We start from the raw sequence: 54,377 nt of genomic DNA on the forward strand, positions 1-54,377 counted from the left end.
ATCAAGAGTCACAGATGACCCGCCAGGAGACCCAGACCCGGGTGTCCAGCACCGACAAGGTGCTGCGCAATACCTACGGGCTGCTGGCCATGACGCTGCTCTTCTCCGCCGTGACCGCCGGTGCCGCCATGGCGATGGGCATCGAGCGCATGAATATTTTTGTCTTCTTCATCGGCGCCTACGGACTGATGTTCCTGGTCCACAAGACTGCCCACTCCGCGATGGGGCTGCTCACCACCTTCGCCTTTACGGGTTTCATGGGCTTCACCCTCGGCCCGATTCTCAACGCCTACCTGGCGCTGCCCAATGGCGCTGCCCTGGTGATGAATGCCCTGGCCATGACCGGCCTGACCTTCATCGGCCTCTCCGCTGTTGCACTGGTGACCAAGAAGGACTTCAGCTTCCTGGGTAACTTCATGATGGCAGGCGCCATCGTGCTGGTCCTGGCCATGGTGGCCGGGCTGATCTTCCAGATTCCCGCCCTGATGCTGATGGTTTCCGCCGGTTTCGTGCTTTTCTCCTCCGCGGCGATCCTCTACCAAACCAGCGAGATCGTGCACCGCGCCGGTGAGACCAACTATATCCTGGCCACCATCACCCTCTACGTATCGATCTATAACCTCTTCGTCAGCCTGCTCTCCCTGCTGGGGATCATGAGCAACGACTGATCGAAGCTACGACAGGCCAATGATATGGCTGGCCCCGCCTAGGCGGGGCCAGCCTGTTTTCAGGAGACCCCCGGATGCGTTACGCCATCCTTCTGCTCGATGCCCCCTACACCAGCCAGGCGGTCCACTCGGCGCTACGCTTCACGCGTGCGCTGCTGGCCAAGGGTCATGTCGTCGACGGGGTGTTCTTCTACCATGATGGCGTGCATAACGCGGCCAGGCTGGCTGCCCCGCCCCAGGACGAACCCCACCTGGTTGATGCCTGGGCCGAGCTGGCCCGCGAGCATGCCGTGCCCCTGCAGGTCTGTATTGCCGCCGCCCTCAGGCGCGGCCTGCTCGACGAGCAGGAGGCCGCACGACACGGCAAGCAGGGTTGCAGCGTCGAGCCCCCCTTTGAACTGACGGGGCTGGGTCAGTTGGTCGATCTTGGCCTGCGCTGCGATCGGCTGATCACGTTCGGCCCTTGAGGAGAACCCCGGATGCAAGACGAGACTCGCCATGGCGACCTGCTGGTGATACTGCGCCATGCCCCCCATGGATCGAGCTGGCTTAAGGAAGGGCTGGATGTTGCCCTGGTCGCCGCGGCCTTCGACCGGCGGGTGACACTGCTGTTCATGGGGGAGGGCATCACGGCGCTGCTCGAGGGGCAGCAGGCGGGACCGCTGGGACAGAAGGGCACCGCACCGACACTGGCCATGCTGGAGATGTACGATATCGACAGCCTGCTGGTGGAAAAGCGCGGGATGGAGTCGCTGGGCCTGAGCGACGAGCAATTTATGCTGCCGGTGCAGGGCGTGGACGCTGACAGGATCGCTGAGCTACTGGCGTCCCATGCGCTGGTTCTGAACTTCTGACGAGATACGCCATGTTGCTGCATACCCTGAATCGCTCTCCGCTGTCCCCCGTTCTCGACCAGGCACTGGCGGGGATGGGGCCGGAGGACAGGCTGTTATTGATCGAGGACGGCGTCCTCGGTGCCTTGCCGGCGCAGCAGGCTCGGTACGCGAGTGTCGCCGGGCGTGTCTACGCCCTGCATGAGGACCTTGCGTCAAGGGGGTTGCTCGGCCTATGCGACCCGACGGTCCGCGTCGTCGATATCGAGGGCTTCGTGGCCCTGACCGAGGAGTGCGAGCGCACGGTGAGTTGGTACTGATGGCAAGCGTAGAAATATACCGTTATATATCTTTAGATGAAAAGAATATCCCGCTCGACCCGGAGGGCTTTCTGGTCGACATGGAGGACTGGTCACCCGAGGTCGCCGAACGACTGGCCGAGGAAGAGGGTATCCTGCTGAGCGAGGAGCACTGGGAGGTGCTGCGCGTACTGCGGGAGTTCTATGCGCGCTTCGAACAGGCGCCGGCAATGCGACCCCTGGTGAAGGCTGTCGGACAGGCGCTTGGACCCGACAAGGGACGCTCGATGCACCTGATGAAGCTGTTCCCGGGCAGCCCCGCCAAGGTAGGCGCGCGGCTGGCAGGGTTGCCCAAGCCCACCAACTGCCTGTGAGCACGCCATGAACTTCCTGGCCCATGCCTGGCTGGCCCGAGGTGGCGGCGACGACTTCCTCTACGGCAACCTGATCGCCGACGGGGTGAAGGGAAGTGACCTCGACGGCTGGCCTGACGAGGTTGCCCGTGGGATTCGCCACCACCGCCGCGTCGATGCCTTCGTGGACAGCCATGGGGTGACGCGCGAGATCCTGGCGCGATCGCCGCGCTCGGGCAGACGCTTCGTGGGAATCGCCCTGGACTTGGTGTGGGATCACTTCGTGGCCCTGGAGCCAGGTATCGCGGAGCGGGACTCGCCGCTTGTCACGCGCAGCTATCGGCTGCTGGTCCAGCGCGCAGCCCCAGCACGCCTGGCACCGATGATGCCGTTGCTGGTGGAGCAGGACTGGCTGCGGCGCTATGCCGACTTCGCATTTACCTGCCGTGCCATCGCCGGCATCGGCCAGCGACTCTCCGGTCCCAACCGGCTGTTGGAGCTGGTGCCCTGGCTGGAGGCCGAGTACCCGCTCCTGCGTGATGATTTCCAGCGCCTCTGGCCAGCGGTGCGCGAAGCGCTGGAAGTGACCCCGGAATCGCCTAGGCGTCGCTTCTGAGCCACAGGCAGGTCACGCGATCGCCCGGCGAGATCGTGCTCTCAGGGGGAATCACGGCCAGGGCATCGGCCTCGATGCACGAGGAGAGCACCGCCGAATTCTGGTCGGCAAAGGCCTCGGCATACGGGCCCTGCTCGTCGAACCGCAGTACGACCCGCATGTAGTGAGCCCGCGGGCCGGTGTGGGTCGAGAAGTTGCTGCGCGCCGGGATCTCGGGCAATGAGACCAGTGCCGGGCAGCCCAGCATGCTGCCGACCAGCGGCCTCAGGAACAGCCAGGCACCCACGAAGCTTGACACCGGGTTGCCCGGCAGCCCCACGAAACGTGTCTCACCGTCTCTCCGGGGAATCCGGCCCAGGGCCAGCGGCTTGCCCGGGCGAATCGCCAGCCGCCACAGATCCAGCTGCCCGAGAGACTCCACGGCCGCCTTGACGTGGTCCTCGTCGCCGACGCTGACGCCGCCGGTGGTCACCACGATATCCGCCTGGCTGGCAGCCTCGGCCAGCACTTCCCGGGTGGCGGCGGGGTCATCGGGTATCGATGCCGTCATCACCAGGGTGACCCCGAAGCGCTCCAGCAACCGGCGGAGCATGGGGCGGTTGGAGTTGTAGAGCTGGCCCGGGCCCAGCGACTGGCCAGGATCGACGATCTCGTCGCCGGTGGAGAGCAGGGCGACTCTCGGCCGACGCCGCACCTCGACCTCGGTGATGCCCTGGCCGGCGAGATGCCCGAGGGCCGCTGCCTCCAGCCGGGTGCCGGCCTCGAGCAGCGTGCTGCCGGATGCGACGTCGCGGCCGCGGCGACGGATGTTGTCGCCTGCCGCAATATCCGCAGGGACAAGGGCCGTATCACCCGTCACCTCGACGCGCTCCTGCATGACCACGCAGTCGGCACCCGGCGGAATCTCGCCGCCGGTGAAGATCCTGGCGCAACTGCCGTCTTCCAGCGGCTGGACGGGGCTCCCCGCGGCAATACGCTGGCTGATGGGCAGCCGGCGTCCCGCGTCGCGATGGTGCAGGGCATAGCCATCCATGGCGCTGTTGTCGAAGGAGGGCACGTCGAGCCTCGCCATGACAGCCTCGGCCAGCACGCGACCGGCCGCCTCGTCACACGGCACCCTCTCGCTGTCCAGCATGGCGACACCCTGCAGTAGTGCCTCCAGCGCCTCGGCGACCGGCTTGAGTTTGCTATCCATGCTGGCCTCGCTCCGGGATCACCAGGTTGGCCTGAATGTATAGAAAGTTGCATGGCTTGTGCCGATTGATTGTCATGTCAGCCATGCTGGCCTCGCTCGGGAATCACCAGGTTGGCCTGAATGTATAGAAAGTTGCATGGCTTGTGCCGATTGAACGTCTTGTCAGGCATGCTGGCCTCGCTCCGGAATCACCAGATTGGCGAAATTACATGGTTTGTGTCGGCTGTCGAGCTGCTCGGCGAGGATGCCATCCCAGGCGGTACGACAGGCGCCGGTGGAGCCCGGCAGGCAGAACAGCACGGTGGCGTTGGCCAGCCCACCCAGGCAGCGGCTCTGCACGGTGGAGCTGCCGATCTCCTGCCTGCTCAGTTGGCGAAACAGCTCCCCGAAGCCCTCGATTCGCTTATCGAGGAGCACCGATACCGCCTCCGGCGTGGAGTCACGCCCAGTGAAACCGGTGCCGCCGGTGGTGAGTACCACCTGTATCTCGGGGTCGGCGATCCAGGCGGAGACAACGGCGCGAATCCGGTAGACGTCATCGGGGACGATGCGCTTCTCGGCCAGGTGGTGGCCGGCCGTGGTCAGGCGCTCGACCAGTGCCTGGCCGCTGCGGTCGGTCTCCTCGGTGCGGGTATCGGAGATCGTCAGCACGGCGATGGAGAGGGAGATCATCGACTCAGCCATTCTGTGCTGACTCCTCGTTGTTCTGCCTGGTGCTGGGCTGCTTCGGGGCGTGGCGTGCCTCGAAGGCGGCCTGCTGTTCCGGCGTGGCCTCCTGCTGGTACTTCTCCTTCCACTCGGCGTAGGGCATGCCGTAGACATACTCGCGGGCCTTGTCGTAGTCGAGCTCGGCGCCGCGCTCCTCGGCGGCGGTCATCAGCCACTTGGAGAGGCAGTTGCGACAGAAGTCCGCGAGGATCATCAGGTCGATGTTCTGGACCTCCTTGTGCTCATCCAGGTGACGCAGCAGGCGACGGAAGGCGGCCGCCTCGAGTTCGGTGCGGGTTGTCTCGTCCAGGTGTTGCATGGGGATCACTCCATCCTATGGTAGGCATCCAGAATAACAAAAGACACCGCCCGAAGGCGGTGTCGAAGGTGGCTCAATGAATCACGCTAGGTGGAGCTCTGCGGCGAGGAGCCTCCCGTCGCTTCCTTGCTGCCGGTAGCGAGCTGCTCCTCGGGCACGGCGCTCTCCTTCACCTCCTCATACCAGAGGTTATGGTGCTCCTTGGCCCAGGTCTCGTCGACGTAGCCGGTCGTCATGCCCTCGAGGGAGCCCTCGGTGCCGAGCGTGCCGATGTAGATATGGCCCAGCGCCACGGCGGTGAGGCCCAGTGCACCGATGCCGTGTACCAGATTGGCCCACTGCATGGTGTCACGCGCCTGTCCGTAGTTGGGGAAGTCCAGGACAAGGCCGCTGATGATCACCACCACCCCGGCGGTGGCCAGCAGCCAGTACCAGGCCTTCTCGCCGGCATTGGCGAAGCCTGCGTCGGGATGCTCCTTGCCCACCAGGCCGCCCCCCTTGCGGAACCAGTCGATGTCGTGCTTCTTCGGCAGGTTATGCACCAACAGCTTGGCCAGCAGGATCAGCAGCAGGATGCCGAAGAACGGCCCCAGGTAGTTGTGCACCAGCTTGGAGGCCGACACCATGGCGCCCCAGGCGCCGGCACCGAACAGCGGGTAGAACACGTGCTTGCCGTAGAGGAGGGTGAGTCCCGACAGGGCGAGCAGGATGAACAGCGTGGCCACGCTCCAGTGCAATGAGCGCGACACGGCGCTCCAGCGCAGCAGTTTCCTTCCCGTGCGTGGCTCATCCAGCTTCTTGCGGCCCGCAATCAGGTAGAAGAGCACGATCATCGCCAGCATGCCGCCGATGACGATCAGCCCGTAGGGTGACACCCAGCGGTTGCGCCACTGGCGCCAGGTCTCGCCGCTGGCATTGACCAGGTTGTAGGTGGAGTCGAAGCGGCTGTCGCGATAGTTGGCATCGACCTCGCCGCTGCGAACCTGCCGCCAGGTGTCGGCGTCCAGAGCAGGCACGGCGGTGGCCGCCTCGCCCTGGGGGTCCGACTGGGCCTGGGCGCCCTGGGCCAGCGCCAGGCCAACTACCAGCACCAGGGCCGGCAGCACCAGGGCCAGCAGCGGCAGTCGCCATAGCGACCGCCATTGGATGGAGTGGCTCATGAGATCACCTCCTCAGCCCTGGCGGGCCGCATCGTAAGCGAGAGAGTCCGCTGCCGAAACGTCCGGCTGACCCGCCCGGGTGCGCTCCTGCTCGCGACGCTGGTTGCCTGACCAGCCGCCATCCTTGTGGCCGCGCTGGACGACACGCTGGCGGAAGATGTCAGCGACTTCCTGGGCATCGCCGGCCAGCAGCGCCTTGGTGGAGCACATCTCGGCGCACAGCGGCAACTTGCCCTCCGCGATGCGGTTGGCGCCGTACTTCTGGTACTCCTCCTCCTTGGTCTCCGCCGGACCACCGGCGCAGAAGGTGCACTTGTCCATCTTGCCGCGCTCGCCGAAGGCATTCTGCTGGGGGAACTGCGGGGCGCCAAAGGGACAGGCGTAGAGGCAGTAGCCGCAGCCGATGCACAGATCCTTGTCGTGGAGCACGATACCGTCGTCGGTCTTGTAGAAGCAGTCGGTGGGGCAGACCGCCATACACGGCGCGTCGTCGCAGTGCATGCAGGCGACCGAGATCGAGACTTCCTCGGGTTCGCCGTCGTTGAGTGTCACGACCCGGCGGCGCTGGATGCCCCAGTCGGTCTCGTTGGCGTTCTTGCAGGCGGTGACGCAGCCGTTGCACTCGATGCAGCGCTCCGCGTCGCACATGAATTTCATCTGGGCCATGGTAGTCTCCTCGTGGCGGGACGGGCCGGGCCCGCCCCGCGTGTTTCGTCAGGCGTCAGGCGCGCTCGATGCGGCACAGGGTGCACTTGGTTTCCTGCATCTGGGTCACGGTGTCGTAGCCGTAGGTGGTGGCGGTATTGGCCGCCTCGCCCAGCACATAGGGTGCCGAGCCCTCCGGATAGACGTCGTGCAGGCTCTCGCCCTGGAACATGCCGCCGAAGTGGAAGGGCATGAACACCACCTCGCGGGCAACGCGGTTGGTCACCAGTGCCTTGACCCGCACGCGGCCGCCCTCGGCACCCTCGACCCAGACGTCGTCGCCCTCGGCGATACCCAGGTCGTTGGCCAGCGCCGGGTTGATCTCGACGAACATCTCCTGCTGCAGTTCGGCGAGCCAGGACATGGAGCGGGTCTCCTCGCCACCGCCTTCGTATTCCACCAGGCGTCCGGAGGTGAGGATGATCGGGTAGTCCCCGGTCACATCCTGCTCCTGGATGCTCTTGTAGAGCGTCGGCAGGCGGTAGTGGGAGGCGACGTCGTCCCAGGTCGGGTAGTCCTCGACCAGGTCGCGACGGCTGGTATACAGCGGCTCGCGGTGCTTGGGGATCGGGTCGGGGAAGGTCCAGACGTTGCAGCGCGCCTTGGCGTTGCCGAAGGGCGAACACTCGTGGGCGATGGCCACGCGCTGGATGCCGCCGGAGAGGTCGGTCTTCCAGTTCTTGCCCTCCGCCTCGGCCTGTTCCTCGGCGGTGAGGTCATCCCACCAGCCCAGGTCTTTGAGCATCTCGGCGGTGAACTCGGGATAGCCATCCTCGAGCTCGGAACCGGCGCTGAAGGAGCCATCGGAGAGGATGTTCTGCCCGTTGTGCTCGATGCCGAAGCGGGCGCGGAAGGTGAGGCCACCCTCGGAGACCTTCTTGCTGGTGTCGTAGAGGATCGGGGTGCCGGGGTGGCCCATCTTGGCGTTGCCCCAGCAGGGCCAGGGCAGGCCGTAGTAGTCACCGTCCGCGGGACCGCCCTCGGCCTTGAGGTCGCGGAAGCTGAAGGTGTGCCAGTTCTGCTGGTGCGCCTTGAGACGCTCCGGGCTCTGGCCGGTGTAGCCCACGGTCCACATGCCGGCGTTGAACTCGCGGGTGATGTCCTCGATCACCGGCTCGGTGCCTTTGACCTCGATGTTCTTGAAGAGCTGGTCGGCAAAGCCCAGCTTGCGCGAGAGCAGGTACATGATCTCGTGGTCGGGCTTGGACTCGAACAGCGGGTCGATCACCTTGTCGCGCCACTGGATGGAGCGGTTGGTGGCGGTGACACTGCCGGTGGTCTCGAACTGGGTCGCCGCCGGCAGCAGGTAGACACCGTCCTGGCGGCCATGCATGACGCCTGCCACGGTGGGGTAGGGGTCGACGATGACCATCATCTCCAGCTGCTGCATGGCCTTCTGCATCTCGGGGCCACGGGTCTGGGAGTTGACCGCATGGCCCCAGTAGAACATCGCCTTGAGTTGGGTGCGCTGGGTGATGTTCTCATCGTCTTCGAGGACGCCGTCGATCCAGCGCGACACCGTGATGCCGTTGGTGTACATGGGCTGGTCGTCCGAGTACTCGGTCTGGTCGAAGCGGCCCTTCAGCCACTCGTAGTCGAGATCCCAGACCCGCGCCCAGTGCTTCCAGGCGCCTTCGGCCAGGCCGTAGTAGCCGGGCAGGGAGTGGGACATCAGGCCCAGATCGGTGGCGCCCTGGACGTTGTCGTGGCCGCGGAAGATGTTGGCGCCGCCACCGGACTTGCCGATGTTGCCCAGTGCCAGCTCGAGGATGCAGTAGGCGCGGGTGTTGTTGTTGCCGGTGGTGTGCTGGGTGCCGCCCATGCACCACACGATGCAGCCGGGGCGGTTCTCTGCCAGGCGGCGGGCGGTGTCGTACATCTGCGCCTCGGGCACACCGGTGATGCGCTCAACCTCATCGGGCGGGAAGTTGGCGACCTCCTCGCGCACCTCGTCCAGGGCGTAGACGCGCTGGTCGATATACTCGCGGTCCTCCCAGCCATTGGCGAAGATGTGCCACAGCAGGCCCCAGATGAAGGCCACGTCGGAGCCGGGGCGGATGCGTACATAGCTGTCGGCCTTGGCGGCAGTACGCGTGAAGCGCGGGTCGACGACGATGATCTGCGCCTGGCTGCGCTCCTTGGCCAGCAGGATATGCTGCATGGCCACCGGATGCGCCTCGCTGGGGTTGGAGCCGATGAACATGATCGACTTGCTGTTCTGGAGGTCGTTGAGCGAGTTGGTCATCGCCCCGTAGCCCCAGGTGTTGGCCACGCCGGCCACGGTGGTGGAGTGGCAGATGCGCGCCTGGTGGTCGGTATTGTTGGTACCGGCCAGGGCGGCGAACTTGCGCATCAGGTAGGCCTGTTCGTTGTTGAACTTGGCCGAGCCCAGCCAGTAGATGCTGTCGGGGCCATGCTGCTCGGTGAGCTGGAGCACCTTGTCGCCGATCTCTTCGATGGCGTCCTCCCAGCTCATTCGCTGCCATTCCCCACCCACCAGCTTCATGGGGTACTTGAGGCGGCGGCTGGAGTGGCCATGCTGACGAAGAGACGCGCCCTTGGCGCAGTGGGCGCCGCGGTTGATCGGGTGATCGAAGGCCGGCTCCTGCTTGGTCCAGACCCCTTCCTGGACCTCGGCATAGACGCCGCAGCCCACCGAGCAGTGTGAGCAGACGGTGCGCTTGGTCTCCACCGGGGCGTCGGAGAACGCGGTCTTCTCGGCGGCTTCGGCACGGCGCATCATCGGCGTGCCCATGAAACCGGCGGCGGCCAGGCCCCCGGTGGTTGCCCCGCTCCGCTTGAGGAACTGGCGACGTGAAATGCCCAGGCCCTGGGGCCGCTGGGACTGTGTCTTACGAGTCAGACGCATGACATCTCTCTCCTCGCTGGCGGCCGTCAATCACGCAGGGTGGCGTAGTAGGCCCGGATATGGGGGGTTTCGTGGTAGTTGCTGTCGGCCTTCTCGGGGGCAGCCTTCTCCGCGGTGTCGGCCTGGACCAGGGTCACGTGGCCCACGGCGGCAGCGGCACCCGCCGCGGCGGTGCCGGCGCCCAGGGTCTTCAGGAAGCGCCGGCGCTCCGGGTTGCTTGTCGTGCGCATGGTGTTCTCCTCTCTCATTTTTCTCATCATTCTTGTTGTGGCCGTCGGTCGGCCTTGTTCTTTTGATGCCTGGCGGGTCAGGGCTCGATGATCCTTACCGGGGAGCGCTCCGCCTCTGCGGCCAGCTGGCTGCGCTCGCGGGCGATGAAGGCCTGCCCGAGCTCTCCTGTTCGAGCATAGAAGGCCGTGTCGACTCGGGCCAGATCGTCCAGACAACGCTCAGCCCATGGTGCGAGGTGCGACATAAAGAAAGCGGCGGTCTCCGCCGCGTGGTCCTCGATCAGCATGGCCATGATCTCGAACAGCGCGGCCAGGTGATCCTCGGGATCGTGGCTGCACTCACTGCGCATGAAGCCCAGTCGACGCAGGTCCTCGCGCAGCGCCACCAGCGCCTGGTCCATCAGCTCGCCGTTGCGGTACCAGGAGGCGTAGGGTGTGATCTCGCCCTGGACCACGCCCACCAGATGGCGGAAATGGGCGCGCTCGAGCTCGCTCGGGGTGGCGCCGCCGGCGGCGTGGGAGAGCCTCGCCAGTGCCGCGGCGACGGGGTCCCGGTTCTCCTCGACATCATCCTCGAGCTCGAGTCTGGCGAGCCAGGCGAGCAGCTCGTCATCGACGGGTTCGCGTATCAGGCGCGCCAGCAGGCGGTAAAGGTCAGCGCGCAGCGCCTCCTGCTCATCCGGCGCTGCCTCCGTGGCCAGCATGTCCTGATCCATCTCCTGGCTCATGGCGTCACACCTTCAGTTGGGATTCGGGGTCGCGGACCATGCCCTGGTACACGTCCTTGACGCGACAGTCCTCGCACATCTCCAGTCGCGCCGCGGCGTCGCCGGCGAAGTAGGGGTGTTCGGCCAGTTTCGCCTTGATGGTGGCGATGGTGCTTGCGCTGGCGAAGGGCTTGCCACAGCGAATGCAGCAGAAGGGCGGCTCCTCGTGACGAGCCTGGCGCTGGGTACGGCTCGCATCGGCCAGGAAGCCGGGCACCAGGCGAATGGCATCCTCGGGGCACGCCTCCACGCACAGGCCGCACTGCACGCAATCGGCTTCGCGATAGCTGAGCAGCGGAGTCTCGTCACCGCTGGCCAGGGCCGGAGTGGGACAATTGCTGACACAGGCGAAGCAGAGCGTGCAGGCGTCGCGGTCGATCTCGAGCCCCCCGTAGGCGGCACCGGATGGCATGGGGTGGCGCTGGCCGTCGGCCTTGCCGAGTGCTGTCAGGCGTGCCAGCACCTCCTCGAAGCGCTCCCGTTTGGGCTGCGCGGATAGTTCGAGAGGTTCTTCGCTGAGCGGCAGGTACTCCGGCAGGGCATCACGGGCGGCACCATCGCCGCGCTGGATGCGCTTGATGCGGCCTGGCTCGTGACCCAGCGCCGCCAGCAGCGCCTGGGCCTGGGCGATCTGGTCATCGATGAAGGCGGACAGCGTGGGTGGCAACTCGGGATGCACCTGGATACGCACCTCGGCGGCCCCGGCGGCCAGCGCGGTGAGCCACTGGTCGTGGCCGGCATTGCCCAGCTCCTCCAGCGGGACGTCGAGCACACAGCCGGCCGGCTCATCCTCGATCTCCAGCTCGCCGGCCTCGACGAAGCGCATCACCGGCACGCTGCCGCCGGCCTGGCGATAGGCGTCCAGCCAGCTGGCCAGGGCCTCCTGCTGACGCGCGGGTTCCGGCAGGCGGAACTGGATGGCGCCGGTGGGGCAGGCGCTGGAGCAGCTGCCCACACCCTGGCAGAGGTAGGGGTCGATCTCGATACGCGACTCGATGCGACCCTTGTGGCTGGATATGGCGTCCGCGGGGCAGACCTCGAGGCAGCGGGTACAGCCGACATTGCCCGAGGCGGAGTGGGCGCAGAGATCGGCGTTGATCTGGAAGTAGCGCGGCTTGTCGAACTCGCCGACCAGCTCGGCGAACTCGTCCAGGGCCGCATCGCTCTCCGCGCCTCCCCAGGCGAGGTGGCGATACCCGGGAGGTGGCAGTTCGAGTTCCAGGGCCGGTGAGCGACCCAGGTCGAGGATCAGGTCGGCATGCTGACGACCGAGCAGCGGCAGCGTCAGGTCGAGCCGCTCGTCCGGGCCGTGGAGGCCAACGCTGAACCGCCCCAGATAGCCCTCGATGCGCAACTGGCTGCGTTGCGTGGGCGACAGGGTCCGGCAGGGCAGGCGTCGGGTACTCTCCAGCAGCGCTTCGACCTGCACGTCGTCGAGCAGGGTATCGGCGGCGGCCGGTTCGGTGATCAGCAGGGCGATAGCGGAAAGCCCTTGCCCCTGCAGGCGTTGAGCGGCCTGGCGGACGCTGATCTCGTCGCCCAGCAGCAGGGCGTGACCGGCGCTCTCGTAGGTGACGCTGGCGGGGGTCAGGTTGACCGGCCAGGAGACGCGCTGCCGAGCCGCCTCGCGGGCGCTGCGGTTGGCAGCGTCGTCCACGGTCACGGCGTCAATGGGTGATGTCATGCAGCCTCACGGTAGTGGTGTCGTGCTTGTTGTCGTTATTGGTGAACATTGAAAAATCAGCATTAACTAAATTTATTATCGCCGCCAATTGCCTCTTCGTCTAATCGATTCTTCGCGTCGGTCTCGTGTCGCGGGCCGGCCTGAGCGCCGTCATCATGGCTCTCGTCACGCTGGTCCTCGGCCGGCCGTGGCGCCTCCGCCAGCAGCTCGCTCTCCGCGCCCTCCGTCGCCTCGAGGGGCTCCTCACTGGGACGGGTCCAGCGCCTCAGCTGCTCCGCCACATCCCGGGCCAGCGGCTTGAGCACCTCGCGATAGTTCTCGTCGTAGTCATCGAGCCCATCGCGGACCCCGTAGTTGCCGGAGGTCCACAGGCGACGCAGGGCGCGTCGGCGCAGCTGGCCGCTGACGCCTTCCTTGAGGTAGGCAGTAAAGTCAGACCCGGCCGGCAGGTCGTCGGGATCGGGCAGGGTGTGATCGAGGCTGCCGGGCACCGCTCCCTCGGGCTCCACCGCCTCGTCCTGCGGCGCCTCATTGGCGACCGCGTCAATGACATGCTCGGAGGGATGTGCCAGGGACTCCCGGTCGGGCTCGTCCAGTACCTCTTCCCCCAGCTTGCGGCGAGACCAGCGTTCGAACCGACTCATGGCGTCATCTCCCGGGCGCGCCCGGCGCCCTTGCGTTTCTTCTTGCGTCCCTCTTCGGGCGCCTCGCCATGGCGGGCCAGGTAGGCCTCGAGCCAGGCCTGGATCGCTACTGGCATCGCCACGTCCAGCACCTGCTGTTCGCCGTCCATCCAGCTGGCGGCGACGTCCTGGCTGGCGGTGATCGCCGAGGGAGTGGGGGAGCCGCCGGCGTCGCCGCAGCGCACGAAGAGCCGAGGGGTGTCGGAGGTAAGGTTGAAGCGGTAGGCGGCGCGCTCGGTCAGGGTGAGCTGCAGGATCAGTGTCCAGGGCCCTGCATCCCCGGGCGTCAACTCGCGGATAAAGTGACGCCGCGAGACGAATCCCTTGATACGGGTGGTTTCTTCACCCAGCGCGAGACTCACGCTGCGGTGGTTGGTTAAGGCTGTCATCGAAGGTCTCTCGGACGTGGGTAAGTGCATTAAAGACTTTCAGTATCGGCAATGCCATCATGACCCATCAACGTCTTTCAGGAGCCCGCACCGGATGCCACCGATCAGCCTCAGCCGTGCCCGCCTGCCCGCCACCCTGGAGATCGAGGTCCTCGACGAGTATGGCGACCCGCGCCGTCAGGCGATCGCCGCCGAGCGCCCGCTCACTCTCTATCTCAACAAGCGCGAGATCGTCACCCTGATGACCCTGGGGGCCGACCCCGAAGCGCTGGTGGTGGGTTACCTGCGCAATCAGGGCCTGCTCGAGCGACGCGAGGACCTGGAAGCGGTGCATGTCGACTGGGAGGTGGAAGCCGCCGCGGTGGTCACCCGGCATCTTCCCGAGGACCTCGACGAGCGTCTGGGGCATCGCACCGTTACCACCGGCTGTGGCCAGGGTACGGTGTTCGGTCGCATTCTGGACGCGGTGCCCAGGCAACCCTTGCCGGATACCCCGGTTCGCCAGTCGGTGCTCTATGCCCTGCTGGAGAACCTCGGGACCTACAACGAGACCTATCGCAGCGCCGGGGCGGTACACGGCTGCGCCCTGTGTCGCCAGGATTCGGTGCTCGACTTCGTGGAGGACGTGGGGCGCCACAATGCGGTGGATACCCTGGCGGGGCGCCAGTGGCTGGGGGAGAGCGAGACTGGTGGGGCGGATATCTTCTATACCACCGGCCGGCTGACCTCGGAGATGGTGATCAAGGTGGCCCAGATGGGCATCGGGGTGCTGGTGTCGCGCTCCGGGGTGACCCAGAAGGGGGTTGAGCTGGCGGAGCGCTTCGGGGTCATGCTGGTGGCCCGGGCCAAAGGGCGCCACTTCCAGGCGATCCATGCCCAGCGGCGCCTCGAACTGGACGCCATTCCGGCCAGCCGGCCCGGCGACCGGCGGCGGGAGAAGGCCTGATCAGGCGGCCTCGCCCCGGGTACACACCGACAGCACCACGGCATCCTCGTCGCTGGTCGAGACCAGCGCGTGGCCCATGGCGCTGTCGAAGTAGATGCTGTCACCAGTCTCCAGCTGCAGAGGCTCGTAGAACTCGGTATACAGCAGGATCTCGCCCTCCAGCACCATCAGGAACTCCTCGCCGTCGTGGCGGACCCACTCGCTGAACTCCTCGAAGCGTCGTGCCCGCACGATGGTCTTGAAGGGAATCATGCGCTTCTGGGCCAGTTCACAGCTGAGCAGCTCGTGCTCGTAGGTCGGTGTCGGGTGCAGTTCGCCATGGCCGCGTCGGGTCAGGTCGCGACGCCCCGTGGTGCGCGCCTGCTGGCGAGGCGGCGAGAGCAGTTGGGGGAGGTCGATGCCCAGTCCGCTGATCAGCTTCTGAACCGCGGTGAACGTCGGCGAGATCTGGTCGTTCTCGATCTTCGACAGGGTGGAGCGTGCAAGGCCAGTACGCTGGCTGACGTCTTCCAGCGTCCACTGGTTGGCCAGGCGGATTTCGCGCAGGCGTTCGCCGAGGCGCAGCGGCTCGACGAAGGGCTTGCGCCCGGAGGCGATGCGCAGGGCAGCATCCTGATCGTTGGTTTCTGTCATGGCGCGAGTTCACTATAGGAAACAGGTTTTCCCGAGCTTATCACAACGCCACCGGATGCCGGCTATCCCGTGCGCCGGCAGATTCGCCGCCTCGGTGCAGGAAGATCAGCCGCGGCTGCCCGGGTCACCGGCGGTGTCGGTTTCCTGATCGTCAGAAACGCCATCGCCGAAGGGCAGTCCCAGCAGTGCCTTGACATGGGCATCAACGCAGCGTCCCAGCGACTCCAGGTGATAGCCCCCCTCGAGTACCGACACCAGCCTTCCGTCGGCATACAGCTCGGCGATCTCCAGCGCCATATGGGTCACCCAGTGGAAGTCCTCGTCCTCCAGGTTGAGCTCGGCCATCTCGTCCTCGCGGTGGGCGTCGAAACCCGAGGAGAGCAGCACCAGTTCGGGCTTGAAACGATGCAAGGCGGGCAGCCAGTCATCCTCGATTGCCTTGCGGAAGGCGGCGCTGTCGGTGCCGGCGGAGAGCGGTGTGTTGACCACGTTCTGCCATTCGCTGCGCAGGTAACGCCAGGGATAGAACGGAAACTGGAAACTGGTGCAGACCAGCACCTCGGGGTCGTCCTTGAAGATGTCGATGGTGCCGTTGCACTGGTGGACATCGAAATCGAGGATGGCGATGCGCCGTGCGCCGTACTTCTTGCGGGCATGGGCGGCACCCACCGCGACATTGTTGTAGAAGCAGAAGCCCATGGCATCGGTGGCCTCGGCGTGATGGCCGGGTGGGCGCACCGCGCAGAAGACGTTGTCGGCCTGATGGCGAAACACCTGGTCGACGCCGCGGATCACCGCCCCCGCAGCGACACGCGCTGCCTTGAGGCTGTCGGGGTTCATCATGGTGTCACTGTCGAGGGTGACGATCCCCTGCTCCGGCACACACTTGTCCAGGGCACGCAGGTGGCGAACCGGATGGACCAGGGCGAGCTCTTCCTCGGTGGCCGGACGCGCCTCCGACTGCATGGTCTGCTGCAGGGTGCCCGACAGGGACAGGCGTGCCCGGATCGCCTCCAGGCGCAAGGGGCTTTCCGGGTGCTCCGGCCCCATATGGTGGAGGTGGCAGTCGGGATGGGTGATGTAACCGGTGATCATGGCGCTCTCCGTGCTGACTGGGATCACTTTACTTGAGCCAAGCCCTTGCCAGACAGTGTCAATAGGTCGTACACAGTAGGCATCAATTCATGCGCCAACAGCCGGGAGATTGCCTTGAGCACCCGTTTCCTCCGCCACTTCTTCGAACCTCGCACCATCGCCGTGATCGGCGCCTCGGAAAAGTCGGAATCCCTGGGGGGCATCGTTATCCGTAACCTGCTGGAGGGGGAGTTTCCCGGCACGATCTGGGCGGTGAACCCCAAGGGTTACAGCAGCGTGCATGGCCAGCCGGCCTTCTCTCGTGTCTCCCAACTCCCCGAGGTGCCCGACCTGGCGGTGATCTGCTCACCGGTCGAGACGGTACCGGGCCGTATCGCCAGGCTAGGCAGCTTCGGCTGCCGCGCCGCTCTGGTGCTCTCCGGTGGCTCGCATCTCGACGAGGAGCGTGATGGCAAGGCCTCGATCCGCAGCCGCATGCTGGAGGCGGCCCGCGCCTCCGGCATACGGGTTCTGGGTCCCGAGTGCATGGGGCTGATCGTCCCCGGACGGCACCTCAATGCCTCCTATGCCAACCAGGTCATCAAGCGCGGCAAGGTCGCCTATCTCGGTCAGTCGGGCATGCTGGGCACGGCGATGATCGACTGGGCGGCGGGGCGCGGGGTGGGCTTCTCCCACCTGATCACCCTGGGGGATAGCGTCGACGTGATGCTTCCCGACCTGTTGGATTACATCAACCAGTACTCGCCGACCCAGGCAATCCTGCTGCATCTCGAGAAGGTGATGGATGCCCAGCATTTCATGACCGCGCTGCGCGATGCCTCACGCAACCGTCTGGTGCTGGCGATCAAGAGCGGGCGCACTCCCGAGTCCGACCTCACCGGGCTACCGCCAACCCCGGGGATTGCCAACCGCGACCAGCTGTTCGATGCCGCCTTCTCCCGGGCCGGCGTGGTTCGCGTGCATGACTCCGACGAGCTGTTCGACGCCCTGATGACCCTGTCACGCATGAAGCCCCTGCGTGGCGATCGACTGGCGATCGTCTCCAACGGCCTGGGGCCGGCGATGCTGGCCATCGACAAGCTGATCAACGCCGGCGGCAAGCTGGCGGACTTCAGAGAGGAAACGCGTGACGCCCTGCGTAGTGGCGGCCTGGATATCAGTAAGCCCGGCGAGAACCCCGTCGACCTGGGCGGCAACGCCACGCCAGAAATGATGGTGGATGCGTTGGAGATCGTGGCCGCGGATCCCGGTGTCGATGCGGTGCTGGTGGTGCATGCCCCCACTCGCCTGGCGCCTTCCAAGGTGACCGCCCAGGCGCTGGTGGCCAACCGCAAGCGGTTCCGCCGCAACCTGTTGACCAGCTTCATGGGCCTCGAAGAGGCCTTCTCGGCTCGCCACGAATGCAACCTGGCAGGGATCCCCACCTATGTGTCGCCCGAGCAGGCGGTGAAGGCCTTCATGCACATGGTGAACTTCCAGCGCGTCCAGGCGCTGTTGCAGGAGACGCCTCCGAGCCTGCCGTTCTCAACTACCCGCGAGAGTCGTGTCCGCTGCCGCAAGCTGATCGAGACGGTTAAGGCCGAGGGGCGCGAAACGTTGACCCACTCCGAGACCGCCCAGGTGCTGGAGGCCTACGGCATTCCCGTGGCGACCCGGCGCTATGTGACGACAGCGGAGGAGAGTGCCGCGGCAGCGGAGGCGTTCGAGGGCAGCATGGCCCTCAAGGTGATCCACGAGGGCAACTGCCGACCGTTCCGCTATCGCAAGCATCCTCACCGCCTTTCCGCCGGCCTGCTTCAGGACCTGAGGACGCCGCAGCAGGTAGCAGAGGGTGTCGAGTTGCTGGGCGAGAAGATCGCCGAGAAGTATCCCGCCTTCGAGGTGCGTGAGTATTGCCTGCAGCCCATGCAGCGCGGCAAGCACTCCATGCAGGTGTGCGCCGGCATTACCCGCGATCCGGTGTTCGGCCCGGTGGTGGTGTTCGGCATCGGTGGCTACAAGGTCAATATCCTGGCCGACCGCCAGGTGGCGCTACCGCCGCTCAACATGCGCCTGGCCGAGGACACGATCGAGCACACCCATGTGGCGCGCCTGATCCACGAGCACTCCAGCGACCCGAGCCGCGATATCGACAGGCTATGTCAGTTGCTGGTCAAGCTGTCGCAAATGGCCAGCGACCTGCTCGAGCTGCGTGGTCTTGAGATCAACCCGTTGCTGCTCAATCGCGATGACATGGTGGCGGTGGACTTCGCCATGGATCTCGGCCAACCGGCGCGCTTCGCGATCATGCCCTATCCCGAGGAGCTCAGGGAGTGGGTCACGCTCAAGAACGGCTGGGAAGTCGAGGTGCGTCCGATTCGCGCAGAGGATGCGCCGCTGATTACCAGCTTCCACGGCCAGCTCTCCGAGGAGAGCATCCGCTTCCGCTATTTCCACAACAAGGCGGACCTGACCCAGCGCGACCTGTCGATGCTCTCGCATATCAACTACGACCGTCAGATGGCCTTTATCGCCGAGCACCTGGTGGAGGATGGCAGGAAGGAGATGCTGGGCGTGGTCAGGGTCTGGAACGACCCCGACAATATCCGTACCGAGTTCTCGGTCATCATCCGCGACGACCTGCAGGGCCTGGGCATCGGCAGCCTGCTGATGAACAAGATGATCAATTACTGCAAGAGTGTCGGCACCCTGGAGATGATCGGCAAGATCATGGTCGACAATCACCCCATGCGTGCGCTGATGAAGCACCTGGGCTTCAAGCAGCGCTACAACATGGAGGAGCAGGTGGTCGACGCGGTGCTGCGCCTCAATGAACCCGACAGCGAGTGGCAGCGCCACCGCCTGGAGAGTCTGCCGGACTGAGGATCCCGGGATAATCGCCTTCATGCCGCCGCGGGTTCACACGCGTCGGCATTGACGAGGCGGGTAACAGTCCGGGAAGCGCCTCAGGGCGCGAGGCGGAAGTGGTGCCAGTCGCCGTCGCGGCGCTCGTAGCGGATCCGGTCATGGAGGCGGCTGGGCTGGCCCTGCCAGAACTCGACCATCTCGGGAATGATGCGGTAGCCACCCCAGTGCACAGGGCGCGGGATCTGCTGACCCTCGTAGGCCTGTTCGAAGCGTGCCTGACGCTCCTCGATCCAGGTGCGGTCCGGAATCACCACGCTCTGGGTGGCAATCCAGGCGCCGAGCTGGCTGGCTCGGGGACGACTGGCGAAGTAGTCGTCGGACTCCTGTTCGCTGACCTGTTCGACGCGTCCCTCGATGCGCACCTGACGAGCCAGTGATGGCCACCAGAAGGTCAGGGCGGCGTGGGGCACGTTGGTCAGTTCACTGCCCTTGTGGCTGTGGTAGTTGGTGTAGAAGACGAAACCCTGTTCATCGACGCCCTTGAGCAGCACCACTCGAGCATGGGGTAGCCCTTGGCTGTCTGCGGTGGCCAGGGTCATGGCGTTGCCGTCGAGGCCCTCGCTCTCCAGCGCCAGGGTCAACCACTCCTCGAACAGCGGCATGGGGTCATCGGTAACCTGGGCCTCGTCGAGCTGGCCGCCTTCATAGTCGCGGCGGATATCGGCAATGTTGCGTGTCATCGTGCTGAGCTCTCCTGAAATCTCTGTGCATGTTCGCCGCTTCGAGGACGCAGCTCAACACCTGTTTTGCAGCGCGGTAACATTTTCTGGCGCTATACATTGTGTCGAACCCGTCGGGACTCTCATCCCATCCAGCCCAGCTGGACCATGGCCATATAGGCACCGGTGCCGCCGATGATCGAGAGCAGGGCGTTGCGACGCCAAAGGTGCAGGAGGGCGACGATCAGCGCGGCCGCAATCATCGGCCAGCCGGTGGTGCCGGCGTTGAGCCGGCCGTCGAGCAGGGGCCGGAAGTCGCGCAGTGCATAGATCACCAGGATCATCATCACCGTGGGGGGCAGGTAGCGGCCCAGATGCAGGATCAAGGGGTGGTCGGCATGCCGCGCCAGGGCCACGAAGGGGATGACCCGCGTCGCGAAGGTGGCCAGGGCGCAGATGCCGATAAACAGCAGCAGCGAGGGAGTGCTCATGCGCTGGCCTCCAGGTTGCGGCCGAGACGGTAGTGCAGCAGCAGGATCAGGCTGGCTGCGCCGATGGCGCCCAGCAGCAGGTGACGGTCCGGCAACAGCAGCAGGGCGCCCAGTCCGGTGAACAGGGCAATGGCGAAGGGCAGCCAGCGACGCAGACGACGCGCCTGTTCGAGGGTGAGCACGATAAACAGTGCCGTCAGGGCGAACTCGATGCCCTGGCTGTCGAAGGCAAGCGTGGTGCCTGCCAGCACCCCGGCGATGGAGCCCAGCACCCACCAGGCCTGGTTGAGCAGGCTGACCCGGAAGGCCAGGGCCTGGTCACCGGCCCGCTCTGCCGGCAGGGTGGTGATCAGCGAGTAGGTCTCGTCGGTGAGGGCGAAGATCAGGTAGGGCTTGCGCCAACCGGCCCCCTGGAAGCGCTTGAGCAGCGAGAGACCATAGAAGAGGTGCCGGGAATTGAGCATCAGGGTCGCCACGGCCAGTTCCATGAGCCCGGCGCCGGCGGCGAGCAGCGCAACGGCGAGAAACTGGCCGGCGCCGGCATAGATTACCAGCGACATCATCACCGCCGCCCACCAGGGCACGCCGACCTCCACGGCGAGGATCCCGTAGGCGGCTCCCAGCGGCAGGTAGCCGAACATCACGGGCAGGGTAAGCTTCCCGGCTTCCTTCCAGGCATACGGTAATGACACGGTGATAGACTCCTTACCAGCAGTAGGCTGATGCGATGGCCAGCATTGCCATTTATGGTAAGGCAAATCCACCGGCTTGACAGCTCATGACAAGATACTCATCTGAAAAATGCAGGGAGGCAAGATGACTCGACTACTGGTCTGGGATATCCCGGTTCGCCTTTTTCACTGGTCCCTGGTGGCCCTTGTGGGGCTCTCGTTCTACACGATGAAGACCGAGGGCGCGCCCTTCGTCTTTCCGGTCGAGATCCATGCCCGCGCGGGTTACCTGCTGCTGGGACTGCTGCTGTTTCGCTGGCTCTGGGGGCTGCTGGGCAGCCCTCATGCGCGCTTCGCCAGCTTCCTGCGCTCCCCCGGCAGCATGATCGACTATGGGCGGCGCCTGCTCGGCGGCAGACCGCCCGCGTTCGCCGGCCACAACCCCCTGGGCGGCGCCATGGTCCTGGTCATGTTGCTGTCACTGTCGTTCCAGGCGGTCAGCGGCCTGTTCATGACCGACGATATCTTCTTCAAGGCGCCGCTGAACGGCTGGGTGGACGGTGATACCGTCGATATCCTCATGGCGCTCCATCACCTCAACGCCAACCTGCTGGTGGTGCTGATCGCCGGTCACCTGTTGGCACTGGTAGTACACCGCTTTAAGGGAGAGCGGCTGGTGGGCGCCATGATCACCGGCCGCAAGGCACTGGGGCGGCGCCCCGAGGATGAGCCCGGAGCTGGTCTCGAGCGTCGTACGGCGAGCCTGTGGCTAGCCCTGGTCCTGGTCGTGCTCTGTGCCCTGCCAGTGATCTGGCTGTGGTACGCGTGAGCCGAATGCGCGACGGGGCGGCCTGAAGGCCGCCCCGTCGCATTCACATCCAGGTGGGTGTCCGGGTATGACTACTCGGCACGGAAATCGTCGTGACACCCCTTGCAGCTGTTGCCCACGGCGCCGACCTGGCGGCGCAGGGCGTTGAACTCCTCGCCGTCCTCGACCATCTGGGCCAGGGTGGCGGCCTCCTGCTTGAATGTCTCCTGCTTCTCCTCGAAGCCTTCCCAGTCATCGGCAATCTTGGCCAGGGCGTCGGTCTCGGCATCATGGTCGTCGCCCTGCAGGGTGCCTTCCATGAAACCTTCCCAGGGCAGATGGGCAACGGCTGCCAGGTTGTTCGCCCGGGTAGCGAACTCTTCCGCGTCATACTCGATATCACCCTGGGCCATGTCGCCCATGGGACCCAGCTGCCAAGCCATCACACTCAGGGCCGACTGGCGATAGTCGATGGCATCCTCGGGTTCTGCGGCCTGGACGGCGAGCGGCAGAGCAAGCGCGGCCGACAGGCCGAGGGCGACAAGGGGACGGAACGTCACGGTCATCACGAACTCCTTTCGTCAGTATTGGCTCAAGCGGCTTGATGTGTATCAAGCCGCTCCAAGCCTAGCATGTCCGCGGCTCAGCTGCCGTTGGCGGCGAGTCGCAGCTGTCGGCTGCGAAAGCGTGCATAGCCGGTACAGCCGGCAAACAGCGCCAGTGACACCACCGCCTCGACCACGCCACGCAGGCCCTGCCCGGGAAGGGTGGCGACCATCACGCCCTGGGCGAAGTAGAGGAGGCTGACGAAGGCCAGCCAGGCATGGCCACGGGGGCGCCGGCCGATCAGCGATGGCAGGAAGAGCACCAGCGGCAGCACGAAGGCGACGATGGGCACCAGCGCGCCGGTGTCGCCATCTATCTGCATGCCGCGATAGACCATCATGGCCATCAGCGCGGCGTAGCTGCCGAGCACCAGCCGGCGCATCTTGGCGGTCAGGACATCGAGCCCCCTGTCCTTCTCCATCCGCTCCAGTGCGGCCCTCATGAGTCGCTCTCCCGCAGCGTGGACAGTGCCAGGGCGAGGCGAGCCAGCCGGCGTCCCTGGGCGTACGCCAGGCTTCGCTCATGCTCATCGAGGGGCAGGTCGCTGCGCTTGCCGGCCAGGTGGCTGGCACCATAGGGCGTGCCTCCGCTGGTGGTCTCCATCAGCTCGGTCTCGCTGTAGGGAAGGCCGGCATAGACCATGCCGTGGTGCAGCAGCGGCACCAGCATGGTCAGCAACGTCGCCTCCTGACCGCCATGCAGGCTCGAGGTCGAGGTGAAGGCGGTGGCCGGCTTGTCGATCAGCGCGCCCCCCAGCCATAGCTCGCTGGTCCCGTCCAGGAAGTGCTTCAGGGGCGCCGCCATGTTGCCGAAGCGAGTGGGGCTGCCGATGGCCAGGCCGGCGCAATGGCGCAAGTCGTCCAGGGTGGCGTAGACCGCCCCTTCGTCAGGAATCTCGGGGTCCACCGCCTCGCAGGTGGCGGAGACCGGCGGTACGGTGCGCAGGCGCGCCTCGACGCCACGCAGGGACTCCACGCCGGCGGCGAGGCGCTCGGCCATTGCGCGGGTAGCACCATGCCGGGAGTAGTAGAGGATCAACACGTAGGGCAGGGAAGCGCTCATCTAAGCTCCAGATAGCGGGGGATTGAAAGGGAAGCTCACGCCAGCAGCGCAAGGATATCCTCGGGAGGGCGACCGATCACGGCCCGCTGGCCATCGTCGGCGATCGGCCGCTCCATGATCCTCGGGTGGGCGAGGAGCGCCCCGATCACCTGCTCCGGGTCACTGGCATCGGCGGCAAGGGCCTTCCACTCGGCCTCCTTGGTGCGCACCAGGCGCTCCACACCGCCCTCCAGGCGGTCGATCAGGGCGCGCAGCTCTGCCTCGTCCAGGGGCTCGTCAAGATAGCGACGCACCGCGACCTCGACACCACGCTCCTCGAGCAGGGCCAGGGCCTGGCGTGACTTCGAGCAGCGCGGGTTGTGCAGCAGGGTAATCCGGGTCATGGGGCTTCCTCGGCAAGATGGCCAATTGGCGACGGTTCGCGGCATTGTAGCAAGGGCGACGGGGTGGCTCACGGGGAAGCCGGTGCCGGCGATGCCTCGGGCAGGCGACGATATACCCAGGCCTCGCTGCCGTCGGCGAGGGTGAGCCGGACTCTCTGGTAGCGAATGCCCAGCCGCTCGTAGCGGTCGAGCCGGGCAAGCTCCTCGGCGGCAACGGTCAATACCTCGCCCGGCACACGCTCGCCGGGGGCCGGCTCGAGGTCCAGCCCGCTCCGTTGCCAGTCCTCGAGGTAGGCGGGTCGGGTCTCGACCCGGTCTCCGATCACGATCCAGCGCACCGGCGGCACGCGCAGGGTGCCATAGACGAAGACCTCATGGGGGCCCTCGCCGATGGGATCCAGATAGTCGGGGCGCTCGTAGGTGAAGGGGCTCAGCATGGTCAGCCACAGCCAGCCAGCGACTGCCAAGGGGGTGCCGATAAGGGTGGTGGTCAGCAGGTGTCGGAGTCGCATGGAGGTCTCGCCGTTGCGGTCGCCCCATCCTGCCATGCCCCGGCATCGCGACGCGAGGTTGGGCTCTGCTAGGATAGCCTTTCCCATGACGATGGAGGTGAGCCATGAACCCGACGGCACGCAATGACCTCGATTTCCAGGCGCTGATGGGGGATGTACGCCCGCTGACCCGGGGCAGGGATCGCGCCGATACCGGCCGTTCTGCGCGCTCGCCAAGTGAGGCACAGCTGGCTCGTCGCGAGAGTGCCGCCGCCGAGCCGGAGGGTCACGGCTTCCTCTCGGACGACTTCGTCGACCTGGTGCCGCCCTTCGACCCCCTCGACTATCGCCGTGACGGCATCCAACAGGGCGTGGTGGATCGCCTGCGCCACGGCGGCTATGCCGCCCAGGCGCGGCTGCACCTGCTGCGCCGCCCGCTGGAGGAGTGCCGGCGCAGCCTGCCGCCCTTTATCCACGAGGCCTACGCCCATGACCTGCGCTCGGTGCTGATCGTGCATGGCCGCGGCCAGGCCATCGACAGCCCGCCCAACGTGCTGCGCTCCTACCTGGCCAAGTGGCTCACGCAGTTTCTCGAGGTGCAGGCCTTCGTCTCCGCCCAGCCCGCCGACGGCGGCCTGGGCGCCACCTGGGTGTTGCTGCGCAAGAGCGAACGCGCCCGCGCCGACAACCGCGAACGCCAGCAGAAGCGGCGAGGTTAGGCGAAGGCCGGCTCGCGCGTGGCCTGGCGCTGTTCGCGCTCGCGGCGCCGGAACAGCGGTTCGGGCTGATCCACCGCCGGCTGGTAGGCACGGCTGAAGACATTCAGGTTGCGCAGGGCATCCTCGAGCCACTGGTCCTCACGCAACGAGAAACCGTCGAAGCCGCAGCGGCGCATGAAGAAGAGCTGGTCGACCAGCACGTCGCCGATGGCGCGAATCTCGCCCCGATAGCCGTGACGCTCGCGCAGCAGCCGCGCCAGGCTGTAGCCGCGGCCGTCGGTGAACTTCGGGAAGTCGATGGCGACCAGTGGCGCCGCGGCGAGGCGTGCGGCCAGGGCGTCATCGAGCTCGGTATCGGCGGCAAGCCAGGGAGCGCGCGCTTCGCCAGGCTCGCCCTCGAGCCACTGGCTCAGCGGCACGATGGCCGGCGTTCCATCCATCGGCTGGCCCTCGCGGATCAGCTGCCACTCATCGACGGCCGGCTGGCCGCGGAAGAGATAGGGGGGTTGGCTTGCGGAGAGGGGGGCCTGATCAGGCATAGACGCGCTCCTTGAAGGGCTTGAGACCGATGCGACGATAGGTGTCGAGGAAGGTCTCGTCGTCGCTGCGCTCGCTGACGTAGACCTTGAGCAGGGTGTCGATGACCCCGGGGACCGCCTCGCGGCTGAAGGAGGGGCCGAGGATCTTGCCCAGCGAAGCGGCATTGCCCTGGGCGCCGCCAAGCGAGACCTGGTACCACTCCTCGCCTTTCTTGTCGACACCGAGGATGCCGATGTGACCGACATGGTGATGGCCACAGGCGTTCATGCAGCCGGAGATATTGAGCTCCAGCGGGCCCAGGTCGTAGAGGAAGTCCAGGTCCTCGAAGCGTTCCTGGATGGCCTGGGCCACCGGGATCGACTTGGCGTTGGCCAGGGCGCAGTAGTCACCCCCGGGGCAGCAGATCAGGTCGGCCAGAGTGCCCACCGTGGGATTGGCCAGGCCCAGTGCCTCGAGCTCGTGCCACAGCGCCTCCAGGCGATCCATGGGCACATCGGAGAGCACCAGGTTCTGCTCATGGGTGACGCGCAGCTCGCCGAAGCTATACTCGTCGGCGAGATCCGCGATCTGGTGCATCTGCTCCCAGGTGACATCGCCGGGGGAGTGGCCGCTGCGCTTGAGCGACAGGGTCACCGACGCGTAGCCAGGCACCTTGTGGCCGTGGACGTTGTTGGTCATGAAGCGGCCAAAGGCGCGATTCTCGCCGCGCAACGCCTCGATAGCGGCGATTGCCTCGTCGGTAACGGGGCGCCGCTCGGGGTCGACGAAGTGGGCCGCCACCCGCTCGACGCTCTCCCGGGTCAGGGTCTGGGGGCCATCCTTGAGATGCGCCCACTCCTCCTCGACGCGGCGGCGGAACTCCTCGATGCCCAGGGCCTTGACCAGGATCTTGATGCGCGCCTTGAACTTGTTGTCGCGGCGGCCGAACTGGTTGTAGACCCGCACCAGCGCCTCGAGGTAGGTGAGCAGGTGCTGCCAGGGCAGGTCGTCGCGGACCACCTCGCCGATCATCGGCGTGCGGCCCAGGCCACCGCCGGCCAGCATCCTGACGCGCACCTCGCCCTGGGCGTCCCTCCACAGGCGCAGGCCCACGTCGTGGACCTGGATCGCCGCGCGATCCTCGGCGGCACCGGTCACCGCGATCTTGAACTTGCGTGGCAGGTAGGCGAACTCGGGGTGGAAGGTGGACCACTGGCGGATCAGCTCGCACCAGGGGCGCGGGTCGACCTCCTCGTCCTCGGCGACGCCGGCGAACTGGTCGGTGGTGGTGTTGCGGATGTCGTTGCCGCTGGTCTGGATGGCGTGCATCTGCACGCTGGCCAGTTCGGCGAGCATGTCCGGTACGCTCTCGAGCTTCGGCCAGTTGAGCTGCAGGTTGGTGCGGGTGGTGAAGTGGCCATAGCCGCGATCGTAGTCGCGAGCCAGGTCGCCCAGCTTGCGCAGCTGGTAAGCGGCCAGCATGCCGTAGGGGATGGCGATGCGCAGCATGGGAGCGTAGCGCTGGATATACAGGCCGTTCTGCACCCGCAGCGGCAGGAACTCCTCTTCGCTCAGGCGCCCGGCAAGATAGCGATCCATCTGGTCGCGGAACTGGGCCACGCGTTCGTTGACGAGGGTCTGGTCGTGGGAATCGTAGCGATACATTCAGCCATCCTGCTGCAGTGAAAGTGGCAATGCCTAGCCATGCACGATACGCGGAGCAGCATATTATTTAAAAGAATAAATATTCATAGTTTTTATACTTAAAGTAATTAGGGGGCATTCCTACACGCAGAGCCGCTGCCAGCGCCGACGCTGCCAGATCGCCGTGAACCACATCGAATTAAGGATGCGATAGGCGAGCTGTACCCACCAGATGCCCAGTAATCCCTGCTCGAACCAGACGCCTACCAGCCAGGCCAGCGGCAGGAACAGCAGCCACTGCAGCGACAGGGTGGCGGTCATTACCGTGCGGTTGGCCCCGGCGCCGAGCAGTGCCTGGGCCAGCACCAGTGCCGCGGCATCGAGCACGATCATCAGCGCCGTCAGGCGCAGCGGCAGCCGTGCCAGCTCGATCAGGGCCGAGTCATGCAGGAAGAGCGCGAGGACGGCATCGGGAAACAGCGCCATGGGCAGTGCGATGACCGCCAGGCAGAGCCAGGCGAGATGCACTACCTCCCAGCCCCAGCGGTGGGCGTCACCGTGCTCCTCACGCCCGAGTGCTTGGCCCACCAGGCTCATGGCCGCCATGCCCAGCCCCACGCCGGGCAGGATAAGCAGCAGCGAGAGGTTCACCAGCACGTGTCCCACCGCCACGCTGGCAGTGCCGACCTGGCCCAGTATCCAGAACAGCACCGCGTAGCCGGCCGCGAACCACAGCTGCTGGAAGGAGTGGGGGCCTGCCAGGCGCAGGGTGGTAAGGAAGGTGAAGCGGCGGGGCAGCCCGGCGAGGAAGCCGCTGGGCCGGGCGTGGCGCAGGCTGGCCACGGCCCACATCGCAAGCCCGGCGAACAGCGACAGGGTAGTGCCGGCGCCGGCGCCGGCGGCGCCCATGGCGGGCAGCCCCAGGTAGCCGAAGATCAGAGCCAGGCTCGCCATGACGTTGATGACATGCATCGCAAGGATGATGCGCAGGTAGAGGCCGGTCTGCTGGATGCCGTTCCAGTAGCCGCGAAAACAGAAGATCATCGCCACGGCAGCCAGCGACAGCACTCGCCAGCGGAAGTAGGTGACCGCCTCGGCGTTGACCCCGGGATCCTGGCTGATCAGCGCCATCAGCGCCGGTGCCTGCCACAGGCAGAGTGCCGTCACGGGCAACGAGAGCCCGACGGCGATGACCAGGCCGGCATTGAGTGGCATGGCCAGGCGCGTCCAGGCCTGCTCGCCGTGGCGCCGTGCGGTCTGGGCCTGCACGCCGGAGGAGAGTCCGAACACCAGGGCGGTGATCATGAACATCACGTAGCCGCCGATCCCCACCCCGGCCAGGGGCACCTCGCCCAGCGAGCCCACCATGGCGGCATCGATCAGGTTGATCAGGCTCTGGGAGAGCATGCCGGCGATGATCGGCAGGGCCAGGCGCAAGATGATGCGGCGACGTGTCGAGGGAGGCAGCATGGCGTTCCGCGGCAGGGGCTGGGTGCGGGCCGCCTGGGCGGCCCGCAGCGAGTCAGGCGGGGTCGTAGGAGAGCACCGGCGCCAGCCAGCGCTCCATCTCCTCGAGACTCATCCCCTTGCGCTCGGCCAGGGCCTCCACCTGGTCGCGGGTGATCTTGCCGGTGGAGAAGTACTTCGACTGCGGATGCGAGAAGTACCAGCCGGCCACGGCGGCCGCCGGCCACATGGCGAAGTTCTCGGTCAGGGTGATACCGGCCGCCTGGGTGGCGTCGAGCAGCCTGAACAGGGTGGGCTTCTCGGTGTGGTCGGGGCAGGCCGGGTAACCCGGTGCCGGGCGGATGCCCTGGTACTTCTCGGCGATCAGCGCATCGTTGTCCAGCGTCTCCTCGGGCACATAGCCCCAGAACTCCTTGCGCACCCGTTCATGGAGGCGCTCGGCGAAGGCCTCGGCCAGGCGGTCGGTGAGCGACTGCACCAGGATGGCGTTGTAGTCGTCGCCGGCGGCCTTGTACTGCTCGGCCAGCGCTTCCACCCCATGGCCGGTGGTCACCGCGAAGCCGCCGATCCAGTCGGGCTTGCCGCTCGGCTCTCCCTGGTCGTCGTAACGGGGCGCCACGAAGTCGGCCAGGCTGTAGCAGACCCCGTCGCGGTTCTTGGTGGTCTGCTGGCGAATATGGTGCAGGCGCTCGATCACCGTCTCGCGGGATTCGTCGGCATACACCTCGATGACGTCGTCATCGACGCTGTTGGCGGGCCAGATGCCGATCACACCGCGCGCCTCCACCAGCTTCTCGTCGATCAGCTTGCGCAGCATCGCCTGGGCGTCGTGGAACAGGCTGCGCGCCGCCTCGCCGACCTTGGCATCATTGAGGATCTTCGGGTACTTGCCGGCCAGCTGCCAGCTCATGAAGAAGGGCGTCCAGTCGATACGCTCGACCATCTCCTCGAGGTCGTAGTCATCGAAGGAGAGCGTACCCGTCATGGCCGGCCGCGGCGGGGTGTAGGCGTTCCAGTCGAGGCGACACTTGCGCTCCCGGGCCTGGGCGTAGGTCAGGTCGGCGGCCTTGGGGCGACGCTTGGCGTTGCGTTCGCGAACCTTCTCGTACTCGGCGCTGATCTCCGCGACATAGTCCGGCTTGAGCGTCGGCGAGAGCAGCTTGCCGGCGACCCCCACGGCGCGGGAGGCATCGGAGACGTAGATCACCGGCTGTTGATACTGGGGCTCCACCTTGACGGCGGTGTGGGCCTTGGAGGTGGTGGCGCCGCCGATCAGCAGCGGAAGCTCGAACCCCTGGCGCTGCATCTCCTTGGCCACGTGGACCATCTCGTCCAGCGACGGCGTGATCAGCCCGGAAAGGCCGATGATATCGGCATTCTCCTCCCGGGCCGTCTGCAGGATCTTCTCCGCCGGCACCATCACGCCGAGGTCGACCACCTCGTAGTTGTTGCACTGCAAGACCACGCCGACGATATTCTTGCCGATGTCGTGGACATCGCCCTTGACCGTGGCCATGACGATCTTGCCCTTGGCCTGGGTGTCCTCGTTGAGGGCCTTCTCCGCCTCGATATAGGGGATCAGGTAGGCCACCGCCTGCTTCATGACTCGCGCCGACTTGACCACCTGGGGCAGGAACATCTTGCCGGCGCCGAACAGGTCGCCGACCACGTTCATGCCGTCCATCAGCGGCCCCTCGATCACCTCGATGGGGCGGGTGGCGCGCTGACGGGCCAGCTCGGTGTCCTCTTCGATGTAGGCGGTGATGCCCTTGACCAGGGCGTGCTCGATGCGCTTTTCCACCTCCCAGGAGCGCCACTCGAGGTCCTCCTTCCTGGCTGCGCCGCCGCCGTCACCCTTGTACTTCTCGGCGAGGTCCACCAGGCGTTCGGTGCTGTCGGCGCGACGATTCTGGACCACGTCTTCCACCGCCTCGCGCAGCTCCTCGGGAAGGTCATCGTAGACCGCCAGCTGACCGGCGTTGACGATGCCCATGGTCAGCCCGGCGCGGATGGCGTGATAGAGGAATACCGAGTGGATCGCCTCGCGTACCGGATTGTTGCCGCGGAAGGAGAACGATACGTTGGAGACGCCACCCGAGACCATGGCGTGGGGCAGATGGTCACGGATCCAGCGGGTGGCCTCGATGAAGTCCACGGCGTAGTTGTCGTGCTCCTCGATGCCGGTGGCGATGGCGAAGATATTGGGGTCGAAGATGATGTCTTCCGGCGGGAAGTCGAGCTCGTCGACCAGGATCCGGTAGGCGCGCTGACAGATCTCGGTCTTGCGCGCGAAGGTATCCGCCTGGCCCGTCTCGTCGAAGGCCATCACCACCACGGCGGCGCCATGGCGACGACAGATGGTGGCCTGCTCGCGGAAGGCGTCCTCGCCCTCCTTCATGGAGATGGAGTTGACCACCGCCTTGCCCTGGATGCACTTGAGGCCCGCCTCGATGATCTCCCACTTGGAGGAGTCGACCATGATCGGCACCCGGGCGATGTCGGGCTCGCCGGCGATCAGGTTGAGGAAGCGCACCATCGCCTCCTGGGACTCGAGCATCCCCTCGTCCATGTTGATGTCGATGATCTGGGCGCCGCTCTCCACCTGCTCGAGGGCCACCTCCAGGGCGGTGGTGTAGTCCTCTTCGACGATCAGTCGCTTGAAGCGCGCCGAGCCGGTGACGTTGGTGCGCTCGCCGACGTTGACGAACAGCGAGTCGGGGCCGATGTTGAAGGGCTCCAGACCCGACAGGCGGCAGGCCTGGGGAATCTCGGGTACCCGGCGCGGTGCCATGCCCTGGATGGCGCGATGGATGGCGGCGATATGGTCGGGGGTCGAGCCGCAGCAGCCGCCGATGATATTGACCAGGCCGCTTGAGGCGAACTCGGCAACGATGGCCGCCATCTCCTCCGGGGTCTGGTCATATTCGCCGAACTCGTTGGGCAGGCCGGCGTTGGGGTGGGCCGAGACGAAGGTCTCCGCCTTGGTGGAGAGCTCCTCGATATAGGGGCGCAGTTCCGCGGCCCCCAGCGCACAGTTCAGGCCCACCGAGAGCGGCTTGGCGTGGCGCACCGAGTTCCAGAATGCCTCAGTGGTCTGGCCGGACAGGGTGCGACCCGAGGCATCGGTGATGGTGCCGGAGATCATCACCGGCAGGCGCTCGCCGCGTGCCTCGAACAGCTCCTCCAGGGCGTAGATCGCCGCCTTGGCGTTGAGGGTATCGAAGATGGTCTCGATCATGATCAGGTCGGCGCCACCCTCGATCAGCGCCTCGGCCGCTTCAAAGTAGTTCTCGCGCAGCGCATCGAAGGTGACGTTGCGCTTGGCCGGATCGTTGACGTCCGGGGAGAGCGAGGCGGTGCGCGAGGTGGGCCCGAGGACCCCGGCCACATAGCGGGGAATGCCGGTCTCTGCGCCCACCGCATCGCACACCTCACGCGCCAGGCGCGCCGCCTCACGGTTGAGCTCGGGTACCTGCGCCTCCATACCGTAGTCGGCCTGGGAGAGACGCGTGCTGTTGAAGGTGTTGGTCTCGACGATGTCGGCGCCGGCCTCGAGATACTCGCGATGGATGCGCGTGACCAGGTCGGGGCAGGTGAGCACCAGCAGGTCGTTGTTTCCCTTGAGGTCCGAAGGCCAGTCGGCGAAGCGCTCCCCCCGGAACTCCTCCTCGGAGAGGCCGGCGTTCTGGAGCATGGTGCCCATGCCCCCATCGAGCATCAGGATGCGCTCGGCAAGACGTTCGATCAGGGTAGCGGTCTGGGCAGTGGGAACGGCGGCCATGGTGTGAATCGGTCTCCAGCGGGGTAGTGTCCGGGGGTCGCGGCCGCTGGGTGCCTCGGGGCATCTTCTGTGCAGCGGCCACTGTCAAGCCCGACATGGTACCAAACTGGCCGTGGCGGGGGCAGGTGGGTGCACAAAAACCCAGCAAATCAGTCGGGATTGTTTCGTCGCGTCCCGTGTCTTACCATTGGCAGCATCACTTTATCCGGTACGCAGCAACCACGCCGCTGCCGCGGACCGATAGCGACAGCTTCACAAGAGAGTGTCATGAGCGAACCGATCCAGATTACCGACAGTGCCCAGGACTACCTCGCCGAGCTGCTCGAGAAGCAGAACGTCGAGGGTATCGCAGTACGCATCTTCATCACCCAGCCGGGTACCCCCTATGCCGAGACCTGCCTGGCCTACTGCCGGCCCGGCGAGGAGGAGCCGACCGACGAGAAGCTGGAGCTGGCCAAGCTCGGCGTCTTCCTGGACAAGAACAGCCTGCCGTTCCTCGAGGAGGCGGTGGTCGACTTCAACGCCGACCGCATGGGCGGTCAGCTGACCATCAAGGCGCCCAACGCCAAGATGCCCAAGGTCAACGCCGACAGCCCGCTGGAGGATCGCGTCAACTACATCCTCTACAGCGAGATCAACCCCGGCCTCGCGGCTCATGGCGGCGAGATCAAGCTGGTCGAGCTGACCGGCGAGAACGTGGCCGTGCTGGCCTTCGGTGGTGGTTGCCAGGGTTGTGCGGCGGTGGACCTGACCCTCAAGGAGGGCGTCGAGCGCACCCTGATGGAGCGCATTCCGGAGCTGGGTGGCATCCGTGATGTCACCGACCATACCGACACCACCAACGCCTACTACCGCTAGGCGGGACCGACCCCTAGTCGACAGGAAGATAGGGCCAGCCGTGAGGCAGGCCCTGTGCCAACACAAGGGCCCCACCGATCGGTGGGGCCCTTGTGCTTGCGTCCGGTGAGATCACTGGGCGTCGTCGGTGGGCTCGCGCTTCTCGCTGCTCTTCTCTTCATCATCGGTATCACCCTCCGCCTCGTTACCCTTGGTCGTCGGCGTCTGCCACAGGCAGCGATGGAGCTGTTCCTCCAGGCTCCTGACGCGCTGGGCCTGGTCCTCCAGATGACGCTTCTGTTCGTCGATGCGCGCCTGAAGCAGCGCCTGCTCGTGGTGGCGAGTGTCCGCCAGCGACTCGGCCTGGCGCCGCGCCCAGTCGGTCTCGCGATGGCGCTTCTCCTCCTCGGCCAGCCGGGCACGCGCCTCCTGCAGATGTGACTCCTGGCGGGCGAGGCGCTTCTCCTGCTGCTCCTCACGGCCGGCCGCGGCCTTCTCCTGGGCCTGTCGCTCCTGGCGCGCCTGGTCGAGCAGCGCCATCAGGCGCGTCTCGGCACTTTCGTGGCGCTGCTCTTCTCGCGTCAGCTTCTCGCGATGCTCGGCTTCCCGGGCCTGCATGGCCTGCTGATGCTCGTCCGCCACCCGGGCCGCCTCGTCCCGATGACGCTGCAGCAGGGACTCCGCCTCGGCCAGTCGCGTGGCGAGGCGTTGCTCGGCCTTGCGGAGGGTCTCGTTATCCGCCTGACGGGTGGCCAGCTCAGCGCTGAGTGTCTCGAGTCGCTGTTCGGTGCCGGCCAGGTGGCTGGCCAATGCCGTTTCGCGCTGCCTGGCATCCTCGGCCTGGCGGTGGGCGTCGGCGGCAGCCTCACGGGCCTCCTCGATCTTGCGGTCCGCCTCTTCCCGATAGTGCGCCAGCGCCTGATTGGCGCTTTCCTGGGCCTGGCGCCACAGCCCCTCGGCGAGCTCCTGCAGGGCGGCCGGCATGCCGCGGGGCGGGGGCACGTCGCGGTTCTCCTCGCGCTGTTGCCGCCACTCGCGCAGGTGCTCGCTGATGGTGGTGAAGCTGCCGGTGCCAAGAATCTCGCGAATCTTCTGCACGCTGGGGGCGTCACCGCGGGTCAGCAGTTCATCGATGGCTCGCTGCACGTCTTTGTAGGTCACGCCACTGCGCGCCATGGGTCTCTCCTCGGCAGGAAGGGGGCGCGAGCCGGTGGATCGCAATGCCCCTCTGGGGTGTTTTCCGGCGCAGCATAGCGGGGATTGTCGATAAATGGAAGATTATTACATTATACGTAATACGTAAAATACGATATGAAATAGAGAGTAAAATCAAGATTACGCGGCTTATCTTGATTTATTGTTCGCTGGGCAGGGATACTGCGAGTGAGGAGTGAGGAGTGAGGAGTGAGGAGTGAGGAGTGGACAGAATGAGCCGTGAGCTGGTGTCGGCAAGCGCCTTGCCTGACCTGGCAGAGCTACCCGTAACCGGGCAGGGCGGTTATATCGCGGCGCGCAGCGATGCCGAGGCGGTGGCCGAATGGCTGGCGGAGTATCGGGCCAGCCCGAGGACACGGCGCGCCTATCGTCGCGAGGCCGAGCGCCTGCTGCTGTGGCTCGCCGAGCGGGACATGACGCTGAACCAGGTGAGACGCGACCATCTGGAGGGTTTCGAGGCATTCCTCGCCGACCCCCAACCTCGCTCGCGCTGGGTCGGGCCGCCGCGGCCTCGCCAGGCCGAAGACTGGCGCCCGTTTCGTGGCCCGCTGTCGCCGGCGAGCCGTCGCCAGAGCCTGGTGATCCTGCAGGGCATGTATGCCTGGTTAACCGAGGCGGGGTGGGTAGCCCACAATCCCTTCCGGTTGATGCGCGACAAGCGACGACGCCTGGACAATCGTCAGGGCAGCATAGAACGCTATCTGGAGGCGCCGCTATGGGAGTGGTTCTGGGGCTGGTTGACCGGCGCAGGCAGTCCAGCCATGGAGGAGGGCGGCTCACCGCGAGAGCGTTACCAGCGCCACCGGCGCCGCTTCGTGTTCGGCTTCGCCTACCTGCTGGCCCCGCGCATCAGCGAGATGAGCGCGGCGCGCATGGGCGACTTCCAGCGGCGGGAGGGGCGCTGGTGGTGGAACGTCGTCGGCAAGGGGAGCAAGACCGCCAGCATTCCGGTACCGCCCGACATGCTGACCCTGCTGACCGAGTGGCGTCTTGCCCTGGGCCTGAGCCCGGAACCCCAGCCGGACGATGCCACACCGTTGCTGCGCGCCCTGGATGGCAGGCGGGGCATCGGCGACAACCGCCTCTACCGGCTGATCCGCGAGACATTTCGCGAGGCCGCCGATGCCGTCGAGGAAACGCACGGGGAGGGCGCCCATGGCTGGGCGCTGCGGCTGCGCCAGGCGACCCCGCACTGGCTGCGCCATACGGCGCTGACCCATCAGGCCCAGGCCGGTGTCGAGCTGCGCTACCTCGCAGCCACGGCGCGCCATTCGAGGCTGGATACCACGGCCCGCTACCTGCACGCCGAAGACGAGGCGTGGCACCGCCAGCAATCGTTGCATGGCCTTGCCGAGCGAAGAGAGGGACGACAGGGGGCGGACGCCACCCGGGACGAGCCGGTATAATCGTGGCAAAGACCACGAAGGAGCTTTCATGACGATCGAGGCAACCGCCGAACAGGCGCAGCAGGAACTGATCGACGAGTTCGAGATGTTCGACAACTGGATGGATCGCTACCAGTACATCATCGACATGGGCAAGGCGCTGCCCGACTTCCCCGCGGAGTGGATGCGCGACGAGCTCAAGATCCAGGGCTGTCAGTCCAATGTCTGGATGCACCACGAGCGCCGCGGCGAGGTGGTGCACTTCGACGCCATCTCCGATGCCGCCATCGTCTCGGGGCTGATCGCCGTGCTGATGCGGATCTACAACGACCGGCCGGCCGCCGAGATCCGCGATACATCGCCGCACTTCCTCGCCGACCTGGGGCTCGACAAGCACCTCTCGCCGACGCGCAGCAATGGCCTCAACGCCATGCTCAAGCGCATCTACGAGGTGGCCGAGCAGGAAGCCGCCTGAGGCTCAGCGCTCCCGCTCGTCGTCTGCCGGCGGCCGGGGGCGAAAGTTCTCGTCGAGCTCGGGATCCTCGCGGCACAGCGCCTCGCTGGGGCCGCCGGGTACCGGGTCGATGCCGCCCTCGCAGCCGGGGTGGCAGCGCGCGATGCGGCGTGCGGCCATCAGCCCTCCCTTGAGCGACCCGTGCACCCGGATCGCCTCCACGGCATAGCTGGAGCAGCTCGGCCAGTAGCGACAGCGGGGCCCGAGCAGGGGGCTCAGGGTAACCTGGTAGAGCTTCACGAGGGCGATCATCAGCCAGGCCGTGGCCTGGCGCAACAGCCGCACCAGCTTGGCCAGCCAGGCCGCCAGGCAGGGCATCAGGCCTTGCCGTAGAGGGAATCGGGGTCGATCAGCGGGGCGCTGGTGATGCGTGCCGCGTCCTTCTCGAGGGCCACATAGAAACAGCTGCGGCGTCCGCTATGGCAGGCCGGTCCGGTCTGGTCCACCTGCAGCAGCAGGGTGTCGCCATCGCAGTCCAGGGCGGCGCTGACAAGGTGCTGCTGCTGGCCGGAACTCTCGCCCTTGCGCCACAGCTTGCCGCGTGAGCGCGACCAGTAGCAGACCCGCCCCGTGTTCAGGGTCTCTTCCAGCGCCTCACGATTCATCCAGGCCATCATCAGGACCTCGCCGCTGTCATGCTGCTGGGCGATGGCCGGGATCAGGCCGTCGGCATTGAAGCGGATGGCCGCAAGCACGTCGGCCAGCGCATGGCGGCTGTCGGCGGGGGCCCGTTCCAGGGCCTTGAAGGTGTCGGGCATGGGATTCTCCGCAGGATCGAGGTTCTCGCTGGTTGGGCTCAGTCGTCGGTGGCGCAGCAGGCATCGCAGCGTCCCAGCAGCTCGATGGTCTGACGCTCCACCCGGAAGCCCAACTGGCGGGCACAGCCGGAGAGCTGGGCATTGACCTCATCCAGGTGCAGCTCCTCGACACGCCCGCAGACGCGACAGATCAACAACTGGAAGCCGTGGGAGTGCTCGGGGCAGGGGCAGGCGACATAGGCATTGAGCGACTCGATGCGATGCACCAGACCCTGGTCGATCAGGAACTCCAGGGCACGATACACCGTCGGCGGCCTGGCCGAGGCGTGCTCGGTCGCCAGGCGGTCGAGCAGGTCATAGGCCTTGAGACCCCCGGGGGCGTCGGCAATCATCTCGAGCACCCGGCGGCGAATGGGCGTGAAGCGTGCGCCGCTCTGCTGGCACTGCCGCTCCGCCTGGAGCAGCAGGTTACGGGATTCGGTCATGGGACCCGTCGGCTGTGGATTCTATCGCCATTCTACGCGGCTGGGTGAGGGCGGGCCACCGAGGTTCAGGCCTCGGCGACGGCCTCGAGCTCGCTGCGCCGTGCGAAATGCTCGCGAGCGAAGGCCACCCGTGCTTCGGGCGACAGGCCCTCGGGCTGCTTCTCGACCAGGTCGAGACGACGCCTGAGCCCCTCGCCATTGGCCATCTGGATCGCCAGCCCCGGGCGCGCATTGAGCTCGAGCAGCATGGGTCCCTGGTCGCGGTCGAGCACCATGTCGGTGCCCAGGTAGCCGAGGCCGGTCATCTCGTAGCAGCCGGCGGCGAGCAGCAGCAGGGTAGGCCAGTCGGGGATGGCCAGACTGGCCAGCTCATGGCCGGTATCGGGATGGTCGTGGCGGGTACGGTCGAACTGCACGCCGCGAATGGCGGTACCGGTGGCGATATCCAGGCCCACCCCGACCGCCCCCTGGTGAAGGTTGGCCTTGCCGTCCGAGGCGGCGGTGGAGAGCCTCATCATTGCCATCACCGGATAGCCGCGGAAGACGATGACGCGGATATCCGGGACCCCCTCGTAGGTGTATTCGGAGAGGCTCTCGTCGAAGTTGATCAGCGCCTCGGCCAGCGCCACGTCGGGAGCACCGCCCAGCGAGTAGAGGCCGGAGAGGATATTGGAGACGTGACGCTCGATGTCTGCCAGCCGCATCCGGGCCCCGCTAGGCTTGATGAACTCGTCGCCCTCCACGCGCTCGATCACCAGGATGCCCTTGCCGCCACTGCCCTTGGCCGGCTTGATCACGAAGCCGTTGTGGCCGGCGAGCAGCTCGCCGATATGCTTGACGCCGAACTGGGTGGTGACGGTGCCGATCAGCGCGGGGGTGGTGATGCCGAAGCGCTCGGCGAGCAGCTTGGTCTGCAGCTTGTCATCCACCAGCGGATAGAGGCGACGATTGTTGTATCGCCCGATGTAGCGGATATTGCGCCGGTTCATGCCGATGATGCCCTTGGCGCGCAGCTTGCCGGGGGTCGTCCATTCACGCATGGCTCAATCCTCGGTGACCGGCTTGAAGCGACGCAGCTCCAGCAGGCGATAGCCGGTGTAGTTGCCGATCAGTAGGATCAGTGCCATCAGGATCAGCTGCACCCCCAGGAAGTTGAAGGTGATATGCCGCACCCAGGGGTTGTTCATGGCCAGAAAGGCCAGCACCGCGGTAATCAGGCTGCCGCCGCCCTGGATCAGCACCTGCTTGGGGCCTTCCTCTTCCCACAGGATCGACATGCGCTCGATGGTCCAGGAGAGGATGATCATCGGGAAGAAGGTGATGGTCAGGCCGGCATTGAGCCCGAACCGATAGGCGAGCACCGAGAACACCGAGATGATGCCGATCACCGTGATGATCACCGCCGTGACCCTCGCCACCAGCAACAGGTTGAGGTAGGAAAGGTAGCTGCGGATCACCAGACCCACGGCCACCACCAGCAGGAAGCCGATCAGCCCCGTGGCCAGGCTGGTCTGGATGAAGGCCAGGGCGATCAGCACCGGCATGAAGGTGCCCGACGTCTTGATCCCCACCAGGATGCGCAGCAGTACCACCACCAGCGCGCCGATGGGGATCAGCAGGATGGTCTGGAAGAGTGCCTGTTCCTCCAGTGGCAGGCTGTGGATGGAGAAGTTGAGCAGGGTGTCCTCGGCCAGCTGGTTGCGCACCGCGGCGGCCGCAGGCTGGTTGCGGGAGAGCATCGAGAAGGTGACCCGCGAGTTGGTGCCCCCCTGCACCTCGAGCACCGCCTGGCCACTTCCCTCCCAGATCAGCAGGTTATCCGGGCGACCCTGCTCTCCGTTCGCCGGGTCGAACAGCTTCCAGCTCTGGTCGTCGAATACCTGAATCCAGCTGGTCAGCGACTGACGGCGCCTTCCATCCTCGAGCAGCAGCCCGTTCACTTCCCGGGCGGGAACCCCTGCCTGGTTGAGCAGGCGAACCAGCAGGGGAGTGCGGTCGAACTGGGTCATCAGCAGGCGGGCATTCTCGCCCTGGCGCTCCGCGTCGAACTCATGGAACAGCTCGCGTGCGAAGGTGAAGGAGTCGGCGCTGCGACTCCAGGCGCGCTCGATCAGTTGCGCGGCCGCCGTGTCATAGGGACGCTCCCAGACGATGTCGCGGCGCAACGGTGGGGTCTCCAGGCGCGGTGGACGGCTGTCCGGTGCCACCAGGACCTGGGCGGTGTAGTAGAGCTGCTGGGAGCCGCTGGCCTCGCGAATCGACCACTGGGCGCGCCGGGCACCATCCTCCTCCACGAACGACAGCCCGAAGCCCGGTGAGGCGGTATGTTCGGTGAGCAGTCGGAAGCCTTCCTGGGTCGATGGCAGTGCCATGTCCACCAGCACCGGGTCGCCCAGCGCCGTGAAGTTGACCTGCGCTTCCACTTCCCACACCTGGCGCTGTTCGCCTGGAGTCCAGGGCACCTCGAGCTGGTAGTGACGGTGCAGGCTCATGGCCACGCCAGCCAGGAACAGGACGCCGACCAGCAGATAGAAGGGCAGTCGTGACATGGGTCTTCCTTGGCAGAGGGCGGTTGATGCGCGGATCAGCGCTCTTCGTTGTCGAGATCGGCGTCATCCTGATCGCGTCCAGCTTCCGATGCCGGCTGCCCACCAGGATACTCGGGACGCTCGTGGAGATAGCGCTCGGCCACGTCGACCACGGCGATATCCAGCAGGAAGCGCCTGCCCAGCAGGGCCGGGTAGTCGAGATGGGTGCGGTCGCTCAGGGTGAACTCCACCGGTTCGCGTATTGTGCCCAGGGTCATCATCAGCGTTACCACCGGGCGTGATTCCTCGCCGGTGGCCTGGATGATGCGCACCCGTCGCTCGATGGGGGCCTCGATCCATTCGTCACGCACCGCATCAACGACCACGTCATCGTCGGTCAGACCCAGCTTGAAACGAACCCAGTTCTCGCCGTCGCGCTCGAAGCGGGTGATCTCGCGGGCCGAGAGCGATGAAGTGTTGGCGCCGGAGTCGATCCGTGCCTTGAGGTAGGTGCCCACGTCGGGCAGGCCGATCCATTCGCTGCTGCCGAGCACCGTCTTGTTGGCCAGCCCCAGCTCGTCGGCGGCACACTCGCGCCTGACTACCACCGGCTCGGGTTTATCGACCGCGATGTTGTCCAGCCGGGAATTCATCCCGCGCAGCAGTGAACCTACTTCGCGAACATCACCGATCAGGGCATCCTGGCGGCTGGTGACCGAAGATATCTCGTTGCCCAGCCGCGACTGGTCGTCGCAGCGGGCACTCAGGGCATCCTCCAGCGCGTCCATTCGCACATGAAAGTCGGCCGGTGTCAGCGGCGCCGGCGGTTCGGGCTTGTCGGTCAGGGCAACACAGCCGGTGAGCAGCAGGGCGGATGTCGCAAGAGCGGCGCTCAACAGGGGATGGGGCATGGGGCAGGACAATTCCTTTGAACAGTGCGGGGATAATAATGAGTCGCCAAGCAGCTTGTCCAACATGCGGGCTTCAGGCTCGGATGGGGATAGTGGCAGCGGACCGTCCTCGATCCGTTCCGATATGCACTATTTAACATAATATACATTATACGAACTTGTTGGCCTCATCGCTTTGGACCGGAAACGACGCTAGCGCAGGCGCACCATTTTGCCTCTGGTAATCAGTGTCATGCATGGATGGCGCCCTGTCATCAGTACTGGTCACGCCGGCACGGGTCGGCTAGCCTGTTGCTGTACGCATATCATACAGAGGCTTTATCAATGTATAGGAAATGGCTGTCACGCCTGGCACTGCTGGGTGCCGCCCTGCTGCTGGCCGGTTGTACCAGCGTCGATATCGAGCGCTACGCCGGGACGCAACCGCGCCTGGATATCGCCGACTACTTCGAAGGCCAGACCCGCGCCTGGGGCATGGTGCAGGACTACAGCGGCGAGGTGCAGCGCCGTTTCACGGTGGAGATCGAGGGGCGTGTCGAGGGCGACACCCTGACCCTGGACGAGCACTTCGTCTATGACGACGGCGAGACCGATCGCCGGGTGTGGACCTTCGAGCGCGACGGCGAGGATCGCTGGCTGGGCACCGCCAACGATGTCGAGGGGCCCGTGACGGCTCGCCAGGCGGGGCATGTCTTCAACATGACCTACCGGCTGCCGGTGGAGGTCTCCGGCCGCGAGATCACCTTTACCCTGGATGACTGGATGTACCTGCAGCCCGACGGGCGGCTGATCAACCGCACGGCGATGAAGAAGTTCGGCGTGACCCTGGCCGAGATCACCATCGTCTTCACGCGAGGCGAGTGAATTCCCGATACGCAGCGGGCCCCGGCATCGCTGCCGGGGCCCGCTGTAGGTTTGTCTCGGCGATGCCGAGACGCTGCCGGCTTACTCGGCAGGCGCGTAGGAGCCATCCTCGCGGTGCACTTCCTTGCCAGTCAGGCCCGGGGTGAAGACACAGGCCAGGTGCATGGTCTTGGTGGCCCGCAGCAGGTGCTCGTCGTGCTGGTCGAGGATATAGATATCGCCCGGCTTGATCGGCCAGATCTTGCCGTCGGCCAGGGTCTCCACCTCGCCCTCGCCCTCGATGCAGTAGACCGCCTCGAAGTGATGCTTGTAGTGGATATGGGTCTCGGTACCCTCGAAGATCCGAGTGATATGGAAGGAGCAGTTGCCGCCATCATCGGCCAGCGACAGGCGGGTGCTGTCCCAGTTGCCGTTCTCGGCGGTGACCAGGCGGTCTGTCTTGCGGCACTCCTCGAGATTGCGAACGATCATATCTATCTCCTTGAAATTCGGTGGCGGCGCGATCGGTGATCAGGATCGGCCGAGTGCTGGCGGACCGCCGGGGCGGCCCGCTCAGGATATCAGCTCAGTGCCTGCTTGGCGCTCTGCTCGAGGATATCCAGCCCCTTCTGCAGGTCCTCCTCGGGAATGGTCAGCGGGCAGAGGCACTTGACCACTTCACCGTCCTGGCCGCTGGTCTCGATGACCAGGCCATTCTCGAACGCCTTGTGGGTGATCTTGTCGGCGATCTCGCCGCTGCCCACGTCGATGCCACGCATCAGGCCGCGGCCGCGCTCGGAGGCCTCGATGCCCTGCTCGCTGATCCAGGCAGCGATCCTGGCGAAGCGCTCGGAGACGATGTCGCCCTTGCGCTGCACTTCCTTGGCGAAGCTGTCGTCGGTCCAGTAGTTCTCGATGGCGGCGGCGGCGGTGGTGAAGGCCAGCGCGAAGCCGCGGAAGGTGCCGTTGTACTGGCCCGGCTTCCAGATATCGAGTTCGGGACGCATCAGTACCTGGGAGAACGGCAGGCCGAGGCCGGAGAGCGACTTGGAGTTGGTGACGATGTCCGGCACCACTCCGGCATGCTCGAAGCTGAAGAACTTGCCGGTGCGCCCGCAGCCTGCCTGGATGTCATCGACGATCAGCAGGATGTCGTGGGCACGGCAGATCTGCTCGAGGCGCTTGAGCCAGTCGAGGCCGCAGGCGTTGATGCCGCCCTCGCCCTGCACGGTCTCGACGATCACGCCGGCCGGCACGTCGAGGCCGCCGGACTTGTCACTGAGCAGCTTCTCGAAGTAGTCGAGGGTGTCGGTGCCGTCGCCCAGGTAGCCATCGTAGGGCAGGAAGCTGCCGCCCACGGTGGGCACGCCGCCGGTCGCCTCGCGGAACTTGCGGTTACCGGTGGTGGCGAGCGCACCCATGGTCACGCCATGGAAGCCGTTGGTGAAGGTCACGATGTTGTGACGCTTCTTGGCATTGCGGGCCAGGCGGATGGCCGCTTCGACGGCGTTGGTGCCGGTCGGTCCGGGGAACTGCACCTTGTAGTCCAGGCCACGCGGCTTGAGGATGATCTCCTCGAGGGCCTGGAGGTAGCGACGCTTGGCGGCGGTCCAGAAATCCAGGCCGTGGATGATGTTGTCCTCGGCCAGGTAGTCAAGCAGGGCCTGCTTGATCTTCGGGTTGTTGTGCCCGTAGTTCAGGGTGCCGGCACCGGCCAGGAAGTCGATATATTCGCGGCCATCCTCGTCGGTCAGGCGAGCATTCTGCGCCTTGGTGAAGACCACCGGGAAGGAGCGTGAATAGGTACGGACTTCGGATTCCATGCGTTCGAGGATCTGGGTCTGCATCGAGAGACCTCCTGTTGATGAGGAATGGATGTGCGTTAAGGCAGCGCGAGGCGTATGGACAACCTCGAGCGCAAACGAGAAGTGACGAGTGTCAGAGACGATCGGTCTGGAAGGGGCCGATCCTGACCAGGTTCTCGGGGTCGTGTTCGCCGCCGAGCTGGTCGGTGGAGAAGTATTCACGGCTGTTCAGCGGCGCCTGCCAGCGGTCGGCGAGACGGCGGAACAGGCCCCAGGAGGCCTGGTTGTCGGGGGTGATGGTGGTCTCGAGGTGGTGCACCTCGGCGAGCTCGGGGCGCGTCATGATGGCCTCGACCAGGCGCCGGGCCAGGCCGGTCCCGCGTGCCTTCTCGCCCACGGCAACCTGCCACAGGAAGTAGGTATCCGGGGCGTTGCTCTTCACATAGCCCGAGACGAAGCCGACGATCTCGCCCTCCTCGTCCGTGGCGACCGCGCAGGAATCACGAAACTGGGTGGCCAGCAGCAGGTAGGCATAGGCGGAGTTGACGTCGAGCGGGGGGCAGGACTTGACCAGTTCATAGATGCCCCAGCCGTCATCGGGGTTGGGCTTGCGGATGAACAGGTCGCTGGCTTCGGCGTCGACCACTTCGTCGGCCACGGTGGGCCGCGCGAGGTCGGCGGAAGGCGTGAAGGGCTCGGTTGTTGTCATCATGGGCGGTGTTCGCTTCGGCGATGTCGGGAGGGATTATACCAAGCGCCCGGCAAATCTCAAATCTGGGATTATTTTGCAGGGCATGATCCATAATAAAAAATTATGCGAGCGTCTCGGCGGGCAGTCGATTCCGCTCGGCGACTCGACCCACACGGCTGTTGTGACTGCCATCGGGCAGCGCTCGGATGACCTGCCCTGCCTCTTCAGTCTAGTCCAACCGGCCGATGGCAGCGCCAACGCAAGGAGCCGCCCGAAGGCGGCCCCAGGGTAGCGCTCAGCGCCGGGTCGGCGTGCGCATGGTGACGAACTCCTCGGCGCCGGTCGGGTGGATACCCACGGTGGCATCGAAGTCAGCCTTGGTGAGCCCGGCCTTCACGGCGATGCCGATCCCCTGGATCACCTCGCCGGCCTCCTCACCCACCATGTGGGCGCCTACCACCACGTCGCTCTCGTCAGCGACGATCAGCTTCATCAGGCAGCGCTCGGCACTCCCCGACAGGGTGTGCTTCATGGGGCGGAAGTCGGCGCTGTAAACGCGGATCTCGCCGAACTGCTCCCGTGCCTCCTCCTCGGAGAGCCCCACGGTACCGATATTGGGGTGGCAGAATACCGCGGTGGGGATATTGCGGTAGTCCAGCGCGGCAGGCGGCGGCGTGTCCTCGAAGTGGCAGCGCACCAGGTGCATGGCCTCGGCCAGCGCCACCGGGGTAAGTTCCGGCCCGCCGGTGACATCGCCCAGGGCCAGCACCGAGGGCAGCGAACTCTCGAAGCGCTCGTTGACCTTGATATAGCCGCCGTCGTCCAGCGCCACGCCCAGGGTGTCCAGTCCCAGCCCCTCCAGGTGCGGGCGGCGCCCGGTGGCGGCCAGTACCGCATCCACCTCCAGGACCTCGCCGTCGGTCAGGGTCACCGCCAGCCCCCCTTCGACCTTGTCGATGCGTTCGATGTTGGTCTCGAAATGCAGCTGGACCCCCTTCTGGCGCATCTGGTCGCGGGTGAATTCGCGCACCTCGTGGTCGAAGCCGCGCAGGAACAGCTCACCGCGGTAGATCAGGTGGGTGTCGCTGCCCAGGCCATTGAAGATGCTGGCGAACTCCACGGCGATATAGCCGCCGCCCAGCACCAGGAAGCGCTCGGGGAAGCTCTCCAGGTCGAACACCTCGTTGGAACTCACGGCCAGCTCGCTGCCGGGAAATTCCGGCACCCAGGGCCAGCCCCCCACGGCGATCAGGATCTTCTCGGCGCTGTGCACCTCGTCGCCTACCGCGAGACGATGGGCGTCGAGCAGTCGGGCACGGCCATTGATCAGGCGCACGCCGGCACCGTCGAGCAGCCGGGCATAGATGCCGTTGAGCCGCTTGATCTCGCCCACCTTGTTGTCACGCAGGGTCGGCCAGTCGAAGCTCGGCGCCTCGGCCAGTCGCCAGCCGAAGCCCTCGGCATCCTCGAAGGCGTCGTGGAAGTGGGCGGCGTAGGAGTAGAGTTTCTTGGGCACGCAACCCACGTTGACGCAGGTGCCGCCCAGGTAGCGGTCCTCCGCCACGGCCACCCGGGCACCGGCAGCCGCGGCGGTGCGCGCCGCCCTCACGCCGCCGGAGCCGGCGCCGATCACGAAGAGGTCCCAGTCGTAGGTGGATGATTCGAGGTCGGACACGGTGTCGCTCCTTGTCGTGGGCGCTGGGCCCTGGATTCGATGCGGCGATGATAGCAGCGATGGCGTGGCAACGGCATGGCGGCAACGCGTCGCATCAGGGCGGCTTGTTGACCGCTCCCCGGGGGGACGGTAAAAGAGGCGCCAACTCTCACTACCTCTTCACTTGAATCGAGGCCAATCATGAGAAAGGAAATCGAGACCCTTCTGGAGAACAACCGCGCCTGGGCCGAGGACGTCAGTCGCGACGATCCTGATTTCTTCAATCGCCTGTCGAACCAGCAGAATCCCGACTATCTGTGGATCGGCTGCTCGGACAGCCGGGTGCCCGCCAACCAGATCATCGCCCTGCCCCCCGGCGAGGTCTTCGTGCACCGCAATGTCGCCAACCTGGTGCACCACAATGACCTCAATGCCCTCTCCGTCCTGCAGTATGCCGTGGACGTCCTCAAGGTGCGCCATATCATGGTGGTGGGCCACTACGGCTGCGGGGGGGTGCGTGCCGCCATCGAAGGTGGCGACAACGGCCTGGTCGACAACTGGCTGCATTCGGTTCGCGAGCTCTACTACCAGCATCGCGACGAGCTGGCACCGCTACCGCTCGATGAGCGTGTCGACCGCATGTGCGAGCTCAATGCGCGCGCCCAGGTGACCCGCCTGAGCCGCACCAAGATCATCCAGCACGCCTGGCAGCGCGGCCAGCAGATCTGGCTTCACGGCTGGGTCTACGGGCTGGCCGACGGCCGCGTCAAGGATCTCGACTGTACCATCGCCGGCCTCGACGAGGCGGCGGACCTCTATCGCATCAGGCGTGCCACCCTCGCTGGCTGAGCACCGCGGCGGGCCATTCACCCGGGGCGGGTGGATGGCCTGCTGATATTCAACTTTCGTATTAGCTCATGCTGCTCGATTCATCATGCGCATGACGCCAGTCGGAATTTCGATTGTGCCGTGCCCTGTCGTGTCTCTATGTTGAAGGTTGCAACGCCCGTGCGCGGTGATCGCGCACCAACAACAACCTCGAAAGGGAACCCGACATGAAGTTCAAGCGTACCCTCCTGGCCGCCGTCGTCGGCGCCACCATGACCGGCGCGGCCCTGCTGCCGGCCACCGCCAGTGCGGAGACCACGCTGCGCATGGCCTACGATGCCGACCCGGTCTCGCTGGATATCCATGAGCAGCTCTCCGGCGGCATCCTGCAGTTGTCGCACATGACCCACGACCCGCTGGTCCGCTGGACCCAGGACCTGGAGTTCGAGCCGCGCCTGGCCACCGCCTGGGAGCAGGTCGACGACACCACCATGCGCATGACCCTGCGCGAGGGCGTCGAATTCCACACCGGCAACGCCTTCACCGCCGAGGATGTGGTGTGGACCGTCGAGCGCCTCAAGCGCAGCCCCGACTTCAAGGCGATCTTCGCGCCCATCGAGAGCGTGACCGCCGTGGACGCGGCCACCGTGGAGTTCAAGACCGCCGAGCCCTACCCGCTGCTGCTTAACCTGGCCACCTACATCTTCCCGATGGACAGCGAGTTCTACAGCGGCACCGACGAGGATGGCGACCCCAAGGACGAGATCGTCAAGAACGGCAACTCCTTCGCCTCCGCGAACCTCTCGGGTACCGGCCCCTACACAGTGGTCGAGCACCGCAAGGGCACCCGCATGGAGTTCGAACGCAACCCGAACTACTGGGACAGCGAGTCGCCGGGCAACGTCGACACCATCGTGCTGACCCCGATCAGCGAGAACGCCACCCGTGTGGCCGCCCTGCTCTCCGGTGACGTCGACTTCATCGCCCCGGTACCGCCCAACGACCTGGAGCGCGTGCGCGAGAGCGAGGATGCCAAGCTGGTCACCATGTCGGGCACCCGCATCATCTTCTTCCATATGGACCAGAATCGCGTCGAGGCCTTCCAGGATCCGCGCGTGCGCCAGGCCTTCGACTACGCGGTGAACCAGGATGCCATCGCCGACCGTCTGATGAAGGGCTTCGCCACCCCGGCGGCGCAGTTCTCCCCCGAGGGCTATGCGGGCCATATCGAGTCGCTGGAGCGTCGTTACGACCTGGAAAAGGCCCAGGCACTGATGGAGGAAGCGGGCTACGCCGACGGCTTCGAGATCACCATGATGGCGCCCAACAACCGCTACGTGAACGACGCCAAGATCGCCCAGGCGGTGGCCACCATGCTGGCGCGCATCAACGTCGACGTGGATCTCAAGACCCTGCCCAAGGCGCAGTACTGGGGCGAGTATGACGATCGCGCCGCCGACATGATGATGATCGGCTGGCACGCCGACACCGAGGACAGCGCCAACTTCCACGAGTACCTCACCGCCTGTCCGGATGCCGACAGTGGCGCCGGCCAGTACAACGCTGGCAACTACTGCAACCCGGAGCTCGACAAGCTGGTCGCCGAGGCCAACCTCGAGGTCGACCTCGAGAAGCGCGCCGAAATGCTCCAGCAGGTCGAACAGACCCTCCATGACGAGGCCGCCTTCGTGCCCCTGCACTGGCAGGATCTGGCCTGGGCCGCGGCACCCAACGTCAATATCGAGCCGGTACTCAACGTGATGAACTTCCCCTACCTCGGGGACCTGGTCATCGACGAGCAGGAGTGATCCCGACGCCGGCCCGCCGGGCCGGCGTCATCCCGATCATTCGCTACCCCAGACAACGAGCGACGCACTCCGGCCGCGAGTGCGTCGCCGCCTGTACGCCCACAGGACACCTTCATGATCGCCTTCCTGATCAAGCGCCTATTCCATGCGCTGCTGGTGATGTTCGTCATCAGCATCATCGCCTTCTCCATACAGGACAACCTCGGCGACCCCATCCAGCAGATGGTCGGCCAGTCGGTGCCGGAGAGCGAGCGCGAGGCCCTGCGCGAGGAGCTCGGCCTCAACGACCCCTTCCTGGTCCAGTACCTGCGCTTCGCTAAGAACGCCGTCCAGCTCGACTTCGGCTACTCCTACATCTTCAACGAGCCGACCACCGAGGTGGTGCTGCGCCACCTGCCGGCGACCCTGGAGCTGGTAGCCGCCACCACCCTGCTGATCGTGCTGCTGTCCGTGCCCATAGGGGTCTACAGCGCCATCAAGCCGCGCGCCCTGCTGTCGCGATTCTTCATGGGGGTCTCCATCGTCGGTATCTCGATTCCGGTGTTCCTTACCGCCATCGTGCTGATCCAGCTGTTCGCCATCGGCGTGACCTGGACCCCCTTCCCCGCCGATACCGGCTGGGGCAGCTGGCTCAACGATCTGATCACCACCGAGGGCGGGATGCCCGCCTACGGACGCGGTGATCCGGTGCATGTCTTCGGCACCTGGTATACCAACTTCGCCTCCACCGATGGCCTGGTCTATCTGGTGCTGCCGGCCATCTCGCTGGCCTCGATCATGCTGCCGCTGTTCATCCGCCTGATCCGCGCCGAGATGCTCGAGGTGCTGCAGTCGGAGTACGTCAAGTTCGCCCGTGCCAAGGGCATCAGCCTGCGACGCATCTACTTCCTGCACGCACTCAAGAACACCATGCTGCCGGTGATCACCGTGGGCGGGGTGCAGATCGGCACCCTGGTGGCCTACACCATCCTCACCGAGACGGTATTCCAGTGGCCCGGCATGGGGCTGATGTTCCTCAATGCGATCAATCGCTCGGATATCCCGCTGATCGTCACCTACCTGATGATCGTGGGCCTGATCTTCGTGATCACCAACACGCTGGTCGACCTGATCTACGGCCTGGTCAACCCCACCGTCAAGCTGACAGGCAAACCCGCATGACTACCCAGACCTCCCCCCAGCAGAGTGCGCCCCTGCCGAGCCGCTGGGAGCGCCTGCGCGACTCCTACCTGCTCTACAGCTTCAAGCGCGACCCGATCGCCCAGCTGAGCCTGCTGGTGTTCATCGTCTTCGTGGCCTGCGCCGTGCTGGCGCCCTGGCTGGCGCCGATGAACCCCTATGACCTGGCGCAGATCGACATCATGGCCTCGGAGCTGCCGCCCTTCTGGATCGACGGCAGCGACCCCGCCTACCGAATGGGTACCGACGCCCAGGGGCGTGACCTGCTCTCCACCATCCTGTATGGCGCCCGGGTGTCGCTGATCATCGGCTTCGGCGCGGTGGCGCTGCAGGCGCTGCTGGGCGTGGTGTTCGGCCTGCTGGCCGGCTACCTGGGCGGACGCATCGACGCCTTCCTGATGCGTCTGGCCGACATCCAGCTCTCCTTCTCCACCCTGATGGTGGCCATCGTGGTCGGCGCCCTGGTCAAGGCGATCTTCGGCAGCGCCACCTTCAGCGCCTATGCGGTGCCGCTGCTGGTGCTGATCATCGGGCTGGCCGAGTGGCCCCAGTATGCGCGCACGGTGCGCGCCTCGGTGCTCGCCGAGAAGGGCAAGGAGTACGTGGACGCCGCACGCACCATGGGCCTGCCCAGCCGGCGCATCATGTTCCGCCACATCCTGCCCAATACCCTGTCGCCGATCTTCGTCATCTCCACGGTGCAGGTGGCCAACGCCATCATCTCCGAGGCCGCCCTCTCCTTCCTGGGGCTGGGGATGCCGGAGACCCACCCGTCGCTGGGCTCACTGATCAAGTCAGGCTTCGACTACATCCAGTCGGGCTCGTGGTGGATCACCCTGATCCCGGGGGCGGTGCTGGTGGTGCTGGTGCTGGTGATCAACCTGCTCGGCGACTGGCTGCGCGATGTTCTCAACCCGCGACTCTACAAGGGCTGATGCCATGTCTCTTCTTGAAGTCAACAACCTCGACGTGCGCTTCGCCCTGCGCCGTGGCGACGTCAAGGCGCTGCGCGACGTCAGCTTCTCCCTGGACCGCGGCGAGCGGCTGGGTATCGTCGGCGAGTCCGGCGCCGGCAAGTCGGTGGCGGCATTCACCCTGCTCAACCTGATCGCCAGGCCCGGTTATATCGCCGGCGGTAGCATCCGCTTCGATGGCCAGGAGCTGACCGGGATGAGCGACCGCGCCCTGCGCAGGATCCGCGGCAACCGCATCTCGATGATCTTCCAGGACCCGATGATGACGCTCAATCCGGTGCTCTCCATCGGCGAGCAGATGGTGGAATGCCTCAAGGCGCACCGCCGCATCGGTAGCCGCGAGGCCCGCGCCATCGCCCTGCGCAAGCTCGAGCAGGTGCATATCCCCTCCCCGGAGGCGCGCCTGGACCAGTACCCCCACGAACTCTCCGGCGGGATGCGTCAGCGGGTGATCATTGCCATCGCCCTGCTCCTCGATCCGGACATCATCATCGCCGACGAGCCCACCACGGCGCTCGATGTCACCATCCAGGCCGAGATCATGGACCTGCTGCTGGAGCTGTGCGAGAAGCACAACGTCGGCCTGATCCTGATCACCCACGACCTCGGCGTGGTCAGCCAGGTGACCCAGCGCATGCTGGTGATGTACGCCGGCCGGGTGATCGAGCAGGGCCCGACCCGCGAGATCATCAACGACCCCCAGCACCCCTATACCCAGGGATTGATGAACGCCCTGCCGCAGATGGCCACGCCGGGCAGCCGACTCAACCAGATTCCCGGCAGCATGCCGTCGCTGGACAACCTGCCCAGCGGCTGCGCCTTCCATCCGCGCTGTGGCTTCGTCACCCGCCCCGACGGCAGCGAGCGATCCGCCTGCCGCACCCGGGTGCCCGAGTTCGTGGCCTCCGGCAACTGCCGGGTGGCCTGCCATATGGTGGCCGAGATGCTCGATCAGGAACGCATTCCGGCGGAGGAGACGCCCCGATGACTGCTACTGCTACCCTCACCCGTCCAGCCGCCGCCGCTGCCGAAACCCCGCGTCCGCTGCTCGAGATCCGCGGCCTGGAGAAGCGCTTCTCGCTCTCCGGCGACTTCCTCGAACAGCTCAAGTTCAAGGGCGGCAAGCTGGTACGCGAACAGGAGTATGTCCACGCCATCAACGGCGTGGATCTGGAGATCCAGCGCGGCGAGGCCCTCTGTGTGGTCGGCGAGTCGGGCTGCGGCAAGTCCACGGTGGCGCGCACCGTGATGGGCCTGCTGCATCCCACGTCAGGCGAGATCCACTACGACGGCCAGCGCATCGACAACCTCTCGACCCAGGCGCTGATGCCCTATCGCCGACGCATGCAGATGATCTTCCAGAACCCCTATGCGTCGCTGAACCCACGCATGACCATCCAGCAGACCCTGGAAGAGCCCATCCGCCTGCACCACCCCGACTGGAGCCGCCAGCGGGTCCGCGACCAGGTCGACGAGGTGATGGCGTCGGTGGGCATCGCCGCCGACTGGGGCAAGCGCTATGGCCACGAGTTCTCCGGCGGCCAGCGCCAACGCATCGCCATTGCCCGGGCGCTGGCCGTGGATCCGGAGTTCATCGTCGCCGACGAGCCGATCTCGGCGCTGGACGTCTCCATCCAGGCCCAGGTGCTCAACCTGCTGATGGATGCCCGCCAGGAGCGCAACCTCACCTACCTCTTCATCACCCACGACCTCGCCGTGGTGGAGCACTTCGGCACCCGGGTGGCGGTGATGTACCTGGGACGCGTATGCGAAGTGGCGCCCACGGCGACGCTCTTCGCCACGCCGCGCCACCCCTACACCCGGGCGCTGATGTCGGCGATCCCACGCCTCGAGGACGACCGGCCGCAGCATATCCGTCTCGAGGGAGAGGTGCCCACGCCGGTCCACCTGCCTTCGGGCTGCGTCTTCCATGCGCGTTGTCCGCATGCCAACGCCCGCTGTCGCCAGGAGGTGCCCGAGTTGATCGCGCGGGACGATGGTAGCCGGGTCGCCTGCCATGGCGTCGAGGAGGGCCGCATACAGTGAGCCGGCAAGGCATCTGGCATAATGCCCCTTTGGCACGGCGTCGGGAGAGGATATGGAGCTGCGCTGGCTCGAGGACTTCATAGCGCTGGCGCGCACGCGGCACTTCTCGCGAGCCGCCGAGCAGCAGAACGTCACCCAGCCGACGTTCTCTCGCCGCATCAAGCTGCTCGAGGAGGAGATGGGCACGGTGCTGGTCAACCGCCAGACCCTGCCCCTCTCGCTGACCCCGGCCGGTGAGGAGTTCCTGGACCTTTGCCATACCGTCACTCAGCGCGTCGATGAGAGCAGGCGACGCCTCGCCCAGCTGGCCGACCAGCACGCCGGGCGCATCCGTCTGGCGGCGCCCCAGAGCCTGCTGAGCCACTTCCTGCCCGCCTGGCTGGGCCAGTGGCCGGTGCCGCCGCCGATCACTCCGGACCTGCGTGCCACCGGCTGGCTGGTGGATGACTTCTTCCGTGCCCTGGCCCGCGACGAGTGCGACCTGTTGCTGTGCTACTGGCCATGCACCCCCTGCGGTATCGAGCCGGACCTGCAGGAGACCCTCTCCTGCCGGCTCGCCGGCGAGCGGTTGGTTCCCGTCTCGCAACCGGAGGCCGATGGGAGCCCCCGCTTCGCACTGGAAGGCGCCTCGCGCCTGCCGCTGATCGCCTATCATCCCCGCGGGCTGACCGCCGGTGCGATTCGCGCCCACCTCGCCCGGATCGATGACACCCCGGATTTCAGCATCCTCAACGAGAGCATCCAGAGCGGCAATGTCCGCGAGCTGGTCGCCCTGGGCTACGGCCTGGGCTGGCTGCCCGAATCCAGCGTGCGCGGAGCACTGGCCAGAGGCGAGCTGGTGCCGGCCGGTGGCGAGCGCTGGCAGGTGCCGGTGGAAATACGTCTGTTCCGACGCGCCGATAACCGGCAGCCGGCGGTGACGGCCCTGTGGGATGCCCTCGCTACCCTTCCCCCACCCGAATGAGCGGAGCGCCATCATGACATCCGATCTCGACATCCTGCAGGAGCGCCACCTCGACGCCCTGGAGCGCGACTACGCGCAGATTCTCGCCCACCACTCCCTGGACGGTGTGCTGATCCACAGCGGTCACCCGCGCGCTCACTTCGGCGACGACCAGGAGGCGAGCTTTGCTGCCTACGGCCACTTCGTGCACTGGACCGGCCAGGCCCAGCTGGCCCACAGCTGGCTGCTGGTGCGACCCGGCCGGACACCACTTCTCTATCTGCATGCCCCGGAGGATTTCTGGCACCTGCCCGCCGCCCTGCCCGACGAGGCCTGGGTAGCCCGCTTCGAGGTCGAGCGTGGCCGCTTCGAGACGCCCCCGGTGCTGCCTGCCGGTCGCTTCGCTGTAGTCGGGGACGTCGATGCCGCCACGGCCCAGGCGCTGGGAGCACAGGCCAACCCACCCGGCCTGGTGGCGGCGCTGGATGAGCTCAGGGTGCGCAAGAGCGAATATGAGGTGGCCTGCATCGGTGAGGCCAATCGATGCGCCCTGCTGGGCCATACTGCCGCCCGGCGCTGTTTCCTGGAGGGCGGTGCCGAGCTGGATATCCAG

At 66.0% G+C, this 54,377-nt stretch carries 58 protein-coding genes (2 of these 58 running past the window's edge); 22 read left to right on the plus strand and 36 right to left on the minus strand.

The window, feature by feature from the left end:
- The 6 genes from GRB96_RS10520 to GRB96_RS10545 all read left to right on the plus strand — a co-directional run.
- Nucleotides 1-668: the 3' portion of a Bax inhibitor-1/YccA family protein gene (locus GRB96_RS10520; protein WP_161432092.1), read on the plus strand. Its footprint begins 7 nt before the window's first position; only the last 668 of its 675 coding nucleotides appear in the window; its start codon lies beyond the left edge, outside the window; it ends in the stop codon at nt 666-668.
- A 74-nt stretch (nt 669-742) separates the two neighbouring features.
- Nucleotides 743-1,135, plus strand: coding sequence for a sulfurtransferase complex subunit TusD (gene tusD, locus GRB96_RS10525; protein WP_161432093.1), 393 nt, complete (start codon nt 743-745; stop codon nt 1,133-1,135).
- Nucleotides 1,136-1,147: 12 nt separating this feature from the next.
- Entirely contained in the window at nt 1,148-1,522 is a 375-nt protein-coding gene (gene tusC, locus GRB96_RS10530) for a sulfurtransferase complex subunit TusC (RefSeq protein WP_161432094.1), read from the plus strand.
- A gap of 11 nt (nt 1,523-1,533) precedes the next feature.
- A complete protein-coding gene (tusB, locus tag GRB96_RS10535) occupies nt 1,534-1,821 on the plus strand; it encodes a sulfurtransferase complex subunit TusB (RefSeq protein WP_161432095.1) in 288 nt (95 codons plus the stop codon).
- Complete coding sequence (locus GRB96_RS10540) at nt 1,821-2,174, plus strand: TusE/DsrC/DsvC family sulfur relay protein (RefSeq protein ID WP_161432096.1); 354 nt, start codon at nt 1,821-1,823, stop codon at nt 2,172-2,174. The genes tusB and GRB96_RS10540 overlap by 1 nt, the downstream gene beginning before the upstream one ends.
- A 7-nt stretch (nt 2,175-2,181) precedes the next feature.
- Nucleotides 2,182-2,769: an acyl carrier protein phosphodiesterase gene (locus GRB96_RS10545; RefSeq protein WP_161432097.1), complete on the plus strand. Its 588-nt coding sequence runs from the start codon at nt 2,182-2,184 to the stop codon at nt 2,767-2,769.
- Here the strand turns inward: GRB96_RS10545 and GRB96_RS10550 are convergent.
- The 11 genes from GRB96_RS10550 to GRB96_RS10600 form a co-directional block, all read right to left on the minus strand.
- Nucleotides 2,753-3,964, minus strand: a complete 1,212-nt coding sequence (locus GRB96_RS10550) for a molybdopterin molybdotransferase MoeA (RefSeq protein ID WP_161432098.1) — start codon at nt 3,962-3,964, stop codon at nt 2,753-2,755. The two genes, GRB96_RS10545 and GRB96_RS10550, sit on opposite strands and share 17 nt — an antisense overlap.
- Nucleotides 3,965-4,126: 162 nt before the next feature.
- Nucleotides 4,127-4,648: a molybdenum cofactor biosynthesis protein B gene (gene moaB / locus GRB96_RS10555; protein WP_161432099.1), complete on the minus strand. Its 522-nt coding sequence runs from the start codon at nt 4,646-4,648 to the stop codon at nt 4,127-4,129.
- On the minus strand, nt 4,641-4,991 hold the full coding sequence (locus GRB96_RS10560; RefSeq protein WP_161432100.1) for a DUF1244 domain-containing protein: 351 nt from the start codon (nt 4,989-4,991) through the stop codon (nt 4,641-4,643). Before GRB96_RS10560 ends, moaB begins: the two co-directional genes overlap by 8 nt.
- An 86-nt stretch (nt 4,992-5,077) precedes the next feature.
- Nucleotides 5,078-6,151: a formate dehydrogenase subunit gamma gene (locus GRB96_RS10565; protein ID WP_161432101.1), complete on the minus strand. Its 1,074-nt coding sequence runs from the start codon at nt 6,149-6,151 to the stop codon at nt 5,078-5,080.
- Between the two features lie 12 nt (nt 6,152-6,163).
- The gene (fdh3B, locus tag GRB96_RS10570) at nt 6,164-6,817 is read right to left on the minus strand and encodes a formate dehydrogenase FDH3 subunit beta (protein ID WP_161432102.1); all 654 of its coding nucleotides are present in this window, start codon (nt 6,815-6,817) and stop codon (nt 6,164-6,166) included.
- 55 nt (nt 6,818-6,872) lie between these two features.
- Nucleotides 6,873-9,725, minus strand: coding sequence for a molybdopterin-dependent oxidoreductase (locus GRB96_RS10575; protein WP_161432103.1), 2,853 nt, complete (start codon nt 9,723-9,725; stop codon nt 6,873-6,875).
- Nucleotides 9,726-9,751: 26 nt separating this feature from the next.
- Nucleotides 9,752-9,955, minus strand: coding sequence for a twin-arginine translocation signal domain-containing protein (locus GRB96_RS10580; protein ID WP_161432104.1), 204 nt, complete (start codon nt 9,953-9,955; stop codon nt 9,752-9,754).
- Nucleotides 9,956-10,032: 77 nt separating this feature from the next.
- Nucleotides 10,033-10,683 carry a TorD/DmsD family molecular chaperone gene (locus GRB96_RS10585; protein ID WP_240894154.1) on the minus strand — a complete coding sequence of 217 codons (651 nt, stop codon included), beginning with the start codon at nt 10,681-10,683 and terminating at the stop codon, nt 10,033-10,035.
- A gap of 4 nt (nt 10,684-10,687) precedes the next feature.
- Nucleotides 10,688-12,406: a 4Fe-4S binding protein gene (locus GRB96_RS10590; protein ID WP_161432105.1), complete on the minus strand. Its 1,719-nt coding sequence runs from the start codon at nt 12,404-12,406 to the stop codon at nt 10,688-10,690.
- Between the two features lie 62 nt (nt 12,407-12,468).
- The gene (locus GRB96_RS10595) at nt 12,469-13,050 is read right to left on the minus strand and encodes a DUF3306 domain-containing protein (protein ID WP_161432106.1); all 582 of its coding nucleotides are present in this window, start codon (nt 13,048-13,050) and stop codon (nt 12,469-12,471) included.
- On the minus strand, nt 13,047-13,478 hold the full coding sequence (locus GRB96_RS10600) for a DUF3305 domain-containing protein (RefSeq protein ID WP_161432107.1): 432 nt from the start codon (nt 13,476-13,478) through the stop codon (nt 13,047-13,049). The genes GRB96_RS10595 and GRB96_RS10600 overlap by 4 nt, the downstream gene beginning before the upstream one ends.
- A 94-nt stretch (nt 13,479-13,572) precedes the next feature.
- Here GRB96_RS10600 and GRB96_RS10605 point away from each other — a divergent pair, with 94 nt between their 5' ends.
- Nucleotides 13,573-14,424, plus strand: a complete 852-nt coding sequence (locus tag GRB96_RS10605; protein WP_161432108.1) for a formate dehydrogenase accessory sulfurtransferase FdhD — start codon at nt 13,573-13,575, stop codon at nt 14,422-14,424.
- Here the strand turns inward: GRB96_RS10605 and GRB96_RS10610 are convergent, their stop codons facing one another.
- Both GRB96_RS10610 and GRB96_RS10615 read right to left on the minus strand, forming a co-directional pair.
- Complete coding sequence (locus tag GRB96_RS10610; protein WP_161432109.1) at nt 14,425-15,057, minus strand: helix-turn-helix domain-containing protein; 633 nt, start codon at nt 15,055-15,057, stop codon at nt 14,425-14,427.
- Nucleotides 15,058-15,162: 105 nt separating this feature from the next.
- Nucleotides 15,163-16,152, minus strand: a complete 990-nt coding sequence (locus GRB96_RS10615) for a histone deacetylase family protein (RefSeq protein WP_161432110.1) — start codon at nt 16,150-16,152, stop codon at nt 15,163-15,165.
- A gap of 114 nt (nt 16,153-16,266) precedes the next feature.
- Between GRB96_RS10615 and GRB96_RS10620 the strand changes: the two genes are divergently transcribed.
- Nucleotides 16,267-19,014 (plus strand): bifunctional acetate--CoA ligase family protein/GNAT family N-acetyltransferase, encoded by a 2,748-nt coding sequence (locus GRB96_RS10620; RefSeq protein WP_161432111.1) that lies wholly within the window; start codon nt 16,267-16,269, stop codon nt 19,012-19,014.
- A gap of 83 nt (nt 19,015-19,097) precedes the next feature.
- Here GRB96_RS10620 and pdxH read toward each other — a convergent pair whose 3' ends face one another.
- The 3 genes from pdxH to GRB96_RS10635 all read right to left on the minus strand — a co-directional run bounded on the left by pdxH (nt 19,098) and on the right by GRB96_RS10635 (nt 20,901).
- Nucleotides 19,098-19,739 (minus strand): pyridoxamine 5'-phosphate oxidase, encoded by a 642-nt coding sequence (gene pdxH, locus GRB96_RS10625; RefSeq protein WP_161432112.1) that lies wholly within the window; start codon nt 19,737-19,739, stop codon nt 19,098-19,100.
- A 122-nt stretch (nt 19,740-19,861) separates the two neighbouring features.
- Nucleotides 19,862-20,209, minus strand: coding sequence for a branched-chain amino acid transporter permease (locus GRB96_RS10630; protein ID WP_161432113.1), 348 nt, complete (start codon nt 20,207-20,209; stop codon nt 19,862-19,864).
- A complete protein-coding gene (locus GRB96_RS10635; protein WP_338074031.1) occupies nt 20,206-20,901 on the minus strand; it encodes an AzlC family ABC transporter permease in 696 nt (231 codons plus the stop codon). Before GRB96_RS10635 ends, GRB96_RS10630 begins: the two co-directional genes overlap by 4 nt.
- 124 nt (nt 20,902-21,025) lie before the next feature.
- Here GRB96_RS10635 and GRB96_RS10640 point away from each other — a divergent pair, with 124 nt between their 5' ends.
- Entirely contained in the window at nt 21,026-21,709 is a 684-nt protein-coding gene (locus GRB96_RS10640; RefSeq protein WP_161432114.1) for a cytochrome b/b6 domain-containing protein, read from the plus strand.
- Between the two features lie 71 nt (nt 21,710-21,780).
- Here the strand turns inward: GRB96_RS10640 and GRB96_RS10645 are convergent, their stop codons facing one another.
- The 5 genes from GRB96_RS10645 to GRB96_RS10665 form a co-directional block, all read right to left on the minus strand.
- Entirely contained in the window at nt 21,781-22,254 is a 474-nt protein-coding gene (locus tag GRB96_RS10645) for a c-type cytochrome (RefSeq protein WP_161432115.1), read from the minus strand.
- Nucleotides 22,255-22,331: 77 nt separating this feature from the next.
- Complete coding sequence (locus GRB96_RS10650) at nt 22,332-22,736, minus strand: DUF2069 domain-containing protein (RefSeq protein WP_161432116.1); 405 nt, start codon at nt 22,734-22,736, stop codon at nt 22,332-22,334.
- Nucleotides 22,733-23,356, minus strand: a complete 624-nt coding sequence (wrbA, locus tag GRB96_RS10655) for an NAD(P)H:quinone oxidoreductase (protein ID WP_161432117.1) — start codon at nt 23,354-23,356, stop codon at nt 22,733-22,735. Before wrbA ends, GRB96_RS10650 begins: the two co-directional genes overlap by 4 nt.
- 35 nt (nt 23,357-23,391) lie before the next feature.
- Nucleotides 23,392-23,739 carry an arsenate reductase (glutaredoxin) gene (arsC, locus tag GRB96_RS10660; RefSeq protein WP_161432118.1) on the minus strand — a complete coding sequence of 116 codons (348 nt, stop codon included), beginning with the start codon at nt 23,737-23,739 and terminating at the stop codon, nt 23,392-23,394.
- 68 nt (nt 23,740-23,807) lie between these two features.
- Nucleotides 23,808-24,251, minus strand: a complete 444-nt coding sequence (locus GRB96_RS10665; RefSeq protein ID WP_161432119.1) for a gamma-glutamylcyclotransferase family protein — start codon at nt 24,249-24,251, stop codon at nt 23,808-23,810.
- Nucleotides 24,252-24,355: 104 nt separating this feature from the next.
- On the opposite strand from GRB96_RS10665, the gene smrA reads away from it, so the two are divergent.
- On the plus strand, nt 24,356-24,949 hold the full coding sequence (smrA, locus tag GRB96_RS10670; protein WP_161432120.1) for a DNA endonuclease SmrA: 594 nt from the start codon (nt 24,356-24,358) through the stop codon (nt 24,947-24,949).
- Here the strand turns inward: smrA and GRB96_RS10675 are convergent.
- The 4 genes from GRB96_RS10675 to metH all read right to left on the minus strand — a co-directional run bounded on the left by GRB96_RS10675 (nt 24,946) and on the right by metH (nt 32,360).
- Nucleotides 24,946-25,488, minus strand: a complete 543-nt coding sequence (locus GRB96_RS10675) for a DUF934 domain-containing protein (RefSeq protein ID WP_161432121.1) — start codon at nt 25,486-25,488, stop codon at nt 24,946-24,948. The genes smrA and GRB96_RS10675 overlap by 4 nt on opposite strands.
- Complete coding sequence (locus GRB96_RS10680; protein WP_161432122.1) at nt 25,481-27,133, minus strand: nitrite/sulfite reductase; 1,653 nt, start codon at nt 27,131-27,133, stop codon at nt 25,481-25,483. The genes GRB96_RS10675 and GRB96_RS10680 overlap by 8 nt, the downstream gene beginning before the upstream one ends.
- 120 nt (nt 27,134-27,253) lie before the next feature.
- Nucleotides 27,254-28,582: an MATE family efflux transporter gene (locus GRB96_RS10685; RefSeq protein ID WP_161432123.1), complete on the minus strand. Its 1,329-nt coding sequence runs from the start codon at nt 28,580-28,582 to the stop codon at nt 27,254-27,256.
- A gap of 52 nt (nt 28,583-28,634) precedes the next feature.
- Nucleotides 28,635-32,360: a methionine synthase gene (gene metH / locus GRB96_RS10690; protein ID WP_161432124.1), complete on the minus strand. Its 3,726-nt coding sequence runs from the start codon at nt 32,358-32,360 to the stop codon at nt 28,635-28,637.
- 267 nt (nt 32,361-32,627) lie between these two features.
- Here metH and nfuA point away from each other — a divergent pair, with 267 nt between their 5' ends.
- On the plus strand, nt 32,628-33,218 hold the full coding sequence (gene nfuA, locus GRB96_RS10695) for a Fe-S biogenesis protein NfuA (RefSeq protein WP_161432125.1): 591 nt from the start codon (nt 32,628-32,630) through the stop codon (nt 33,216-33,218).
- A 111-nt stretch (nt 33,219-33,329) separates the two neighbouring features.
- Here nfuA and GRB96_RS10700 read toward each other — a convergent pair whose 3' ends face one another.
- The gene (locus tag GRB96_RS10700; RefSeq protein WP_161432126.1) at nt 33,330-34,373 is read right to left on the minus strand and encodes a DNA-binding protein; all 1,044 of its coding nucleotides are present in this window, start codon (nt 34,371-34,373) and stop codon (nt 33,330-33,332) included.
- Nucleotides 34,374-34,624: 251 nt separating this feature from the next.
- Here GRB96_RS10700 and GRB96_RS10705 point away from each other — a divergent pair, with 251 nt between their 5' ends.
- Both GRB96_RS10705 and GRB96_RS10710 read left to right on the plus strand, forming a co-directional pair.
- Complete coding sequence (locus GRB96_RS10705; protein ID WP_161432127.1) at nt 34,625-35,818, plus strand: tyrosine-type recombinase/integrase; 1,194 nt, start codon at nt 34,625-34,627, stop codon at nt 35,816-35,818.
- Nucleotides 35,819-35,846: 28 nt separating this feature from the next.
- Complete coding sequence (locus GRB96_RS10710) at nt 35,847-36,272, plus strand: SufE family protein (protein ID WP_161432128.1); 426 nt, start codon at nt 35,847-35,849, stop codon at nt 36,270-36,272.
- A 3-nt stretch (nt 36,273-36,275) separates the two neighbouring features.
- Here the strand turns inward: GRB96_RS10710 and yidD are convergent, their stop codons facing one another.
- From yidD to GRB96_RS10740, 6 genes are all read right to left on the minus strand, one after another.
- Nucleotides 36,276-36,629, minus strand: coding sequence for a membrane protein insertion efficiency factor YidD (gene yidD / locus GRB96_RS10715; protein WP_161432129.1), 354 nt, complete (start codon nt 36,627-36,629; stop codon nt 36,276-36,278).
- Complete coding sequence (hisI, locus tag GRB96_RS10720; protein WP_161432130.1) at nt 36,629-37,069, minus strand: phosphoribosyl-AMP cyclohydrolase; 441 nt, start codon at nt 37,067-37,069, stop codon at nt 36,629-36,631. Before hisI ends, yidD begins: the two co-directional genes overlap by 1 nt.
- A 38-nt stretch (nt 37,070-37,107) precedes the next feature.
- On the minus strand, nt 37,108-37,554 hold the full coding sequence (locus tag GRB96_RS10725) for a Fur family transcriptional regulator (protein ID WP_161432131.1): 447 nt from the start codon (nt 37,552-37,554) through the stop codon (nt 37,108-37,110).
- A 65-nt stretch (nt 37,555-37,619) separates the two neighbouring features.
- The gene (locus tag GRB96_RS10730) at nt 37,620-38,594 is read right to left on the minus strand and encodes an alpha-L-glutamate ligase-like protein (protein WP_161432132.1); all 975 of its coding nucleotides are present in this window, start codon (nt 38,592-38,594) and stop codon (nt 37,620-37,622) included.
- 3 nt (nt 38,595-38,597) lie between these two features.
- Entirely contained in the window at nt 38,598-40,103 is a 1,506-nt protein-coding gene (locus GRB96_RS10735) for a UUP1 family membrane protein (RefSeq protein ID WP_161432133.1), read from the minus strand.
- 35 nt (nt 40,104-40,138) lie between these two features.
- Complete coding sequence (locus tag GRB96_RS10740; RefSeq protein WP_161432134.1) at nt 40,139-40,993, minus strand: ATP-dependent zinc protease family protein; 855 nt, start codon at nt 40,991-40,993, stop codon at nt 40,139-40,141.
- 324 nt (nt 40,994-41,317) lie between these two features.
- Here GRB96_RS10740 and GRB96_RS10745 point away from each other — a divergent pair, with 324 nt between their 5' ends.
- Nucleotides 41,318-41,857 (plus strand): DUF3833 domain-containing protein, encoded by a 540-nt coding sequence (locus tag GRB96_RS10745; RefSeq protein ID WP_161432135.1) that lies wholly within the window; start codon nt 41,318-41,320, stop codon nt 41,855-41,857.
- Nucleotides 41,858-41,938: 81 nt separating this feature from the next.
- Here GRB96_RS10745 and GRB96_RS10750 read toward each other — a convergent pair whose 3' ends face one another.
- The 4 genes from GRB96_RS10750 to gorA form a co-directional block, all read right to left on the minus strand.
- The gene (locus tag GRB96_RS10750; RefSeq protein ID WP_161432136.1) at nt 41,939-42,328 is read right to left on the minus strand and encodes an ectoine synthase; all 390 of its coding nucleotides are present in this window, start codon (nt 42,326-42,328) and stop codon (nt 41,939-41,941) included.
- Nucleotides 42,329-42,417: 89 nt separating this feature from the next.
- A complete protein-coding gene (gene ectB / locus GRB96_RS10755) occupies nt 42,418-43,683 on the minus strand; it encodes a diaminobutyrate--2-oxoglutarate transaminase (protein ID WP_161432137.1) in 1,266 nt (421 codons plus the stop codon).
- A 91-nt stretch (nt 43,684-43,774) separates the two neighbouring features.
- Nucleotides 43,775-44,353 carry a diaminobutyrate acetyltransferase gene (gene ectA, locus GRB96_RS10760; protein WP_161432138.1) on the minus strand — a complete coding sequence of 193 codons (579 nt, stop codon included), beginning with the start codon at nt 44,351-44,353 and terminating at the stop codon, nt 43,775-43,777.
- A 274-nt stretch (nt 44,354-44,627) separates the two neighbouring features.
- Nucleotides 44,628-46,007, minus strand: a complete 1,380-nt coding sequence (gene gorA / locus GRB96_RS10765) for a glutathione-disulfide reductase (RefSeq protein WP_161432139.1) — start codon at nt 46,005-46,007, stop codon at nt 44,628-44,630.
- A 180-nt stretch (nt 46,008-46,187) separates the two neighbouring features.
- Between gorA and can the strand changes: the two genes are divergently transcribed.
- The 8 genes from can to pepQ form a co-directional block, all read left to right on the plus strand.
- Nucleotides 46,188-46,835 (plus strand): carbonate dehydratase, encoded by a 648-nt coding sequence (gene can, locus GRB96_RS10770; protein WP_161432140.1) that lies wholly within the window; start codon nt 46,188-46,190, stop codon nt 46,833-46,835.
- Nucleotides 46,836-47,041: 206 nt separating this feature from the next.
- Nucleotides 47,042-48,622: an ABC transporter substrate-binding protein gene (locus GRB96_RS10775; protein WP_161432141.1), complete on the plus strand. Its 1,581-nt coding sequence runs from the start codon at nt 47,042-47,044 to the stop codon at nt 48,620-48,622.
- A gap of 114 nt (nt 48,623-48,736) precedes the next feature.
- Complete coding sequence (locus GRB96_RS10780) at nt 48,737-49,783, plus strand: ABC transporter permease (RefSeq protein WP_161432142.1); 1,047 nt, start codon at nt 48,737-48,739, stop codon at nt 49,781-49,783.
- Nucleotides 49,780-50,736, plus strand: a complete 957-nt coding sequence (locus GRB96_RS10785) for an ABC transporter permease (protein ID WP_161432143.1) — start codon at nt 49,780-49,782, stop codon at nt 50,734-50,736. The genes GRB96_RS10780 and GRB96_RS10785 overlap by 4 nt, the downstream gene beginning before the upstream one ends.
- Nucleotides 50,737-50,740: 4 nt before the next feature.
- On the plus strand, nt 50,741-51,763 hold the full coding sequence (locus GRB96_RS10790; protein WP_161432144.1) for an ABC transporter ATP-binding protein: 1,023 nt from the start codon (nt 50,741-50,743) through the stop codon (nt 51,761-51,763).
- Nucleotides 51,760-52,821 (plus strand): ABC transporter ATP-binding protein, encoded by a 1,062-nt coding sequence (locus GRB96_RS10795; protein ID WP_161432145.1) that lies wholly within the window; start codon nt 51,760-51,762, stop codon nt 52,819-52,821. The genes GRB96_RS10790 and GRB96_RS10795 overlap by 4 nt, the downstream gene beginning before the upstream one ends.
- Before the next feature lie 52 nt (nt 52,822-52,873).
- Complete coding sequence (locus tag GRB96_RS10800) at nt 52,874-53,785, plus strand: LysR family transcriptional regulator (RefSeq protein WP_161432146.1); 912 nt, start codon at nt 52,874-52,876, stop codon at nt 53,783-53,785.
- A gap of 13 nt (nt 53,786-53,798) precedes the next feature.
- Nucleotides 53,799-54,377, plus strand: partial view of a Xaa-Pro dipeptidase gene (gene pepQ / locus GRB96_RS10805; protein WP_161432147.1) — the start only. It continues 723 nt past the right edge of the window; 579 of the gene's 1,302 nt are visible here — the first part of the coding sequence; it begins with the start codon at nt 53,799-53,801; the stop codon falls past the right edge of the window.

Origin of the sequence: Halomonas alimentaria (assembly GCF_009902005.1) — a bacterium.
Taxonomy (GTDB): Bacteria; Pseudomonadota; Gammaproteobacteria; order Pseudomonadales; family Halomonadaceae; genus Halomonas; species Halomonas alimentaria.

Excerpts from the sequence above, each read along its gene's own strand:
- tusD (WP_161432093.1), top strand. The coding sequence starts at position 743 with ATGCGTTACGCCATCCTTCTGCTCGATGCCCCCTACACCAGCCAGGCG.
- tusC (WP_161432094.1), top strand. The coding sequence starts at position 1,148 with ATGCAAGACGAGACTCGCCATGGCGACCTGCTGGTGATACTGCGCCAT.
- tusB (WP_161432095.1), top strand. The coding sequence starts at position 1,534 with ATGTTGCTGCATACCCTGAATCGCTCTCCGCTGTCCCCCGTTCTCGAC.
- GRB96_RS10540 (WP_161432096.1), top strand. The coding sequence starts at position 1,821 with ATGGCAAGCGTAGAAATATACCGTTATATATCTTTAGATGAAAAGAAT.
- GRB96_RS10545 (WP_161432097.1), top strand. The coding sequence starts at position 2,182 with ATGAACTTCCTGGCCCATGCCTGGCTGGCCCGAGGTGGCGGCGACGAC.
- GRB96_RS10550 (WP_161432098.1), bottom strand. The coding sequence starts at position 3,964 with ATGGATAGCAAACTCAAGCCGGTCGCCGAGGCGCTGGAGGCACTACTG.
- moaB (WP_161432099.1), bottom strand. The coding sequence starts at position 4,648 with ATGGCTGAGTCGATGATCTCCCTCTCCATCGCCGTGCTGACGATCTCC.
- GRB96_RS10560 (WP_161432100.1), bottom strand. The coding sequence starts at position 4,991 with ATGCAACACCTGGACGAGACAACCCGCACCGAACTCGAGGCGGCCGCC.
- GRB96_RS10565 (WP_161432101.1), bottom strand. The coding sequence starts at position 6,151 with ATGAGCCACTCCATCCAATGGCGGTCGCTATGGCGACTGCCGCTGCTG.
- fdh3B (WP_161432102.1), bottom strand. The coding sequence starts at position 6,817 with ATGGCCCAGATGAAATTCATGTGCGACGCGGAGCGCTGCATCGAGTGC.
- GRB96_RS10575 (WP_161432103.1), bottom strand. The coding sequence starts at position 9,725 with ATGCGTCTGACTCGTAAGACACAGTCCCAGCGGCCCCAGGGCCTGGGC.
- GRB96_RS10580 (WP_161432104.1), bottom strand. The coding sequence starts at position 9,955 with ATGCGCACGACAAGCAACCCGGAGCGCCGGCGCTTCCTGAAGACCCTG.
- GRB96_RS10585 (WP_240894154.1), bottom strand. The coding sequence starts at position 10,683 with ATGAGCCAGGAGATGGATCAGGACATGCTGGCCACGGAGGCAGCGCCG.
- GRB96_RS10590 (WP_161432105.1), bottom strand. The coding sequence starts at position 12,406 with ATGACATCACCCATTGACGCCGTGACCGTGGACGACGCTGCCAACCGC.
- GRB96_RS10595 (WP_161432106.1), bottom strand. The coding sequence starts at position 13,050 with ATGAGTCGGTTCGAACGCTGGTCTCGCCGCAAGCTGGGGGAAGAGGTA.
- GRB96_RS10600 (WP_161432107.1), bottom strand. The coding sequence starts at position 13,478 with ATGACAGCCTTAACCAACCACCGCAGCGTGAGTCTCGCGCTGGGTGAA.
- GRB96_RS10605 (WP_161432108.1), top strand. The coding sequence starts at position 13,573 with ATGCCACCGATCAGCCTCAGCCGTGCCCGCCTGCCCGCCACCCTGGAG.
- GRB96_RS10610 (WP_161432109.1), bottom strand. The coding sequence starts at position 15,057 with ATGACAGAAACCAACGATCAGGATGCTGCCCTGCGCATCGCCTCCGGG.
- GRB96_RS10615 (WP_161432110.1), bottom strand. The coding sequence starts at position 16,152 with ATGATCACCGGTTACATCACCCATCCCGACTGCCACCTCCACCATATG.
- pdxH (WP_161432112.1), bottom strand. The coding sequence starts at position 19,739 with ATGACACGCAACATTGCCGATATCCGCCGCGACTATGAAGGCGGCCAG.
- GRB96_RS10630 (WP_161432113.1), bottom strand. The coding sequence starts at position 20,209 with ATGAGCACTCCCTCGCTGCTGCTGTTTATCGGCATCTGCGCCCTGGCC.
- GRB96_RS10640 (WP_161432114.1), top strand. The coding sequence starts at position 21,026 with ATGACTCGACTACTGGTCTGGGATATCCCGGTTCGCCTTTTTCACTGG.
- GRB96_RS10645 (WP_161432115.1), bottom strand. The coding sequence starts at position 22,254 with ATGACCGTGACGTTCCGTCCCCTTGTCGCCCTCGGCCTGTCGGCCGCG.
- GRB96_RS10650 (WP_161432116.1), bottom strand. The coding sequence starts at position 22,736 with ATGAGGGCCGCACTGGAGCGGATGGAGAAGGACAGGGGGCTCGATGTC.
- wrbA (WP_161432117.1), bottom strand. The coding sequence starts at position 23,356 with ATGAGCGCTTCCCTGCCCTACGTGTTGATCCTCTACTACTCCCGGCAT.
- arsC (WP_161432118.1), bottom strand. The coding sequence starts at position 23,739 with ATGACCCGGATTACCCTGCTGCACAACCCGCGCTGCTCGAAGTCACGC.
- GRB96_RS10665 (WP_161432119.1), bottom strand. The coding sequence starts at position 24,251 with ATGCGACTCCGACACCTGCTGACCACCACCCTTATCGGCACCCCCTTG.
- smrA (WP_161432120.1), top strand. The coding sequence starts at position 24,356 with ATGAACCCGACGGCACGCAATGACCTCGATTTCCAGGCGCTGATGGGG.
- GRB96_RS10675 (WP_161432121.1), bottom strand. The coding sequence starts at position 25,488 with ATGCCTGATCAGGCCCCCCTCTCCGCAAGCCAACCCCCCTATCTCTTC.
- GRB96_RS10680 (WP_161432122.1), bottom strand. The coding sequence starts at position 27,133 with ATGTATCGCTACGATTCCCACGACCAGACCCTCGTCAACGAACGCGTG.
- GRB96_RS10685 (WP_161432123.1), bottom strand. The coding sequence starts at position 28,582 with ATGCTGCCTCCCTCGACACGTCGCCGCATCATCTTGCGCCTGGCCCTG.
- metH (WP_161432124.1), bottom strand. The coding sequence starts at position 32,360 with ATGGCCGCCGTTCCCACTGCCCAGACCGCTACCCTGATCGAACGTCTT.
- nfuA (WP_161432125.1), top strand. The coding sequence starts at position 32,628 with ATGAGCGAACCGATCCAGATTACCGACAGTGCCCAGGACTACCTCGCC.
- GRB96_RS10700 (WP_161432126.1), bottom strand. The coding sequence starts at position 34,373 with ATGGCGCGCAGTGGCGTGACCTACAAAGACGTGCAGCGAGCCATCGAT.
- GRB96_RS10705 (WP_161432127.1), top strand. The coding sequence starts at position 34,625 with ATGAGCCGTGAGCTGGTGTCGGCAAGCGCCTTGCCTGACCTGGCAGAG.
- GRB96_RS10710 (WP_161432128.1), top strand. The coding sequence starts at position 35,847 with ATGACGATCGAGGCAACCGCCGAACAGGCGCAGCAGGAACTGATCGAC.
- yidD (WP_161432129.1), bottom strand. The coding sequence starts at position 36,629 with ATGCCCTGCCTGGCGGCCTGGCTGGCCAAGCTGGTGCGGCTGTTGCGC.
- hisI (WP_161432130.1), bottom strand. The coding sequence starts at position 37,069 with ATGCCCGACACCTTCAAGGCCCTGGAACGGGCCCCCGCCGACAGCCGC.
- GRB96_RS10725 (WP_161432131.1), bottom strand. The coding sequence starts at position 37,554 with ATGACCGAATCCCGTAACCTGCTGCTCCAGGCGGAGCGGCAGTGCCAG.
- GRB96_RS10730 (WP_161432132.1), bottom strand. The coding sequence starts at position 38,594 with ATGCGTGAATGGACGACCCCCGGCAAGCTGCGCGCCAAGGGCATCATC.
- GRB96_RS10735 (WP_161432133.1), bottom strand. The coding sequence starts at position 40,103 with ATGTCACGACTGCCCTTCTATCTGCTGGTCGGCGTCCTGTTCCTGGCT.
- GRB96_RS10740 (WP_161432134.1), bottom strand. The coding sequence starts at position 40,993 with ATGCCCCATCCCCTGTTGAGCGCCGCTCTTGCGACATCCGCCCTGCTG.
- GRB96_RS10745 (WP_161432135.1), top strand. The coding sequence starts at position 41,318 with ATGTATAGGAAATGGCTGTCACGCCTGGCACTGCTGGGTGCCGCCCTG.
- GRB96_RS10750 (WP_161432136.1), bottom strand. The coding sequence starts at position 42,328 with ATGATCGTTCGCAATCTCGAGGAGTGCCGCAAGACAGACCGCCTGGTC.
- ectB (WP_161432137.1), bottom strand. The coding sequence starts at position 43,683 with ATGCAGACCCAGATCCTCGAACGCATGGAATCCGAAGTCCGTACCTAT.
- ectA (WP_161432138.1), bottom strand. The coding sequence starts at position 44,353 with ATGATGACAACAACCGAGCCCTTCACGCCTTCCGCCGACCTCGCGCGG.
- can (WP_161432140.1), top strand. The coding sequence starts at position 46,188 with ATGAGAAAGGAAATCGAGACCCTTCTGGAGAACAACCGCGCCTGGGCC.
- GRB96_RS10775 (WP_161432141.1), top strand. The coding sequence starts at position 47,042 with ATGAAGTTCAAGCGTACCCTCCTGGCCGCCGTCGTCGGCGCCACCATG.
- GRB96_RS10780 (WP_161432142.1), top strand. The coding sequence starts at position 48,737 with ATGATCGCCTTCCTGATCAAGCGCCTATTCCATGCGCTGCTGGTGATG.
- GRB96_RS10785 (WP_161432143.1), top strand. The coding sequence starts at position 49,780 with ATGACTACCCAGACCTCCCCCCAGCAGAGTGCGCCCCTGCCGAGCCGC.
- GRB96_RS10790 (WP_161432144.1), top strand. The coding sequence starts at position 50,741 with ATGTCTCTTCTTGAAGTCAACAACCTCGACGTGCGCTTCGCCCTGCGC.
- GRB96_RS10795 (WP_161432145.1), top strand. The coding sequence starts at position 51,760 with ATGACTGCTACTGCTACCCTCACCCGTCCAGCCGCCGCCGCTGCCGAA.
- GRB96_RS10800 (WP_161432146.1), top strand. The coding sequence starts at position 52,874 with ATGGAGCTGCGCTGGCTCGAGGACTTCATAGCGCTGGCGCGCACGCGG.